This is a genomic window from Bradyrhizobium frederickii, from assembly GCF_004570865.1.
GTDB classification, from domain to species: Bacteria; Pseudomonadota; Alphaproteobacteria; order Rhizobiales; family Xanthobacteraceae; genus Bradyrhizobium; species Bradyrhizobium frederickii.
The window spans coordinates 169,183-226,853 of the sequence record NZ_SPQS01000011.1; the positions used below are offsets into that span (position 1 = coordinate 169,183).

45 protein-coding genes, 1 tRNA gene and 3 pseudogenes (2 of these 49 only partly in view) are annotated in these 57,671 nt (G+C 63.4%); 32 read left to right on the plus strand and 17 right to left on the minus strand.

Annotation, left to right across the window (positions count from 1 at the left end; all coding sequences use genetic code 11):
• The 5 genes from E4K64_RS20685 to E4K64_RS20705 form a co-directional block, all read left to right on the plus strand.
• Positions 1-189: the end of a DoxX family protein gene (locus E4K64_RS20685; RefSeq protein ID WP_135165166.1), read on the plus strand. 279 nt of this gene lie to the left of the window's left edge; the window shows 189 of its 468 coding nt (coding positions 280-468); its start codon lies beyond the left edge, outside the window; it ends in the stop codon at positions 187-189.
• On the plus strand, positions 186-1,118 hold the full coding sequence (locus tag E4K64_RS20690; RefSeq protein ID WP_135165167.1) for a glyoxalase: 933 nt from the start codon (positions 186-188) through the stop codon (positions 1,116-1,118). The genes E4K64_RS20685 and E4K64_RS20690 overlap by 4 nt, the downstream gene beginning before the upstream one ends.
• Before the next feature lie 14 nt (positions 1,119-1,132).
• Positions 1,133-2,554, plus strand: a complete 1,422-nt coding sequence (locus tag E4K64_RS20695; RefSeq protein ID WP_135165168.1) for an alginate export family protein — start codon at positions 1,133-1,135, stop codon at positions 2,552-2,554.
• A 1-nt stretch (position 2,555) separates the two neighbouring features.
• Positions 2,556-3,236, plus strand: coding sequence for a YoaK family protein (locus E4K64_RS20700; protein ID WP_135165248.1), 681 nt, complete (start codon positions 2,556-2,558; stop codon positions 3,234-3,236).
• Between the two features lie 332 nt (positions 3,237-3,568).
• Positions 3,569-4,837, plus strand: coding sequence for an adenylate/guanylate cyclase domain-containing protein (locus E4K64_RS20705; RefSeq protein ID WP_167772155.1), 1,269 nt, complete (start codon positions 3,569-3,571; stop codon positions 4,835-4,837).
• 391 nt (positions 4,838-5,228) lie between these two features.
• Here the strand turns inward: E4K64_RS20705 and E4K64_RS20715 are convergent, their stop codons facing one another.
• The 3 genes from E4K64_RS20715 to E4K64_RS41190 all read right to left on the minus strand — a co-directional run bounded on the left by E4K64_RS20715 (position 5,229) and on the right by E4K64_RS41190 (position 9,111).
• The gene (locus E4K64_RS20715) at positions 5,229-8,126 is read right to left on the minus strand and encodes an ATP-binding protein (RefSeq protein WP_135165169.1); all 2,898 of its coding nucleotides are present in this window, start codon (positions 8,124-8,126) and stop codon (positions 5,229-5,231) included.
• 91 nt (positions 8,127-8,217) lie between these two features.
• Positions 8,218-8,646, minus strand: coding sequence for a hypothetical protein (locus E4K64_RS20720; RefSeq protein WP_135165170.1), 429 nt, complete (start codon positions 8,644-8,646; stop codon positions 8,218-8,220).
• Between the two features lie 141 nt (positions 8,647-8,787).
• Positions 8,788-9,111 (minus strand): hypothetical protein, encoded by a 324-nt coding sequence (locus E4K64_RS41190; RefSeq protein WP_235884742.1) that lies wholly within the window; start codon positions 9,109-9,111, stop codon positions 8,788-8,790.
• Between the two features lie 432 nt (positions 9,112-9,543).
• Between E4K64_RS41190 and E4K64_RS41195 the strand changes: the two genes are divergently transcribed.
• Positions 9,544-9,837 carry a helix-turn-helix domain-containing protein gene (locus E4K64_RS41195; RefSeq protein WP_235884741.1) on the plus strand — a complete coding sequence of 98 codons (294 nt, stop codon included), beginning with the start codon at positions 9,544-9,546 and terminating at the stop codon, positions 9,835-9,837.
• Positions 9,838-10,275: 438 nt separating this feature from the next.
• Here the strand turns inward: E4K64_RS41195 and E4K64_RS20735 are convergent, their stop codons facing one another.
• On the minus strand, positions 10,276-10,554 hold the full coding sequence (locus E4K64_RS20735) for a hypothetical protein (RefSeq protein ID WP_167772156.1): 279 nt from the start codon (positions 10,552-10,554) through the stop codon (positions 10,276-10,278).
• A gap of 201 nt (positions 10,555-10,755) precedes the next feature.
• Between E4K64_RS20735 and E4K64_RS20740 the strand changes: the two genes are divergently transcribed.
• The 5 genes and pseudogenes from E4K64_RS20740 to E4K64_RS20760 all read left to right on the plus strand — a co-directional run.
• Positions 10,756-11,829, plus strand: coding sequence for a SphA family protein (locus E4K64_RS20740; RefSeq protein WP_135165171.1), 1,074 nt, complete (start codon positions 10,756-10,758; stop codon positions 11,827-11,829).
• A 922-nt stretch (positions 11,830-12,751) separates the two neighbouring features.
• Positions 12,752-14,209 carry a DUF1254 domain-containing protein gene (locus E4K64_RS20745; protein WP_135165172.1) on the plus strand — a complete coding sequence of 486 codons (1,458 nt, stop codon included), beginning with the start codon at positions 12,752-12,754 and terminating at the stop codon, positions 14,207-14,209.
• A gap of 113 nt (positions 14,210-14,322) precedes the next feature.
• Positions 14,323-15,765 carry a DUF1254 domain-containing protein gene (locus E4K64_RS20750; RefSeq protein WP_135165173.1) on the plus strand — a complete coding sequence of 481 codons (1,443 nt, stop codon included), beginning with the start codon at positions 14,323-14,325 and terminating at the stop codon, positions 15,763-15,765.
• 164 nt (positions 15,766-15,929) lie between these two features.
• Positions 15,930-16,106: a hypothetical protein gene (locus E4K64_RS40455; protein ID WP_167772157.1), complete on the plus strand. Its 177-nt coding sequence runs from the start codon at positions 15,930-15,932 to the stop codon at positions 16,104-16,106.
• Positions 16,107-16,261: 155 nt separating this feature from the next.
• Positions 16,262-16,437, plus strand: a pseudogene (locus E4K64_RS20760) (isochorismatase family protein); the annotation flags it as partial.
• A 1,117-nt stretch (positions 16,438-17,554) separates the two neighbouring features.
• On the opposite strand, the gene E4K64_RS20770 reads toward E4K64_RS20760, so the two are convergent.
• Positions 17,555-18,574, minus strand: a complete 1,020-nt coding sequence (locus E4K64_RS20770) for an Lnb N-terminal periplasmic domain-containing protein (protein WP_135165175.1) — start codon at positions 18,572-18,574, stop codon at positions 17,555-17,557.
• A 238-nt stretch (positions 18,575-18,812) separates the two neighbouring features.
• Between E4K64_RS20770 and E4K64_RS41760 the strand changes: the two are divergent.
• The 3 genes and pseudogenes from E4K64_RS41760 to E4K64_RS20785 all read left to right on the plus strand — a co-directional run.
• A pseudogene (locus E4K64_RS41760) lies at positions 18,813-19,515 on the plus strand (patatin-like phospholipase family protein); the annotation flags it as partial.
• Positions 19,514-20,799 (plus strand): annotated as a pseudogene (locus E4K64_RS20780) (GntP family permease); the annotation flags it as partial. The pseudogenes E4K64_RS41760 and E4K64_RS20780, both read left to right, overlap by 2 nt.
• A gap of 754 nt (positions 20,800-21,553) precedes the next feature.
• Positions 21,554-22,912: a metal-dependent hydrolase family protein gene (locus E4K64_RS20785; RefSeq protein WP_126259918.1), complete on the plus strand. Its 1,359-nt coding sequence runs from the start codon at positions 21,554-21,556 to the stop codon at positions 22,910-22,912.
• Between the two features lie 173 nt (positions 22,913-23,085).
• Here E4K64_RS20785 and E4K64_RS41900 read toward each other — a convergent pair whose 3' ends face one another.
• From E4K64_RS41900 to E4K64_RS20800, 3 genes are all read right to left on the minus strand, one after another.
• Positions 23,086-23,241, minus strand: coding sequence for a hypothetical protein (locus E4K64_RS41900; RefSeq protein ID WP_430642518.1), 156 nt, complete (start codon positions 23,239-23,241; stop codon positions 23,086-23,088).
• Between the two features lie 459 nt (positions 23,242-23,700).
• Positions 23,701-23,776 (minus strand) — tRNA-Ile (locus E4K64_RS20795).
• 343 nt (positions 23,777-24,119) lie between these two features.
• The gene (locus E4K64_RS20800) at positions 24,120-25,094 is read right to left on the minus strand and encodes a Bug family tripartite tricarboxylate transporter substrate binding protein (RefSeq protein WP_135165176.1); all 975 of its coding nucleotides are present in this window, start codon (positions 25,092-25,094) and stop codon (positions 24,120-24,122) included.
• Positions 25,095-25,200: 106 nt separating this feature from the next.
• On the opposite strand from E4K64_RS20800, the gene E4K64_RS20805 reads away from it, so the two are divergent.
• On the plus strand, positions 25,201-26,163 hold the full coding sequence (locus tag E4K64_RS20805) for a TAXI family TRAP transporter solute-binding subunit (RefSeq protein WP_135165177.1): 963 nt from the start codon (positions 25,201-25,203) through the stop codon (positions 26,161-26,163).
• A gap of 128 nt (positions 26,164-26,291) precedes the next feature.
• Here the strand turns inward: E4K64_RS20805 and E4K64_RS20815 are convergent, their stop codons facing one another.
• The gene (locus E4K64_RS20815) at positions 26,292-27,518 is read right to left on the minus strand and encodes an ABC transporter substrate-binding protein (protein WP_135165178.1); all 1,227 of its coding nucleotides are present in this window, start codon (positions 27,516-27,518) and stop codon (positions 26,292-26,294) included.
• A 100-nt stretch (positions 27,519-27,618) separates the two neighbouring features.
• Entirely contained in the window at positions 27,619-28,512 is an 894-nt protein-coding gene (locus tag E4K64_RS20820) for a substrate-binding domain-containing protein (protein WP_135165179.1), read from the minus strand.
• Between the two features lie 268 nt (positions 28,513-28,780).
• On the opposite strand from E4K64_RS20820, the gene E4K64_RS20825 reads away from it, so the two are divergent.
• The 3 genes from E4K64_RS20825 to E4K64_RS20835 are packed head-to-tail and all read left to right on the plus strand — an operon-like array spanning position 28,781 to position 32,731.
• Positions 28,781-29,608 (plus strand): ABC transporter substrate-binding protein, encoded by an 828-nt coding sequence (locus tag E4K64_RS20825; RefSeq protein ID WP_430642519.1) that lies wholly within the window; start codon positions 28,781-28,783, stop codon positions 29,606-29,608.
• A gap of 54 nt (positions 29,609-29,662) precedes the next feature.
• Positions 29,663-30,769 carry a molybdopterin-binding protein gene (locus tag E4K64_RS20830; protein WP_135165181.1) on the plus strand — a complete coding sequence of 369 codons (1,107 nt, stop codon included), beginning with the start codon at positions 29,663-29,665 and terminating at the stop codon, positions 30,767-30,769.
• 12 nt (positions 30,770-30,781) lie between these two features.
• Positions 30,782-32,731: a molybdopterin biosynthesis protein gene (locus E4K64_RS20835; RefSeq protein WP_135165182.1), complete on the plus strand. Its 1,950-nt coding sequence runs from the start codon at positions 30,782-30,784 to the stop codon at positions 32,729-32,731.
• A 60-nt stretch (positions 32,732-32,791) separates the two neighbouring features.
• Here E4K64_RS20835 and E4K64_RS20840 read toward each other — a convergent pair whose 3' ends face one another.
• Complete coding sequence (locus tag E4K64_RS20840) at positions 32,792-33,013, minus strand: hypothetical protein (RefSeq protein WP_135165183.1); 222 nt, start codon at positions 33,011-33,013, stop codon at positions 32,792-32,794.
• 97 nt (positions 33,014-33,110) lie between these two features.
• Between E4K64_RS20840 and E4K64_RS20845 the strand changes: the two genes are divergently transcribed.
• Positions 33,111-33,422, plus strand: coding sequence for a hypothetical protein (locus tag E4K64_RS20845; protein ID WP_135165184.1), 312 nt, complete (start codon positions 33,111-33,113; stop codon positions 33,420-33,422).
• A 5-nt stretch (positions 33,423-33,427) separates the two neighbouring features.
• Here the strand turns inward: E4K64_RS20845 and mobA are convergent, their stop codons facing one another.
• Positions 33,428-34,069, minus strand: a complete 642-nt coding sequence (mobA, locus tag E4K64_RS20850; protein WP_135165185.1) for a molybdenum cofactor guanylyltransferase MobA — start codon at positions 34,067-34,069, stop codon at positions 33,428-33,430.
• The gene (gene fdhD / locus E4K64_RS20855) at positions 34,050-34,940 is read right to left on the minus strand and encodes a formate dehydrogenase accessory sulfurtransferase FdhD (RefSeq protein WP_135165186.1); all 891 of its coding nucleotides are present in this window, start codon (positions 34,938-34,940) and stop codon (positions 34,050-34,052) included. Before fdhD ends, mobA begins: the two co-directional genes overlap by 20 nt.
• Before the next feature lie 210 nt (positions 34,941-35,150).
• Between fdhD and mobB the strand changes: the two genes are divergently transcribed.
• From mobB to E4K64_RS20905, 10 genes are all read left to right on the plus strand, one after another.
• On the plus strand, positions 35,151-35,678 hold the full coding sequence (gene mobB, locus E4K64_RS20860) for a molybdopterin-guanine dinucleotide biosynthesis protein B (RefSeq protein ID WP_135165187.1): 528 nt from the start codon (positions 35,151-35,153) through the stop codon (positions 35,676-35,678).
• 9 nt (positions 35,679-35,687) lie between these two features.
• Positions 35,688-36,944, plus strand: coding sequence for a molybdopterin molybdotransferase MoeA (locus E4K64_RS20865; RefSeq protein ID WP_135165188.1), 1,257 nt, complete (start codon positions 35,688-35,690; stop codon positions 36,942-36,944).
• A gap of 45 nt (positions 36,945-36,989) precedes the next feature.
• Positions 36,990-37,223, plus strand: a complete 234-nt coding sequence (locus E4K64_RS20870; RefSeq protein WP_028134664.1) for a sulfurtransferase TusA family protein — start codon at positions 36,990-36,992, stop codon at positions 37,221-37,223.
• Positions 37,224-37,346: 123 nt separating this feature from the next.
• Complete coding sequence (locus E4K64_RS20875) at positions 37,347-38,780, plus strand: sigma-54-dependent transcriptional regulator (protein WP_135165189.1); 1,434 nt, start codon at positions 37,347-37,349, stop codon at positions 38,778-38,780.
• Entirely contained in the window at positions 38,773-40,797 is a 2,025-nt protein-coding gene (locus E4K64_RS20880) for a sensor histidine kinase (protein ID WP_135165190.1), read from the plus strand. The genes E4K64_RS20875 and E4K64_RS20880 overlap by 8 nt, the downstream gene beginning before the upstream one ends.
• Before the next feature lie 345 nt (positions 40,798-41,142).
• Positions 41,143-42,795: an OFA family MFS transporter gene (locus E4K64_RS20885; protein ID WP_135165191.1), complete on the plus strand. Its 1,653-nt coding sequence runs from the start codon at positions 41,143-41,145 to the stop codon at positions 42,793-42,795.
• Between the two features lie 325 nt (positions 42,796-43,120).
• On the plus strand, positions 43,121-44,824 hold the full coding sequence (locus tag E4K64_RS20890; protein ID WP_135165192.1) for an NADH-ubiquinone oxidoreductase-F iron-sulfur binding region domain-containing protein: 1,704 nt from the start codon (positions 43,121-43,123) through the stop codon (positions 44,822-44,824).
• Positions 44,821-47,589, plus strand: a complete 2,769-nt coding sequence (gene fdhF / locus E4K64_RS20895; RefSeq protein WP_135165193.1) for a formate dehydrogenase subunit alpha — start codon at positions 44,821-44,823, stop codon at positions 47,587-47,589. Before E4K64_RS20890 ends, fdhF begins: the two co-directional genes overlap by 4 nt.
• Positions 47,590-47,813: 224 nt before the next feature.
• Positions 47,814-48,287: a Cys-tRNA(Pro) deacylase gene (gene ybaK, locus E4K64_RS20900; RefSeq protein WP_135165194.1), complete on the plus strand. Its 474-nt coding sequence runs from the start codon at positions 47,814-47,816 to the stop codon at positions 48,285-48,287.
• An 18-nt stretch (positions 48,288-48,305) separates the two neighbouring features.
• Positions 48,306-49,391, plus strand: coding sequence for a HupE/UreJ family protein (locus tag E4K64_RS20905; protein ID WP_135165195.1), 1,086 nt, complete (start codon positions 48,306-48,308; stop codon positions 49,389-49,391).
• Between the two features lie 9 nt (positions 49,392-49,400).
• Here the strand turns inward: E4K64_RS20905 and E4K64_RS20910 are convergent, their stop codons facing one another.
• Positions 49,401-50,084 carry a GntR family transcriptional regulator gene (locus E4K64_RS20910; RefSeq protein WP_135165196.1) on the minus strand — a complete coding sequence of 228 codons (684 nt, stop codon included), beginning with the start codon at positions 50,082-50,084 and terminating at the stop codon, positions 49,401-49,403.
• A 158-nt stretch (positions 50,085-50,242) separates the two neighbouring features.
• On the opposite strand from E4K64_RS20910, the gene tcuA reads away from it, so the two are divergent.
• Both tcuA and tcuB read left to right on the plus strand, forming a co-directional pair.
• Complete coding sequence (gene tcuA, locus E4K64_RS20915; RefSeq protein ID WP_135165197.1) at positions 50,243-51,634, plus strand: FAD-dependent tricarballylate dehydrogenase TcuA; 1,392 nt, start codon at positions 50,243-50,245, stop codon at positions 51,632-51,634.
• The gene (tcuB, locus tag E4K64_RS20920; protein ID WP_135165198.1) at positions 51,621-52,721 is read left to right on the plus strand and encodes a tricarballylate utilization 4Fe-4S protein TcuB; all 1,101 of its coding nucleotides are present in this window, start codon (positions 51,621-51,623) and stop codon (positions 52,719-52,721) included. Before tcuA ends, tcuB begins: the two co-directional genes overlap by 14 nt.
• 24 nt (positions 52,722-52,745) lie before the next feature.
• On the opposite strand, the gene E4K64_RS20925 is transcribed toward tcuB, so the two are convergent.
• Both E4K64_RS20925 and E4K64_RS20930 read right to left on the minus strand, forming a co-directional pair.
• Positions 52,746-56,150: an acyl-[ACP]--phospholipid O-acyltransferase gene (locus E4K64_RS20925; RefSeq protein ID WP_135165199.1), complete on the minus strand. Its 3,405-nt coding sequence runs from the start codon at positions 56,148-56,150 to the stop codon at positions 52,746-52,748.
• 341 nt (positions 56,151-56,491) lie between these two features.
• Positions 56,492-56,758 carry a hypothetical protein gene (locus tag E4K64_RS20930; protein WP_135165200.1) on the minus strand — a complete coding sequence of 89 codons (267 nt, stop codon included), beginning with the start codon at positions 56,756-56,758 and terminating at the stop codon, positions 56,492-56,494.
• Between the two features lie 52 nt (positions 56,759-56,810).
• Here E4K64_RS20930 and E4K64_RS20935 point away from each other — a divergent pair, with 52 nt between their 5' ends.
• A complete protein-coding gene (locus E4K64_RS20935; RefSeq protein WP_135165251.1) occupies positions 56,811-57,446 on the plus strand; it encodes a TetR/AcrR family transcriptional regulator in 636 nt (211 codons plus the stop codon).
• A gap of 10 nt (positions 57,447-57,456) precedes the next feature.
• On the opposite strand, the gene E4K64_RS20940 is transcribed toward E4K64_RS20935, so the two are convergent.
• Positions 57,457-57,671: the end of an autotransporter outer membrane beta-barrel domain-containing protein gene (locus tag E4K64_RS20940; protein ID WP_235884730.1), read on the minus strand. 1,864 nt of this gene lie beyond the right edge of the window; the window shows 215 of its 2,079 coding nt (coding positions 1,865-2,079); its start codon lies beyond the right edge, outside the window; the stop codon is at positions 57,457-57,459.

Below are 57,671 nucleotides of genomic sequence, written 5' to 3' on the forward strand. Positions count from 1 at the left end.
GTCGCGATGCTTACCGCGAACGCCTTCTGGACGATGGGAGGCCACGAGAGATTCATGGCAACAAATGCCTTCTTCGAACATCTCGGGTTGATCGCGGGCCTCGTCATCGTATCGATTGTTTCCGATGAGGTCTCTCTCCGTCCGAACCGCGCTACGCGACCTCAAGCTGTCCAAGGAATGCCTCAATGAGATCAACAAATGCCATTGCTCTAGTGGCGTTCATCGCGATTGTCGCCGCGAACACGCCGGTCGCAGCAAGGGACGCAACGAAATCCAGGGAAGCGGCGGCTGCCGTGGCCCCTCAATACGACACGACCCACGTCTACGTCGCGCCCGACGACGTGGACAAGTTCGCGGCAAGCTTTCTGGCGACTTTCGGCGGCAAGAGCACCAAGCAGGTGGTGGCGACAGTCACGCCGACGCCGAGCAGTACCACGTCGCAACTGTTGCAGACGCCCGTCGGCACCGTCTCGCTGTTCGGCTTCAAGACGCCGATTCCTTATCCGTTTGGCGCCGAGCGCAACGGATATCTAGTCGCAGACATGGACGAGGCGATCAAAGCAGCGCGCGGCGCGGGCGCTGACGTGATCGTGTCCACCTTCCCGGATCCGATTGGGCGCGACGCCGTGGTCCAATGGCCGGGCGGTATCAACTTGCAGCTCTACTGGCATACGACGAAGCCCGACTACGCTCCCTTCGAGCGAATTCCGGAGAACCGCGTGTACGTTTCTCCCGACAGGGCCGCTGCTTTCACCCGGAGTTTTGTTGCATTCTCCCGCGGCAAGGTCGTCTCGGACGACGCGAAGGCGCCCGGCTTGGAGATCGGAAGATCGGATGTGACCTACAGGCGCATCCGGATCGAGTCCCCATTCGGAAAGATGGTTGTATTGGTCACGGACGGTCATCTGCCCTATCCCTACGGCCGGGAGACGACGGGTTATGAAGTGGCCGACCTCTCTTCGACGCTCGGCAAGGCAAAGGACGCCGGCGCAACGGTGCTGGTCGAATCCTACACGTCAAGCGGTCGCTCTGCGGCGTTCGTCATGTTCCCCGGCGGGTACATCGCCGAGATCCACGCGCTTGGCCCGAAGAGTGCATCGCGGGCGGACGGCAAATGAGGTGACGTCCGCCGATGTTGGCACGAGTCGATACGCGCAACTTCTGCATCGTTCTGACGCTTGCGACCCTTGGCGCCGGCGTCGGCTTCGCGCGGGCTGAAGACGGGGGCGCTGCGGTCCCCAAGAGGCCCGCGATCCAGGCGAACCGCTGGGCAGAGGACTGGTCGGTGCTTGCTGATCCCAGATTGCGTACCGAACCGTTTGACGGCCTCAAATACATCCCGCTTTGGGCGACCGATCCGAAAAGCTACGTCTCGCTGGGGGCCACACTGCGGGAACGCTTCGAGACCAATAGCGCGTCGGCGTTCGGCACCGGCAACACGCCCTCGGACAGCTATCTCATACAGCGTTTGCAGGTGCACGCCGACATTCACTTCAACGAGAACTGGCGAGCCTTCGTTCAACTCGAGGACGATCGGGCCTTCGACAAGCAGAACGTCTCTCCGGTCGACCAGGACCGTGCCGACCTGCGCCTTGCCTTCCTGGAGTACGTCAACACATTCTCGGGCGGGACCCTGAAGGCGCGCATCGGACGGCAGGACTTCGCCTTCGACCTGCAGCGCTTCGTATCGTCGCGGGATGGACCCAACGTGCGACAATCATTCGATGCGATCTGGGCTGACTGGGAAACCGGCGTCTGGCGCTTCATCGGCTTCGTCAGCCGCCCCGTCCAATATCTCGACGTTCGCCCTTTCGACGACACCTCGAACGACAACTTCCGCTTCAGCACGCTCCGGGTCGAGCGTAAGGTTTTGGGTGACAACGAGCTGTCGGGCTACTACTCCCTGTACGAGCGCAAGGCCGCCAGATATCTCGATGCCTTGGGCGACGAAAGCCGTCACGTTCTGGATGCGAGATTCGCAGGAAAGTCCCAACAGTTCGACTGGGATCTCGAGGCCATGGGGCAGGCGGGGCAGGTGGGTACGAAGGACATTCGTGCCTGGGCCGTCGGTACGCGAATTGGATACACTTTGCCCGATGTTCCCTGGCTGCCGCGCATCGGCCTCCAGTTCGACGCTGCGTCGGGCGACCATCACCCCGGCGACGGCACGCTGGGAACGTTCAATCCGCTCTTCCCGAACGGCTATTATTTCACGCTGGCCGGCTATGCGGGATACGCGAACATCCTTCACTTCAAACCCTCCATAACCGTCAGTCCGGCGGACCGGCTGAAGGTGATGGGAGCGATTGGCTTGCAGTGGCGCGAAACGACGGCCGACGCGATCTACGTCCAGCCCAACGTGCCGATAGCGGGCACCGCCGGCAAGGGCAGCAACTGGACGGGAGCCTACGGTCAGCTTCGCGTCGACTACGCGTTCAACGACCACCTGACCGGCGCGATCGAGGCGGTGCATTTCGACGTCGGCGACACGATCATCCGCGCTGGTGGACACACCAGCAACTATCTAGGTGTCCAGCTTCAATACGGTTGGTGACATGCCCCGCAACGTACTCCTGCTTCCGCTCCTGATGAGCCTGAATGCGGGCTTCGTCGATACCGCTGGCTTTCTCGCGCTTCAGGGGCTGTTCACTGCGCACGTCACCGGCAATTTTGTCACCTTTGGTGCGGCCATGGTGCTGGGGACGTCCGGTGGCCTAGCGAAGCTGCTCGCTCTCCCGGTCTTCTGCTTCGTAGTTGTCGTCAGCAGAATCTTGAGCTTCTATCTCCCGGCAATGGGACTTCCGATCTTCCGCTCGATGCTGGCCATCAAGACGATACTTCTGGCGGTGGGCGGTGCATGCGCCGTCTATTTCGGACCATTCACGCAGGGCGATAGCTGGCAGGCGATCTGTACCGGCATGATTCTGGTCGCGGCCATGGCCATCCAGAATGCCGCGCACCGCATCCATATGGGCACCGAGCCTCCCAGCACGTTGATGACGGGCACCACCACCCAGATCATGATAGACGTCGCAGACGTTTTTCGCGGCGCGCCAGCGTCGGTGCTGACCGTCGCCAAGCCGCGGCTCGGCAAGATGGCAGCGAGCGTCGCTGCCTTCGCATTGGGATGCGCAGCCGGCGCATGTCTCTATGCGAAGTTCGGAACGTGGTGCTTCATCTTGCCTCCGCTGATCGCGTTACCGGTGGTGTTTCTGGCCGCGGCCGAACCGAAGTGACGGGGCGTGAGCGATCCGAATTGAAGGACCTGGCGAATAGCTCGGGCCCGGTCGACCGATGTCGATCGGGTACCTGCAGAAAGTCGAGAGGTCGCTGATCAAGAGGCCATCGCATACTGCATCGCTTCGGCCAATCACGAGCGGGCATCGCGACGTCGGCCTGCAACGGGTGGTCTAACGGGAACGCGCGATGGTCAACCTTGGCTCCCGCCGTCGAAAGTATGGCCGCCAGCGCATCCGCATTGTCGCCCGGAACGATGGATCCTGCTGTCCGGACATCAAGACCGGCTTCGCGTCGAGAGGTGCGGCAGGCAATGCGCGAGGAAACTGAAATGGCTTCTGAGACTTCCGATCCATCCCCTCGATCCTATCCCCAGTCGGTCACGTTCGTGCGAAGAGCCGGTCCGATCGCGGTCGCCGTGGGCATCGCGGACAATTTCGCCGGGATCGAAAACTGGCTGCTGGAAGAGGCCTCCGCCGAGCGGCAGATGATCGACCTCCTCGTCAAGCTGATCCGTCAGATGAAGGCCGCCGGCTCTTCGGTTGATCGACTTACCCTGCATATCGGCACGCTCCATCCCCAGCTTGTCGGATTCGCATGGGTCTGGAATGCCGACGATGGCTTCTGCGACGAGGTCCGGGTCGCCGACGCCGCGGTCGATTCCGACGCCTACAGACTCAATCCGCTGCAACGTATCGTCGAGACCGGCGAGACGATCCGCCGAAGGCCCAGCGAGCCGTCGACGCAGGTGGAATTTCCCATCATGATCGAGCTCGCGGCCGCCGGCATGACCGACTACTTGGCGATCCCGTTGTCTGGTCTTGATACACGTAACGTGGTCACCGTCGCGACGAATGCGGCCCCCGGTTTCACCGAGGCCGAGATAGAGTCCTTGACCCGCCTCTTCAAACTATTCGCCTTGCATGTGCAACGCCACAGCGAGTTGAAGATCTCCGAAAACGCGTTGGGCGCGTACCTTGGTTACGGCGCCGCCGCCAAGGTGCTTGAGGGCGCGATCAAGCGCGGCGCGGGAGACTCGATCCGCGCCGTGATTTGGGTGTCGGACCTCAGAAATTTTACGAAGATGTCGGACGTTCTGCCCCCGGCCGATGTGCTGGTCCTGCTCAACGCCTACTTCGAGGCGATGGTAAGTGCCGTGGCCGCTCACGGCGGCGAAATTCTCAAATTCATCGGCGACGGCATGCTCGCCGTCTTTCCGGTGACGGTGGGCGTCGCCGAAGCGTCCCGCGCGGCCGTCTCGGCGGCGAGGGACGCGATCGCGCGACTCGAAGTTTTCAATCGGGCTATTCGTGTTGCGTCCGGCGCCGAAGGCTGCCACGTGCTGCGGGCGGGCATCGTCCTTCACGAAGGTGCGGTCTTTTTTGGCAACGTCGGCGCTCCGGATCGCCTGGACTTCACGGTTATTGGCGCCGCCGTCAACGAGGCCTGCCGCGTGGAAGCGCTCACCAAGACCATAGGCCGGGACCTGCTCATGACGGAAGCCGTCGCTCGGCACGTTCCACGGGACGTCGAGCATCTCGGTGAGCATCAGCTGCGAGGAATCTCCGCTAGGATGTCTATATACGGACTCGCGGGATGACGATCGCCGTCGACCTGTGCGATTGTGTCTGCACTAAGCTCGCGCAGCGGCCTCTCTGCTGACGGTCTCAAGCGTTGGGTAGTCGAGATACCCGGAATCCGAACCGCCGTAGATCCCGAACGGTTTTGGGGAGTTGTAGGGGCCTCCAACTCGAATCCGTGCCGGGAGGTCTGGATTGGCGAGAAAGAGGCGGCCAGAGGCGACTGCATCCGCTTCGCCGGAACCGGCGATTTGCTCTGCGTGCTCGGGAGTGATGCCGGCATTGACGACAAGCGGTCCGCGATAGTGTCCGCGAAAGATCGAAAGCATCTTTCGTAGTCGGGTGCTCCGCGCCCGGACGCACGATAATATGCCGTCCGCGCCAATGGCCTCCAATTGGTGACGGACCTCCTCAGAAGCGCGTACTCTCCCGAGGAATCGGTTGCCCCCTCTCTTCGGAGGCCGCCGTTCCCCGCAGCTTGTCGAGCATGGTCTTGGCGCGGCGGAAGGGGACGGTTTCGAAGCCCTCCACGAATTTTCCAAGGGTTCGTTCCAGCTCCGCCGAAGCCTCTTTATTTCGGCCCTGTTGCCGCAGCATCTCCGCAAGGGCCTCTACTGCCCAAAGCTCCCAGCCGAGCGAGCCTTGATGACGTGAGATCGTGATCGCTTCGCGGAAGTGGCTCTCCGCCGATTCGGATTTTGTTCCCTCTAAAGATAGCAAAGTCGTGCCGTGGATCCGAAGAGCGTCCGGCAACAGCCAGAGCGCCTCGGCGGCCCTTATCCGTTCAAGTGATTCTGCTGACGCCAAAACTGCCTCCTCCGGGCGGCCATCGGCGGCGAGAAGCACCCCCAATCGCCCGAGAAACGGGAGGGAAGCATTTTCGTACCGGGCATCGCTCAGCTTGGATATCGCTTCTCTCAAGTGTCGTTCGGCCTGTTCGAACTCTCCCTTCAGGAACAATAATCTGCCCTCGAACCCGATGGCCGAGAACAGGTAGCTTTGAATATCGTTGTCCTCAGCTACTTGCCTCATCCTACGGATGGCCGCACCAGCAAGGTCTAGCTCCTCTAACCTGAGAAACATCGCGCACCCGCACCAACTGAGCGCCTGGCAGATCGACGTCGGATTTCCGGTTTCTTCCGCCTCAGAATGTGCAGATAGGCATGCACTGAGTGTCTGATCAAAACGACCTTCACACCAATGGACTCCCGTCATGACGCACTGCGCGTAAACCGAATGATTCAAGCCCCAGCGACCTACTTGGGATGGGCTTGCGTGGGTTCGGAAATAGGCATGAGCCTCGCGTGCGAGATTCAAGGCACTGGGGTATTCGGCATTGAAGTACAGCGACGCGCTCTTGACGCTTTTCAACATTGCAAGCGCCGTGGGCTCTCCGACGTCCGCAACAAGCTTCTCGATCCTTTTAGTTCCCTCCAATGCGCCCTTGAAGTCGCCGCGCCGATGCATGAAGAGGACGAGGCCCAGACGGGCCCTAAGCTCCCACTGCTGGTCGCGCAGGTGTCCGGCAAGCTCGATTGCCCTGTTCAACGCATCACGCGACTGGCTCGTCATGCCTTCGGTGAACATCACCGCGAGACCGAGGGCGGCCTTCAGGATCATCTCACTTCGCTCGCTCTCAACACTCGGCTCGAGAGCATCGATCGCTTTTGTTGTCCACCCGATGCACTCCGTCAGGAGCGAATTTTCCAACCAGACAGGCACGGCGGCGGCCGCGAGCGCAACGCCCGCACCGTCTTGGCCGCTCGCCGAAAAAGCCCAGTTCAAGATTCCGCGCACGTTATCGAGCTCAAGAACCGCGTCCCTGAGCGTTTCCACCCGGCTCGGCCCGTCGGCGCATTTTCGGAACATTTCGGCGAGGCAGGATGCAAGCCTGCTGGCGAGTTCGTTCCGCTCCGCTTTCTCGATCAGCTTGGCAAGGGCGAACGCCCTAGTGATCTCCAGCAGCCGAAACCTGACACCTTCGGTACCGACATCGACCGAGAGTAGCGACTTGCAGACCAGATCTGCAAGGATCGTCGCAGAGTCATCTTCGGTCGCCGGAATCACGGCAACAGCGGCTTCCAGCGTGAAACTACCGGCGAACACCCCAAGGCAGCGCAAGATGTATCGCTCGCGCTCGCTTAGCAGCTGATAGCTCCACTCGATAGCCGTCGCGATAGTGCGGTGTCGCGACGACGTACCGCGGTGCGTATCCGCCAGTAGGCTCATGCGGTCCTTGAGCCTCGCGGCCAATCCCTTGACGCTGAAAGCGTCCACGCGCGCGGCGGTCAGCTCGATCGCGAGCGGGTTTCCGTCCAGTCCGCGGCATATCTGCGCCGCAAAAGCGGCGCTGGTGTCGTTGAGTTCGAAATTGTTCACAATGGCCGCTGCTCGTTCGACGAACAACTGGACCGCGGGGTAGGTCAATGCGCCCTTCAGGCTGAGATTCGCACCCGGAGGAGGCACATCCAGCGGGGGGAGGCGGCACACCTGTTCGCCCTGGATGCGCAGCGGCTCCCTGCTCGTCGTCAGCACCTTGATCTCGTTGCCACCACGGAGCAGCGCGGCAATCGCCGCCGCTGCGCCATCGATAAGGTGCTCGCAATTGTCAAAGACCAGAAGCAGGTTCTTATAGCGCAGGGCGGCGACGATCCCCGACAGGATGTCACTCGAACGGACATCGATGGGGAGCGCAGATGCGAGCGCGCTCGGAATCAGCGATTCGTTCGTGATCGAGCCAAGGTCGACTAGCCAAACGCCGTCGCGAAACTGTGGTAGCGCCGTTTCCGCTGCGCGGAGGGCTGTCGAAGTTTTTCCGATGCCCGGCGGCCCGACAATACTCACGAGGCGACCGTCGGCTAGTTTGCGCTTGATCGAGTCTAGCGCTTCCGCTCGCCCGATCAGGCGGGTTAGTTGCGCCGGCAGGTTGTGCTTACGTGGAACTAGAAGGTCGGCTTCAGGACTTTCCTCTTCCAGGACCTTGATAGGGGCGACGAAGCGGTATCCGCGCCCCGGGCTGTTTACGATGTACTGATTTGCGGTCTCGTCTTCGCCGAGCGCGCGGCGCAGCGCCGCCACCTGAACGGTCAGGTTTGCCTCGACAACGAAGGTGTTAGGCCAGGCGATCTCAATGAGTTCGCGCTTGCTTATCAGTTCCCCTGCGCGCTCGACCAGTGCGATCAGGATCTCGATAGCCTTGCTGCCCAAGCGAACGACGCGGTCACCCTCGGACAATATCCGCTTGGACGAGGAAAGGCGGAACGGTCCGAATAGAAACGTACGCTTTGGTCTCTCGTCGCGGTCGGACATTCGTCAGTCGGCGTTGGATTCGCAAAGACCCTCATTACGCCTCCGACCGGAAGGTGTCCATCCGTCGGAATACGCTGCGCAAACAAAGCGATCAGGGCAGATCGTCGCGCTGGACCTGCACGGCAACCGCTTGCCCGCGCGCCAGGATTGCGGTCATCGTGATGCGTTCGGCCTCGAGCACGGAGAGCGTCGCCAATTCTACCGCAATGGTCGCTGATTTCTCGATCAGATCGGCGCGGGCGTGAAGCTGTGCGGTCTGCCGCCTGCCGATCCACCGAGACACTTCCGGCGTCATCGCGGCGTCTTGATCGAGGCCGCCCAGCAGAGCCTGGCGCAATTCCGCGGCGCGCTCCGAAGACACGTTTGCCGTCGTGCGCAGTTCGTTCAACCGGCTGACGAACTCGGCTTCGTTCGTGACCGAGGACTCATCGAACAATTCGCTGATGTTGTTCAGGCACACCTGCAACCGAAACAAATGCAGGCGCAAATCTTCTCTGAATTGAGCCAAATTGCCGTTCATCAAATCTGGTACCTCTTTCGACGAGTGCAAGTCTTTCGCGTCGCAAGGTCACAGCCAAATAAAACCTTACAAATTAAGCCCTCGATGCCGGAGCGAAGCAACTCTTTGGAACGATTTATTCGCCACGCGGCGGAGTGGGGATTAACAATGTTGCGCGCGTGCCTCGCGTACAACCAAAGCAGAAATCACAGTCATCTTGCCCATTGCGAAGATAAGTCCGTGAAAAGCGTCCGAAATAGCCAGTCGGAGCTCGACGAGGCCTCGATGATCGAAGACGCTGATCCCTCCTGCGACGGCTTTTTTGGTCGTCGGATCGCTATGTATCTCGGAATGGAGGGTGATTGTGTTCACAAGGTCAATCGGCATGGAAAGCTCGCGCTTGCAATTACGCGGTTGACCTGTACCCGTCGCGTTCACAAGCGGGCTGCCGCGATTCCCTCCGAGCCGGCTTTCAGCATTCTTCATCGGTTTCCGGATTTGGAGCTGCATTCACCAGGGCTCACCGATGGCCAGTTATCCAATGGACCGGTCGGTGCCGGAACTGTGAGCGTCACCGACCTCCGCGACAATCCGCGGTGCGAATTCAGAGGTCCGTTCGAAGGTATCCAATACTACGTCCCGCGCCGCGCACTTGACGACTTCGCGCACGAGAACAATGCAAAGCCGATCTCCACCCTCGAGTGCACTCGCGATCGGTGCGATCCCTATTTGGCCAGGCTTTCAAGTGTTCTCCTGAGCGCCCTAGAGGAGGAGCGGGGTAACAATCAGCTCTTCGTTGATCAGCTTGGTATGACATTGCTCGCGCACTTTGCCCAGACGTACGGGGATCTTCGCTCGCGTGAGGGTGTTCACGAGGGCGGACTGGCGCCATGGCAGGAGCGTCGGGCCAAGGAGATCATGCGTGTTCGCCTTGCCAGCAGCCTGACGATCTCCCATATCGCTGCCGAGTGCAGGCTGACGCCGAGCCACTTCGCTCGCTGTTTCCGGCGCAGTACAGGGGTTGCGCCCCACGAGTATCTCTCTCAGCTCCGAGTCAAAGAGGCCAAGCGCCTTATGACGACTACCAAATTGCCGTTGGCAGATATCGCGCTGATCTGCGGGTTCGGTGATCAAAGCTACTTCGTGAGGGTTTTCTCCCGTAGAGTGGGAACGAGCCCTGGCGCCTGGCGTCGGGCTCGTTCTGAGGGATGAGGGGACGTCGGTCGTGTTCCGACTAACTCCAGGCGGAGAAGAGCCCGGACTGACGCGCGTTTCGCCGAGCTTCGTCGAAATGGAGGAATCGCGATAGCTTCGCGCTACGACGCCGAAACCTGATGCCCGCCTCAGGACGAACTTGAACGGTCCGGCGATCAACATCTGCAGGATCGGCGTCAGGGCGTCCCACGGAATTCTGATGTTGCCCAAGACGCCGTCCGGACGGGCATTGAGCGAACCGAGCGCGATCGGCTTCAAATCCTTGCGCCGATCCCCCTCGAGATCGGACGAGGGCAGCAGCGAGATCTCCGCTTTGTCGGTTTGCAGGCCCGATGGCGTTAGCAGGCGACCCCTGACCGTAGCCGACGCTATCGGGCGAGCAACGGAAAATGATCTTCGCAAGTAGCATGTCGTTCACGAGCGAAGCTGGAAACGCTATCGGAGCCGCTCCACCTTCGCCGCCATATCGGGGACGCGGCTTACTCTGTAGGTCGCGTTGCTGCATTTGAGAACCCAGACCTCGTGGTCGGGCTTCGATCGCTTCGCGTCCTTCACTGCACTGAGCGGCTTGCCGCAATCATTGCCTTGCATGCGTATCTGGGCAGCCAGCATGACCTGCGGCGTCTCCTCGATCGCGCGTGCGGGAGATCCCACGAGACTACTTCCCGAACTGCCGACGGCCAGAGCCAGGACGATACCAACGAGCTTCGACATATATCCCTCCCTCTCGAACGCTGCAGGCCTTCTTTCTGGTCAACCGTGCTGTCGGTATTTCTACCCGTCCTCGCAATAAGCGACGGGCTTGAGTGCCTTCAGAGCAACATCGAGTGTCAAATCTGAGGGTACATTACCGTAGAGCGAGACATTCTATCGCGGGTTGATACACTGTCATTTGCTGGCGGGGAGGACAAGCAAATGACGCGATGCATCTCCGAACCAAAGTCTCGTTATCGGCTCATCCGCGCAGCTTTCGGCCTGGCTACGGCGATGGCCGGATTCTTGTCCGACGCTGCATATGCCGACGAGGACGGCGTCTCGTACTGGCTTCCGGGGCGTTTCAGCAGCCTCGCGGCAGTCCCCGCGGTCCCGGGCTGGTCGATGGCCGAGGTCTACTATCACACGACCGTGTCCGCCTTCGGTAACGCAGCCGCGGCAAGAGAAGTTCGCGTCGGCCGAATCCCCGCTAACGTCAATGTCGATTTGAATCTGCGTCTAAACGCGCAGGCGGATCTTGTCCTGCTCAACCCAACCTATACGTTCGCGACGCCGGTGCTCGGCGGACAATTGGCGATCGGTATGACCGGCCTGTTTGGCCGATCCGCTGCAGCGCTCGATGGAACGCTGACAACGGCAGTTGGGCCCTTTGCGACAACACGCACCGGCACCCTCTCCGATTCGGTCACCTCCATCGGCGACCTATATCCGCAGGTGACGCTGAAGTGGAACCCTGGCGTCCACAATTTCATGACCTATTTGACCGGCGACATTCCGGTTGGCGCATACTCTGCAAATCGTCTTGCAAACCTTGGCATCGGTCACGGCGCGATTGACGGCGGCGGTGGCTACACCTATTTCAATGAGAAACTGGGGCACGAACTTTCGGCGGTTGCCGGGGTCACCTACAATTTCAAGAACCCTGACACGCAGTACCAAAGTGGCATCGATTTCCACATCGATTGGGGCGCTTCGCAGTTTCTCTCGAAGCAGCTCTTCGTCGGGGTGGTCGGCTACTACTATCAACAGATCACGGACGATTTCGGCCAGCCCCCGATCCTGGGTGGTTTCCGGTCGCGCGTGGTGGGAGTCGGTCCTCAGATCGGATACCTGTTTCCGGTCGGCGACATGCAGGGATATCTGAACCTGAAAGGGTATGGCGAGTTTGCCGCAGAAAATCGGCCGGCTGGCTGGAACACGTGGCTGACTTTCTCGCTGTCGCCGATGGCGCCCTCGAGCACTGTGGCGCCGACGCGGCGAATAGCTACGAAATAAGAGAGGCACGCGGCGGTGCGACCAAATCACGCAGCGAAGTCGCTGCGCCACGGCACATGACAACTAAAAATCGCGGGAAATACTGCGAAGCAAAAGTCGTCGGGAATCAACAAGGTTTCCCGTAACATTGGCTAAGTCGCACGAGCTGCATTCTTCGAACGACTTGCTGCAGAGCGGGCGCGACGTGGAACAAGATCATGGCCGGAGTTGGCGTGCTGTGCTAGCGTCGTGCTCGTAGAGGCTAACGAAATATTTTTTCGCACTCACGTTTAGCGACAAGCACCTTATCACCAGCAAGACCAGCGCACCCGTTTCGATCTCTGCGGACGCCATGCAGCGTTTTCGGCAGGCGATGTTGCATGTCCTTCGCGACGGCCCTGTGGGATGAAGATCCCACGCATCATAGTGAAGGTCAGAAAGGGGTGTTCGACATGCTCCTGCGGGTCCCAAGACCGACTTTATCTTTCTGCCTTGCCGCGCTGTCGGCTCAGTGAAGGGTGAAGCGCCAGAGCTTTGGCGCCGACGTTCGATTTCTCGCCGGCCACCGATCGGCTGCTTGCAGACAAAATCACCGGGAAGCCTGCCGAACCTCCCAAACAGGAGGAGGCAAACATGAAGCGTGCAAAACTGGTTCAGATCGCTGAATTGCTGGCAACGATGGTGTTGGAGGGTATGGAGGCAGACGTTGAGCAACACCGCCGGTCTCGCATTCCCTGAAAACAATCGGTAGCCCACGGCGGCGGTCAAGCCGGAGATCGTGTCTTCGCTGTTCGTATCGAATTCCCGTGGCGCCATGCTGCAAAGCAATACGCTGAGACCTTCAATGTTCAGACCCTCGAAAGCGATCATGCCGACGGTAGGCAAGGTGAATTGAACGAAGTCGCAAATCAGAAATCGCCAAATCGTAAGAGGAGGATTCGACATGCTTCGAGGAATTCTGACGCTGATAATTTCTCTTTGCCTCGGCGCGGCGGCCGCGCCTGCCGCGCGGGCGCAGGGCACTGCATCGGCCATCAGCGAACAAGAGGCGCATGCCATCGCGGTGGATACCTATGTCTACTTTTACTCGCTGATGTCGATGGACATCACGAGAAAGCAATTCACCAACGGCACGACCGATTTCCGAGGTCCGATGAATACCTTTGTCAACGTGCCGGAATACCCCCCGGCGGATTTCAAGGGCGTTGTGCGGTCGAACTTCGATACGCTGTATTCCGCCTCCTGGCTGGACATGACCAAGGAGCCCGTCGTCATCTCCGTACCAGATACAAATGGGCGCTACTATCTGCTGCCGATGCTCGACATGTGGACCGACGTCTTCGCATCGCCCGGCTGGCGAACGACCGGCACCAAGGCCGGCACGTTCCTGATCACACCCCCGGGCTGGCGGCCCGATCTGCGCGACAGGTTCGCGGAAGAATTCAGGCTTCCGAGCGACACCCAGCGCATCGAAGCGCCGACGCCCTATGTCTGGGTGATCGGCCGCACCAAGACGGATGGCCCGCCGGATTACGATGCCGTCCATAAGATTCAGGCCGGTTACAAGGTCACGTTGCTTTCCGAGTACGGCAAGACACCGAAGCCGGTCGAATTCAAGCCGGACCCAGGCGTCGACATGAAGACGCCGCCGAAGGTCCAGGTCGACACCATGTCGGCCGGCGTGTACTTCGCCAACGCCGCAGAGCTGCTCAAGCTTCACCCGCCGCACGTTACCGATGAGCCGATCGTCGCGCGGATGAAGAAGATCGGCATCGAGCCTGGCAAGAGTTTTGACATCGGCAAGCTCGATCCGGTGTTGCAACGGGCACTGGAGACCGCACCGCAGGATGGCCAGAAGCTGATGGCATGGAAAGTGCCGACACTGGCGCGGGTCTCGAACGGCTGGTCGATGAACACCGATACGATGGGTGTCTACGGCAACTACTATTTGAAGCGAGCCATCGTCGCCCAACTTGGGCTTGGCGCGAATCTGCCCGAGGATGCCATCTATCCGCTCAATCTCGGCGACGAGACCGGCAAGCCGCTGGATGGAGCCAGCAAGTACACAATTACGTTTGAGAAGGGCGCCGCTCCGCCGGTCAATGCCTTCTGGTCGATCACGCTATACGACCCCGAAGGTTTCCAGGTCGGCAACGTGCTCAACCGTTTTGCGGTGAGCAGCTGGATGCCGTTCAAGTACAACGCAGACGGGTCGCTCGATATATTCTTCCAGAACGATAGTCCGGGCAAGGACAAGGATGCCAACTGGCTTCCGGCGCCGAAGGGAGCCTTCAATCTGACCATGCGCCTCTACAGCCCGAAGTCCGATGCGCTAACCGGAAAATGGAATCCGCCGCCGGTCGTGAAGACGCAGGCGGGAACGGTGGGCTTGGCCCAATAAAAGTTGATTTGAACGCCGGCGCTTTGGCGCCGGCGTTCGACCGCACCAGCACAAACATCCCTGGAAGACCGATCGTTCGAAGCTGAAGCGAGTTGATCCTGAAGGAGATTCACATGTTGACCAAACGTGAACTGCTTCGCACTGCTGCGATGACGACGATCACCCTTGCAGCGACAAGGACCGTGCCGGCGTTTGCCCAGGCCAGCGCCGACCGACCGGGCTTCCTGAAGGCAAAAGACGTTGCCGAGGCAGGCTTCATCTACGGCCTGCCGATCGTGATGAACTATGCCGTCATGTATGAATACGCCGTGGATCGCAATTCGGGGCAGTTCAAGGCGCCGTTCAATCAGATAAAGAACGAGCCCAACGTGTTCACTTACAAGGACACCGCCATCGTAACGCCGAACAGCGACACGCCCTATTCATTCGTGTGGATGGACCTGCGGGCGGAGCCGATCATTCTTTCCGTTCCGGCAGTGGACCCTAAGCGCTACTATTCGGTGATGCTCTGCGACGGCAGCACCTACAACTATGGCTACATCGGTAACCGTGCCACGGGAAGCGAGGCCGGCGATTACATGGTGGTGGGGCCGGACTGGAAGGGTGCGACCCCGCCTGGAATAAAGAAGGTGTTCCGGTCAAGTACGCAGTTTTCAGTTGCCGGCTATCGCACCCAGCTTTTCAACGCCGACGACCTCGATAACGTCAAGAAGGTGCAAGACGGGTACAAAGTGCAGACGCTTTCTGCCTATCTGAAACAACCGGTCACGACTGCCGCGGCGACAATCGACTTTCCAAAGATCGACAAGGAGCTCGTGAAGACCAATTTCTTCGAATTCCTCGATTTTGCCCTACAGTTTGCTCCCGTCCAGGAGAACGAGAAGGAAATGCGCGCAAAGCTTGCCACCATCGGCGTTGGACCCGGCAAGACCTTCAACTTCAGAGACCTGCCGCTGGAGCAGAAGCTCGAAATCGGCCTGGGAATGAAGGAAGGGGAGCGGAAGGTCGATGAGGCTGTCGCGTCGGTCGGCAAGGATGTCAACGGCTGGCGGGTCAGTTCGTTGCCGGGCGATAGCGCGCATTACAACGGTGACTGGCTGAAGCGCGCTGTCGCCGCCAAGGCCGGCATCTACGGCAACGATGCAGTGGAGGCGGTGTACCCACTCACTCGCACCGACAGTGATGGCCAGACACTCGATGGCAGCAAGCACACCTACACGCTGACATTCGCTCCGGGTCAGCAGCCGCCGGTGAATGCCTTCTGGTCCATCACAATGTACGACGGAAAAACGCAGCTTCTCATCGAAAACCCGATCAACCGGTACCTGATCAATTCACCGATGCTGTCCGGCATGAAGACCAGCACCGATGGATCGCTGACGTTCTACATCCAGAACAAGTCACCGGGCGCCGACAAGGAAGCCAATTGGCTGCCGGCTCCGGACGGCCCGATTTATCTGGTGATGCGGCTCTACTGGCCGAAGACAGAGCCACCTTCGATCCTGCCCGCGGGCGAAGGAACCTGGCAGCCGCCCGGAATAAAGAGGGTTTCGTAGAGCTGCAAATTTCAGCCCGTGTATTGGTCCCGCCGCCGGTTTGCGACGGGAACGGCATGACACCGAGGTAAGTCAGTCCGTCGATCAATGGCCGAGAAGAGCTGAATGGCGATACCTGAGGGAGCCTGTGATGCTCGTCATCCTGACGCTCTAATATCGTCCTGGTGTGGCTCGTCTTCTCCAAGCTCAAGCTGGTTCGCTGGGGCTCCGGCACCGCGGCCGTGCTGACCGGCGCGTTCATCCTCTCGGTGTTCGAGGCGATGTTCAACTATTTGACGCCGTCGGGAAGTATCGTCGTGATCTCGCGGGTCGTTGAGGTTGCGCCCAACGTGTCCGGCTAGGTCACGTGCCGGAGACCGCAATCTCGCCCTGTCCCACCGATTTCAAGGACGGCAAGCCTGCCAGCGAGGGCGGTGCACAAGGCCTGCTTCTCCTGCCACGAGCCCGCTAAGGATCGCGACTACATCTTCACCCGCTACGCCCGTTGATATCCAAAGTGGAGGCGGCGGTGCGCTTCGCTGCCGAGCTCGGTTACGCGGTCACGGTGGTCAGCGACGCCATCGCGAGCTACTCGGATCGGGAGATGCACGCAGCGCTGGAGTCAACATGCCGAACTGCGCCAGTGCCATTGTGACCACGAACGAAGCTGTTGCCGTGATCTCCTCCGGGTGAGCCTTCGCATGAGCGTCAATTCCAGGTGACATACATTGGGGTGCAGGCCAGCGCTGTCACCATAGTCCAACTGCCTGGTTGATCATATTCGATCTCGCATGGCTTCTGCACTCAGCAGCCGATGCTGGAGCGACTTTGGCGAATGTGTCCGATGTGACGCGATGCGGGGATGCGGGTGTGCGTCACTCAATGGTGAGCATCCCGATTTGCCATTCGCGCAGCTGTGATTGTTCACAGCGTGTTTTTCCCGAGCGCATACCCACCTAATGTTCATCCAAGAAACTCGAAGGAAACGCGTTCAACAGAGCAGCCGATTCGAACCAGCGCGAATGCTCCGCACAAAAACAACAGCCGTTAGGAGCACGACCATGACTGGATTCAGGACCTTTGTTATTGCAGCGATGATGTCGATTGGCGCGATAAGCTCTGCAAGCGCCCAGTGCCCATTGTGGGCGACTCAAGATCCAGATTCGTTTCAGGCGCAATATCCCGATCGGGATGTGTTGAACGACTGCGAACTGACTCCAGCAGGCAGAATGGGCCTGGAACGCCCCGGCGGCGCCGCTCCCGTGTTTGGGCTCAACAGGCCTTATGAGACAGCGCCTGGCGTTGCCCAGCACCACGGCTTTCACAACCGATCGCGGTGAGTATCTGAAAATGGATCCGGATGGTCGGATTCCGGCGGAGAAACCGTAGCGCGCCAAGTCGAATGACCAAAAATCAATCCGCGCACCTTTCGGTACACGACCGCTCTCAGCGATTGCTAGGTGCTTGATCCCGCTGGTGGGCCCGGCAGGACTCGAACCTGCAACCAGACTGCATGAGCGGCCTGGATCAGCAGAACGCCCTTGTTTTTTCGAGGTTTTCTACGTCGACAATTTGCGATCTTCTGCGTTCGTTCAGGTTCATGCGGGACCCAATCGGGTCCCCGACAGGACCCGAAGAACAAAGGAGAACGGCTGGCATCATATGAGATCAACCGCCATGCCCTGCGTTCCAGCCAATGCTGTGAATCTGCTTCCGTTTTCGGCGGCATAGGGGACATGGCTGGACTTGCTATTTCCGCGAGAGGTCGTAGATCAGCGATTAGACCCACAAGCTCATGAGTCCTCTCCAGTTAAGGCAGGACTATTGTCGGCAAGGATAAGCGAATCCGCTGCGAGAAATCGGCTCCGCCATCGGCCGCCTGTGCGGCTTCGTTGATCAGGGATCCTCGCCTCAGTTCATCAAATGGCAGCGTCGTGTCTATCCGGCCCGAGTGGTACAGGTAGCTGTCGATCAGTCCGTTGAGGAGATGGCGAATGTCGAACCGGCCCCTCCGGCCGGCCGCATTCGCATAGCGCACGATGTTGACCGTACAGCTGTTGGTCAACAGATGATAGAACTCTGGCTGATCGGCGAGTTCGTTGATGCGCGTCAAATAAACCAGCAGTAGACGGCGCACGTCTTCGGCCGATGCATTGAGGCGATACAGGTACACCGGCTCCTGACGATGGTTGGTACGCACGCCTACGACGTCAGGTTCTTCACCTACGACGTAGATTAACTCGAATTGCTTGAACAAGGAGGCAACGGGCGCAAAGCCTTCGCCGACTTCGGGGCGCGTCTCGATGGAGATAGCCAGTGGCGGCGCATTGTCGAAGATAAAACTCACGAACGTGTGTCCGACCGGCCCCTCGGCAAAGTAGGAAACGTAGAAATCAAGGGCAATCAAGTGCGACAGCGACACCACGCGCTCCTCGTAGCGCACAGTAAAGTCGTTCCGGCTTCGGTAGTCGAAGTTACGTACACCGGTCAGGCGCACGTGGTCGCCTTCGATAACCGCGCGCGGCATCACCGCGACTTCCGGCCGCCAATGGCGGTTGTGCGAGGGTGGGATTGCGATCCACCATGCGACGACAGCGGAAAACATCACGAGGAAGACAACGGACATGCGCCGTTGGCGCGAGAGCCAGAGCGCCCAAATCGCGAACGCCGCAAACGCTCCGGCCAAGATGGTACGTGGCCCGCCCCAAGGCAAGTTCGAGTAATAGATGGCCAGAACGGCCCATGTGACGAGTACGATCCGGCAGAGAAAGCCAATTATTTCGGTCGACCAGCCGAACGACGTGGATACGAACTTCCGGACTGAACTCACCTGCCTCCTCCTGCCGCATCAGTGCCGAACCCAGAATCGGTGCGCCGGACACCGGGGCGAGCGCACTATATTGCTAGAGAGGCGTCAGCCGGCAGTGTACACTGATTGGCGCCTCTTGCTTGAGTTGTGGTATAGACCGGACAATCGGGCCGCAATCTTGGTGAGAGATAATAAGCGCTTTTGAGAAATCAAAGCTGCAACAAAGCCTGCCGCTGCCTCCGAATACAAGGAGCCGAAAATGCAGCAAGAGCTTACCGAGGCTTCCTCCCGCACGCCCGTTCTCGTTGACTTTGCCCTGCAGGGCGGCGGCTCTCACGGCGCCTTCACCCGGGGCGTTCTTGACCGGCTGCTCGAGGAGGACTGGCTGCGCGTCGAAGCAATTTCCGGGACCTCCGCCGGAGCGATGAACGCCGCAGTGCTGGCGGACGGATGGACAAAGGGCGGAGCCGCGGGTGCCCGGGCGGCGCTCGATGTCTATTGGAGACAGGTATCGCAAGCAGCGTTTTCAGTCCCTTGCAACGTTCGCCTCTCGACCGTTTGATGGGTCGTTGGACGCTCGACACTTCTCCGCTTTATCTTGCGATGGACATGACGTCGCGCGTCTTCTCACCCTACAATCTCAATCCGTTCGGCCACAATCCGCTGCGTGCCATTCTCGCCAAAAGCATAGACTTCGAACGCCTCGCGCGCTCCCCGGTGCGGCTGTTCGTTACCGCTACCAGCGTCCGCACTGGCCGCGGGCATATTTTTTCGCAATTCGGAGATCACTCCAGACGTTCGTTCTCATGGCATCCGCGTGTTTGCCGACGATGTTTCAGGCCGTTGAAATAGACGGTGAATTTTTCTGGGACGGCGGCTATGTCGGCAATCCGACCATCACACCGCTCGTGAGAGAGAGCGACGCCCACGACACGATCCTGGTGCAGATCAATCCACGCGAAGACTTTTATGGGAAGCGCCGCCGGCTTCTTTGCGCAATTCTTTCCACTATTTTTGCTTGGGGCGTTATTTGGAAAGCTAATGGAGGATAGCGGATCGGTTGGAGCGATCGCTAGCTTCATGACTTACCAACTGGGTTCGCAGCGAGCGGTGCTTGCTGTCGTATGCGCAGGAGCACTCGTCACCTACGGCGGCGTCAGCCTTTTCGTCGCTTTTTCGTGCTTGCACCAATGGCGCAGCAACTGTTCCGTTCGGCTGACATTCCACGGCGTTTGATGCCTGCCGCAGTTGTGCTGGGCACATCAACGTTCACCATGTCGGCATTGCCAGGCACGCCGTCGATCCAGAATGCTATTCCGATGCCCTTCTTCGGGACGACTCCATTCGCTGCTCCGTGACTGGGCGTGCTGGCATCCCTGATCATGCTGGCATTCGGGCTTTGGTGGCTCAATCGAGAAGAGACGGCGCCAAAAAACATGCTGAAGGCTTCGGCGACGACGTGCTGTTTTCACCAGATCGTCTCGCCGACGACGAAAAGCTTCGAGAGCGCGCCACGGCGTCACGCGACTTTGATCCGGCAGAGATTTCGCGTGGTCAGATGACCGATGTCCCGCCGTCGTTAGCGTTCGCCGCGCTGCCCCTCGTCGTTGTCATCGGTGTCAATCTCACAATGTCGGCTCTCATCTTGCCTCTCTCGATACATCATTCCTCGCGGAAGCTGGGGGGAACATCACTGGCGGCTGTTGGTGGCGTTTGGGCCGTCATGACGGCCCTGATATGTGCGATTGCGACCGTCATTGCGCTCAACAGGAAGCGGCTGCCGACACCTCGAATGACGATGGATGCCGGCGCAAATGCATCGGTTCTTCCTGCGATCAGCGTCGCAAGTCTGGTCGGCTTTGGCGCGGTGGTCGCGGCGCTGCCCGCCTTTGGCGTGGTGCGGGACGCGGTGTTGAATATCGGCGGCGGTCTGCTCGTCTCGTTGGCGGTCGCAACGAACCTGCTCGCGGCACTCACGGGGTCGGCATCGGGCGGACTAACGATTGCCCTTGATGCACTCGGAACGACTTACATTCAGCGCGCTGCCGAAGTTGGCCTCAATCCCGCGCTGCTGCACCGCGTAGCAGTGATCGGTTCGGGCACACTCGATAGTCTACCGCACAACGGTGCGGTGGTTACACTGCTCTCCGTTTGCGGATCAACCCACCGTGAAAGTCGGCATCGTCGGTCCGATCATTGCGCTCGCCGCAATCATCATCCTTGGCTCATCATTTGGCTCGTTCTGATCCCTGACGCGGGAAGCGTGCTGAAGCAGCGATCAACGCCAGCTCAGCAGGAGCCGACGATGCTTTTGAATGGGAATATCGGCCAGATGCTGTCTTCCAATGTGTCAGGTTACCTGTCGTTTAAGTTCCAGGAATAACACGGTAAAGTTGCCATCCGCGAGCCGGGAAGCTGCCCTCATTTTTGCCGGCTTTTGGTTGATTCGAAGGGCCGCGATCGGACTGCAAGGATGTGCCACACGCGTTGAGTACGTGGAGGACGCGTCATGAGAAAGGTCAGCTACCTGCTCTTGTCATCTTAGTTCTTTGTCTTTGCGCACCCACCATGCCCGCTGTCTCGACAGCATTGGCACAAAGCGTGACGATCGACCGTGACGGCATCCGCATCGATCGCAGATCGCGTGGAATCGATCGGCGTGAGGCGATACGCATCGCGCAACGGAACGGCATCAATCGCGTGAGAAGCGCGAGTGTGCGAGGACGACATTGGATTGTTAGCGGCGAAACGCGACGTGGGCGCGACCTTTTGCGACTAACCATCGACGAGCGATCCGGCCGAGTTGTCGGAAGGCGATACATTCATCGCTAGGTTTGGGATCGCGCAGGAAACGTGTGGCGAAATTGAGTTGCTTTCATAAGCGAGCCTGGCTCCCATTCGCTCGAGCGAAATGCCTGCGATCTTGTGGCGTTTTCTTGCAACAGATCACGCCAACCGTCATAGGCTTTGAACTTCGGTCGGAACAGTGAGGCGCGCGAAATGAGAAAATGGTTTCGACAAACCGCATTTTCATCGCTGCTTTCGGCCCTATCCATTGGCTTCTGTCAGCTAAGCGGCGCACAGGAACAATCCGGCGTCACGCTTTTCGAGAACGTTCGCATCTTTGATGGCAAGAGCGCCGCGCTCTCCGCCCCGTCAAATGTCCTGATCAGGGGCAATATTATCGAGCGCATCTCGACCGCCCCAATTGCAGTCGATCGCCGCGCCGATACCCGCATCATCGCTGGCGGCGAGCGCACGCTGATGCCCGGCCTCATCGACAACCATTGGCATGCGATGTTGATCCGGGTCACACCGGCACAGTCGCTCGGCGACGTCGGCTACCTCAATCTCCTGGCCGGCGCCGAGGCCACCGACACTCTGATGCGCGGTTTCACTACCGTTCGCGACGTGGGCGGGCCGGTGTTCGGTCTCAAGAGCGCCATCGACGAGGGCATCGTCAAGGGCCCGCGCATTTATCCGTCCGGCGCCGTCATTACCGTCACGAGCGGGCATGGGGATTTCCGCCAGCTCACTGACCTGCCGCGGACGATCGGCGGCATGCCCACCCGCATGGAGCAGACCGGCGGCGCAATGGTGGCGGACAGCCCCGACGAGGTGCGCGTGCGCGCCCGCGAACAGCTCATGCAGGGCGCCTCCCAGGTCAAGTTGACGGCGGGCGGCGGAGTGTCGTCCCCCTTCAGTCCGATCGACGTGACCACCTTTACCGAGCCCGAACTGCGCGCCGCGGTTGAAGCGGCCGAGAATTGGGGCACGTACGTCGCCGCACATGCCTTTACAACGGCTGCGATCCGGGGGGCTATTGCGGCTGGCGTGAAGTGTATCGAGCACGGCTTCCTGGTGGACGAAGCAACAGCCAAACTGATGGCAGAGAAGGGTGTTTGGCTGAGCATGCAGCCTCTCCCCGAGGACTTGAGACTGGGCTTTCCAGTCGGCTCCGTCCAGCGAGCCAAGGCCGATGAGGTCTGGCCCGGCATAGCTAGGTCCTACGAATTGGCGAAGAAGTACAAGATCAAGACGGCGTGGGGCACGGACGTCCTATTCTCCGCCGCGCTGGCACGCCAACAAGGGGCCATCCTCGCCTCGCTTTCACGCTGGTACACCCCCGCGGAAGCGCTGATCATGGCGACATCGACAAACGCCGAACTGCTGGGGCTGTCCGGTAAGCGGAATCCTTATCCCGGCAAACTCGGCGTCGTGGAACAGGGCGCACTCGCGGATTTGCTCCTTATCGATGGAAATCCATTGGACAATATCAACCTGATTGCCGATCCCGCCAACAACTTCAAGATCATCATGAAGGACGGAAATATCTACAAGAATACGCTAGCCCGTTAGACTAGGATTCTGTGAACAAGCATGTCGACTGCCGATTTGCGATCATTCCATGCCTAATCTGCGCGCACCGTACAAGGCATAGCGAGCGAAGCAGGATTGACTCGCTGCGCTGCGAAACCTGCTATCCGGGCATAGCGGACTTTGGCAAGCCTTCCGCCGGCAGATTTATTCTTTCACGGCCTGATTGCTCGAATGCTGCGAGTACGGATGGTTGGCTTGGCCGCCTCGCGGGTGCCGACGACGCGCTTGGGCGTCTCCCGCTTGCGAGTGATCGCCCCGGACGCCTCCTTCAAGTAATCGGAATGGTGATGACCGTAGGTGTCGATCATAACCTTCACCGCTTGCCATGGGTCAGTGCCTAGCTGCATGAGCCAGGTCGCTGCCGTATGGCTTAGCGTGTGGAGAGTAACATTGCCGTCAAGTCTGGCAGCGGGCTCTGTCGGGAAACCAAGCAAAATCAGCGGTTCTTGATCGAGATCATGCACGTTTTGTATAGGTTTTGCCTGCAATCGCGCCGAAGAGCCTGCTGCTGTGGGGGGGGCCGGTCGGCGTTTCGAATTGCGCGACGATGCATTAGTGCCACTGATTTGCCCGACGTGTCAAAATGATCTCGCTGGATTCGCTTCAAGCATTTATGCCAGCGACCACCGGCTACTTTGCATGGGGTTGTTTTTCGATATTTTGATTGGGCGCAGGGTGGCTTGCCGAGCCGTAGCTCGCGTGCAGCGCCCGCCTTCACCCAAGTGGGCTTCGGCGCGGCAGCCTTCACTCGCTTCGCGAGCGAAGGCTGGTGGGCCCGGCAGGACTCGAACCTGCAACCAGACCGTTATGAGCGGCCGGCTCTAACCATTGAGCTACAGGCCCCGCCGCGAGGCGGCCGCAGCTAGGGCGGCCGGCAACGGTGCGCGGTTCGTTTACAGGGCCTGAGGCGGGGGTGCAATGCTGGCCCTGGCGGGCGGCAAGCCCCGGCGGAATCGCTGCTCATTTTCAAATAACCGAAATCGGGCGATGATGCCTGCATACCCCTGTTTTGCCCGACGAAGCCAACCGCCTCGCGGCGGCCGGCTTTTTCGGGTCAGCTAACCCATTGAAATTGTTGGCCTCGTCTACTGTGCATGGGGTTGTTTTGCGACTTTTGACGCGGGGGGCCCTCCCAGGGCCCCCCGATGTCTTGCCGCGAGCCTCAGGCTCGCGGCCGAGCCCCGCGCTAATCCACCGAGACCCCCGCGAACTCCACCACCTTGCGCCACTTCTCGGTCTCGTTCGCGACCAGCTTGCCGAACTCGGCCGGCGTCATCGGCTTGGGCAGGCCGCCGACTTCGGTGAGGCGCGCCACCAGCTTCGGGTCCTTCAGCGCTTCGCCGACGGCCTTGTTGAGCGTCTCGATCACCTCGCTCGGCGTGCCCTTCGGCGCGGAGATGCCGTAGAAGCCGACCGACTCGAAGCCCGGCACGGTCTCGGCGATCGCGGGCACGTCGGGCACGCTCGGCCAACGCTGCGGCGAGGTCACGCCCAGCGCGCGGACAGTGCCGCCTTTCACCTGCTCCATGGCCGAAGGCAGGTTGTCGAAGATCAGCTGCACCTTGTTGGAGATGATGTCGGGGAAGGCGACCGCGGAGCCGCGATAGGGCACGTGCACCATGTCGCATTTGGTCAGCACCTTGAACAGCTCGGCCGACATGTGCACCGAGGTGCCGTTGCCGGACGAGGCAAAGGAGATCTTGCCGGGATTGGCCTTGCAATAGTCGACGAACTCCTGGACGGTCTTGGCCGGGAACGCGTTGGACACGACCAGCATGTTGGTGAGCTGCATGATGCTCGCGACCGGGACGGTGTCGCGCAGGAAGTCGAACGGCAGCTTCTTGTAGAGCGAGGTCGAGATCGCGTTGTTGGGCGCGACGAACAGCAGCGTGTAGCCGTCCGGCGGCGAGCTGATGGCGGCGGCGGCGGCGATGTTGCCGCCGGAGCCGGTGCGGTTCTCGACGATGAATTGCTGGCCGAGACGGTCCGACAGCCACTGCGCCATGATCCGCGCCACGATGTCGACCGGGCCGCCGGCGGAAAATCCGATCAGCCAGTGCACGGGGCGGTCGGGATAGGCGGCGGAGGCGGGAGGCGTGACGCTGAAAAGACCTGTGAGGACCGCGAGCCCGAAAACACCGCACCGCAAAATGCGCAACATGACGCCTCCCGTTGTTCTATTGTCGTTGGGGGCATGCTTTCACAGAATCGGCTCCCTGCCTACTTCGCCGCAAGTCGGTGTTGACGCGAGCCCCTCGGGGACGACCATGAGATTCGCAATCATCCTCGTCAGCGCGGCGCTGCTCTTGAGCCCGGTTGCCGCTCAAACCGGAGGCACGGCCATTCCGACCACGACACTCAGCCTCGGCACCGCGACGCCCGGCGGCGGCTTTCCGCTCTATGGCAATGCCTTTGCCGAGGTGATGAACGCGGCCGATCCGCACATCTCCGTCGCGCCGCGCAACACCAAGGGCAGCAACGAGAACATCCCGCTCTTGGAGAAGGGCGAGCTCGATCTTGCGCTGGTCGCGGGCGAGCCGGCCTATGAGGCCTTCGCCGGCATCGGCCGCGCGCCGGCGCGGCTGAAAATCCTGACGGCGATCTATTCCAATCCCGGCATGTTCGTGGTGCGCGCGGACAGCCCCTACAAGACCATCCGCGATCTGGTCGGCCAGCCTGTCGCGTTCGGCGCCAGGGGCTCGGGCCTGCCGATCCTGGCGCGCTACGTGCTCGACGGCATCGGCCTGAAGCAGGACGAGGACTTCAAGGCCGTCTATCTCGACCGCGCCGGCGACGGCCCCGCGATGGTCGAGGACGGCCGCGTCGCTGCGCTGTGGGGCGCCGGCATCGGCTGGCCCGGCTTTGCCGCGGTCGCATCGAGCGCGTCTGGCGCGCGCTTCATCGCGCCTGATGTCGAGGAGATGACGCGCATCCGCGCCAGGCATTCGTTCCTGAAGCCGTTGCTGGTGCCGGCCAACAGCTATCCGAAGCAGGACGCGCCGATCGCTTCGCTGGGCTCGTGGAGCTTCGTGCTGACGCGCGAGGATCTGCCTGACGACGTCGCCTATCGCCTGGCGAAGACGCTGCACGGCGTTGAGGCGACGTTCTGCAAGAAGCTCGCCCAGGCCTGCGAGACCACGGCCTCGAACACCGTCGCGGCGGCGCCGAGGCCGGAACTGATCCATCCCGGCGTGATCAGGTATTTCCGTGAAATCGGGGTGACAAAATAGGACGCAGCCACACCCGCTGCCGTCATGGCCGGGCTTGACCCGGCCATCCACGCGTCACCGCGATTAAGGAGAGACGTGGATGCCCGGGACAAGCCCGGGCATGACGAGTTGTGTGCTTTGCGAGACCGTTATTTTTTCACCAGCGGGCACGCGGGGTCCGGCGGGCCGAACGCCTTGTCGCCGGAGATCGTGGTCAGGATCTTGTAATAGTCCCACGGATATTTGCTCTCCTCCGGCGTCTTCACCTGCACCAGCCAGAGATCGTGCACCATCAGATTGTCCTCGCGCAAACGGCCGTTGCGGGCGAAGAAATCCTCGATCGGCTTCTCGCGCATCTTGGCGGCGACCTTGAGCGGATCGTCGCTGCCGGTCTCCTTGATGGCGTTGAGATAGTGCATCACGCTGGAATAGACGCCGGCCTGCCACATCGACGGCATCTTGTTCATCTTGGCGAAGTAGCGCTTCGACCATTCGCGGGTCTTGTCGTCCATGTCCCAGTAGAACGAGGTGGTCAGAAGCAGGCCTTGCGCGGCCTGCAGGCCGAGACCGTGGATGTCGGTGATCAGCGCCAGCAGCGCCGCCATCTGCTGGCCGCCCTTGAACACGCCGAACTCCGAGCCGGTCTTGATCTCGTTCATGTTGTTGGGGGGGCCGGCGGCGATGCCGATGATCTTGGCCTTGGAGGCCTGCGCCTGCAGCACGAAGGAGGAGAGGTCCGGCGTTGCCAGCGGCGGCCGCACCGAGCCCAGCACCTTGCCGCCATTGGCGGTGACGACCGCGGAGGCGTCGCGCTCCAGCGAATGGCCGAAGGCGTAATCGTCGGTGATGAAGAACCAGCTGTCGCCGCCGCGCTTGACCACCGCGTCCGCGGTGCCGACCGCGAGCGCGCGGGTGTCGAACACCCATTGGATCGCGTAAGGCGAGCAGAACTTGCCGTGGAAGTCCGCGGTGCCGGTGGAGTGGGTGATGAACAGCCGCTTCTTCTCGTTGGCGATGTTCTGCACCGCGAGCCCGACCGCCGAGACCGGCACGTCGACGATCAGGTCGACCTGCTCGACGTCGAACCAGCGCCGCGCGAGCGAGGCGCCGATGTCGGCCTTGAGCTGATGATCGCCGACCACGACGCTGATCGGCTTGCCGAGCACGGTGCCGCCGAAATCGTCGATCGCCATCTGCGCCGCCGTCACCGAGCCCTGGCCCGTCGGCGCCGACGCCGGCCCGTTCATGTCGGTGAGCACGCCGATCTTGACGACGTCGTCGGAAACCTGCGCCATGGCGGCGCCCGACATCAGCGTCGCCAGCAACGTTGCTGCAAAGCCGGCCGCGACCGGTAGTCCAAATCTCGTTGGATTCACGTGTCTCCTCCCCTGATCCGGCGCGTTGGCCGGTGTTGCCCCGGGTGTGCCCCCGGCTGAATTGGTTTCTTTTGCAACTATTTGGGGGCGGGCGTCAATGTCAGGCTGCGAACCGGATCTGGCCGGCGGCCGAAGGATCGTAGCCGGTCAGCTCCTCGGCGCGCTGGCGCAGCCGCCTTTCGGCGAGAAACCGCAGCAGGGCCTGCATGGCGGGGCGGAAATAGCTGCGCTGCCGCATCGCGAGGTCGAAATTCTCCCAGACCAGCGGCACGAAATCGAGACCCGCCGAGCGCGCGCTGGCGCGGGTCGCGATGCCGCAATCGGCCTGGCCGGCGCGGACCAGCTCGGCAAGGTCCGGACCGGTGAGAGCCGGCGTCTCGACCCGGCGCAAATCCCGCGTCGTGGCGCCGGCGCGCTTCAGCAGCACGTCGAGCAGCATCTGCGCCCCGGTGCCTTGTTGCCGCATCGCCACCCTGGCGCCGAGCGCGAGCACGTCGGTCAGGCCGTGCAGCTGCTTGGGATTTCCTGGCGGCAGCACGAGCCCCTGCTCGCGGCGCACGAACGCCACCAGCACCGCATCGTGCAGGTCGGGAGCTGCGCGCAGCGCTTCGATACTGGCATCCTCGGCGACATCGTCGGAAGCGTCCCGCCCGTGAAAGTGCACCGCCGCCGCCATCACCTCGTTGCGCTGCAGGCGCTCGAGCCCGCGCACGCTGCCCTCGCTGATCGATCCCAGGCCCGAGCCGGATTCGCGCAGGCTCCAATCCAGGAGTTCGTCCTGGCTGCCGCCCACCACCGGCGGCGGCTCCGCGATCAGCATGCCGGCCGGACGCGCGAGGCCCGACAGCACCCAGAGATCGAGTTCGTGTCGCGGGAAGAGCCACTTCCCGGTCACTTTGGTGCAGGGGATCGCGCCGGTGGTGACGAGTTCATAGAGCTTACGTTCGCCGAGCCGAAGATAGTCGGCGGCTTCGCTGGTCGTCAGGAATTCCATCCTGCATTCCTATGCAAATTCTTGCTTCTTCTTGACGTTCGACGCAGGTCGAAATTCTGCATTTTCAAGAGTTCGCGGGAACCATGCCCGATCATCTCGCCGCTTTGCAACACATCCTCGCATGCGATTTCTGCTTTGGTGAACGATTCCGAGTGCGCAGCCTTGCCGAAATTTCCCGATTGAAGAGCGCGGAGCGCGCAAACGCGTCACGAGTGCGGCGCATTCGATCAGCATCATGATCGCGTCATAGCCAAATGGGAACCTGATCATGGGGCGCCTGTCCGTTGCATTCGCGCTGTTCTGCGGCCTCACCGCGGGCGTAGCGGCGTCACTCGCCGAAGACCGCAGCATCGTCCTCGCCACGACGACCGCGACCCAGGAATCCGGCCTGCTCGACTATCTGCTGCCGATCTTCCACGACAAGACCGGCATCGAGGTGACCGTGATCGCGCGGCGCGCCGACGAGGTGCTCAATGGGCCGCGACGAGGCGAGGCCGACGTCGTGCTGATGCACGCGCGGCCGCAGGAGGAGAAATTCGTCGCCGACGGGTTTGGCGTGAAGCGTTTCGACGTGATGTACAACGACTACGTTCTGATCGGGCCGAAGAGCGATCCCGCGGCGGTGAAGGGCAAGGACATCGTCACCGCGCTGAAGGCGATCGAAGCCAAGGGCGCGCCGTTCGTGACGCGCGGCGATCGGTCGGGCACCCACGCCGCGGAACTCGCGCTCTGGATCGTCGCCGGCATCGACATCGCGGCTGCCAAGGGCGCCTGGTATCGCGAGGCGGGGCAGGGCATGGCCTCGGCTCTCGACGCTGCGCGCGCCGCGAATGCCTATGTGCTGTCGGATCGCGGCGGCTGGATCTCGTTCAGGGATCGCGGCGATCTCGACATCGTCGTCGAAGGCGACCGGCGGCTGCTCAATCAGTATGGCGTGATGCTGGTGAATCCTGCGAAGTTTCCGAACGTGAAGAAGGATCTCGCGCAGAGCTTCATCGACTGGCTGACCTCGCCGGAGGGGCAGGCGGCGATCGCCGGCTACAAGGTCGACGGCCAGCAGCTGTTCTTCCCGAATTCGGACAGGTCCGGCGGCTGAGGCCCGCATCGCCGGCGGTTGCCAAAGCGGGCGATGCATGGTCCACCATGGCGCATGACCCAGCGCCTGCCGCCATCGCTGACGCCGCTCGACACCGCGCTCGCCGCATTGCTGAACGGGCTCGCGCCGCTTGCGCCGGTGGAGTTGCCGCTGCTCGATGCGGCCGGCTGCATCGCGGCGGGCACTCCGTTGCTTGCGGCCCATCCGCCGCACGACATGGCCGCCACGGACGGCTGGGCGCTCCGCGCCAATGATCTTGTCGGCGCGTCCTCTTATTCGCCGCTGCCTTTGACGAAAGCCCCGGCATGGATCGAGGCTGGCGAAGCGATGCCGGTGGGATGCGACTGTGTGCTCGATGCCGGCGCGGTGGAAGTGTCCGGGCCGCTCGTGCAGGTGCTGGCGGAAGCCGTGCCGGGGCAGGGCGTCAGGCGCGCACGCAGCGACATCGCGGCACGCACGCCTGCCGGGGCCGAGGGCTCTCCGGTCGGTGCGGCCGATCTGCTGCTCGCACGTGTTGCGGGCCTGGCGAAGCTCGGCGTGCGGCGGCCGCGGCTGCGCATCGTCAATGTGCCGGGTGCAACGGCAACGATGAACTTGATCGCCGGTCTCGCGCGCTCGGCAGGACTGGACGTCGAACCGCGCGAAGCCGGTGCGCGCGACGAAGCATCGATTGCCGACGCGCTTGACGCCTCCTCTTGTGATCTCCTGCTGACCGTCGGCGGCAGCGGAATCGGCCGCCGGGATGCCGCCGTGATGGCCTTGGCCCGGCGGGGCGAGGTGAAGGCACACGGCCTTGCGCTTCAACCTGGACGTACTGCCGCGGTCGGCCGGCTCGGACCGGTTCCCGTGGTGGCCTTGCCCGGCTCGCCCGATGCTGCGCTCGCGGCCTGGCTCGCGCTGGTGCAGCCGCTCGTCGATCGCCTGACAGCGCGTCGGACGCGTCGACGGATCACCTTGCCGCTGGCGCGCAAGATCGCATCCAGCGGCGGCATCGCCGAGATCGTTCTGCTGGCCGAGGAACGCGATGCCTGGACGCCGCTTGCTGTCGGGGAATGGCCCTTCCACGCCATGGCCGGTGCGGACGCATGGCTGCTCGTTCCCGGCGACAGCGAGGGATTTGCGGCAGGCGCGCCGGTCGATGCCTATCTGATCCGGGAGTGATATGGGTTCGGCATGACGATGATCCCCCAGTCGCAAGACCGCAGCGCCTTCGAACAGGCGCAGTTCCTCAAGATCCTCTCGCGGGAGGAGGCCCTGGCGCGCTTCGAGGCGGCCTTGTTCCCGCGTTCGATTCCAACCGAGCCGCGCAAGCTTGCCGATGCGCTCGGTGCAGCGCTCGCCGAAGACGTCACGGCGCCGATCGACGTTCCCCCCTTCGACCGCTCCAATGTCGACGGCTTTGCCGTGCGGTCGGCGGATCTCGTCGCGGCGGGCGAAGGCAAGCCGGTGCGTCTTGGGTTGAACGGCGAAACGATCCAGTGCGGCACCGCACCAAGGCTGCAAGTTACGCCGGGAACCGCGACGGCGATCGCCACCGGCGGTCCGCTTCCGCGTGGCGCCGACGCCGTCGTCATGGTCGAGCACACCCAGCCGGCAGGGTCCGACACGATCGAGGTTCGTCGTGCCGTCTCGCCGGGGCAATTCGTGTCCTATGCGGGATCCGACATCGCGCGCGGCGAGGCGCTGCTGCGTGCCGGCACCATCATCGGCTCGCGCGAGATCGGCATGCTGGCGGCTTGCGGCATCGCCGAGGTGAAGGTCGCGCGCAAGCCGCTTGTGGCCGTGATCTCCACCGGCGATGAACTGGTTCAGCCCGGCCAGAGGCTCGCCCCTGCCGGGATTTACGACACCAACGGGGCCATCGTCGCGGCCGCGATCGACGAGAACGGCGGCGAGGCGGTCTTCCTCGGCGCCATTCCGGACGATGAAGCCAAGCTCGAAGCTGCCATGCGCGGCGCGCTAGCGGATGCCGACATGCTGGTGCTGTCAGGCGGCACCTCGAAAGGTGCGGGCGACCTGTCCCATCGCATCATCGGCCGGCTCGGCAAGCCCGGCATCGTCGCGCATGGTGTCGCGCTCAAGCCCGGCAAGCCGCTGTGTCTTGCGGTGTGCGACGGCAAGCCGGTGGTGATCCTGCCGGGCTTTCCGACCTCGGCGATGTTCACCTTTCACGACATGATCGTGCCGGTGCTGCGCAGGCTGGCCGGCCTGCCGCCACGCTCCGATGCCAAGGTGAACGCGACCGTGCCGGTGCGCATTGCGTCCGAGCTCGGCCGCACCGAATTCGTCATGGTCTCGCTGGTCGAGGGCAAGAATGGGTTAATCGCCTATCCCTCCGGCAAGGGCTCTGGCGCGATCACGTCCTTCGCGCAGGCCGACGGTTTCTTGCGCATCGACGCGCTCGCCGACCAGATGCCGGCCGGGACCGCAACCGAGGTGACGCTGTTCACGCCGCATGTGCGCGTGCCCGATCTCGTCATCGTCGGCAGCCATTGCACCGGTCTCGATCTCGTCAGCGCTGGGCTCGCGCATGCCGGCCTGACCGTGCGCTCGATCGCCGTCGGCAGTCTCGGCGGCCTCGCGGCCGCCAAGCGCGGCGAATGCGATGTCGCGCCGATCCACCTGTTCGACGACAAGAGCGAAACCTACAACACTCCTTATCTCGTCGAGGGGCTCGAACTCGTGCCGGGCTGGCGGCGGATGCAGGGCATTGTCTTCCGCAAGGGCGACAGGCGTTTCGAGGGCCTTGATGCGAAGGAGGCGGTGGCCGGCGCGCTCACTGACCCCGCCTGCATCATGGTCAACCGCAACCAGGGCGCCGGCACCCGCATCCTGATCGACCGGCTGCTCGGCGGCGCGCGCCCGGAAGGCTATTGGAACCAGCCCCGCTCGCACAACGCCGTCGCGGCGGCCGTCGCGCAGCATCGCGCCGATTGGGGCATGACCATTGCGCCGGTGGCCGATGCGGCCGGCCTCGGTTTCATTCCGCTCGCGGAAGAGCATTATGACTTTGCGCTGGTGACCGCGCGCAAAGGCCGTCCAGCGGTGCAGGCGTTTCTCGATGCCCTCGGCTCGAATGAGGTGCGTGCGGCGCTGGAGCGGGCCGGCTTCCGGCCCGCGTAGCGAGGGTGCTGGAGACATCGCGCGCCAACATGGGCTCGGCTGGGTCTACGGCTGCGACGCCTAGTCGGTGCCGCTGGCGGCTAGATCGGGCTGATCGCGTTTGCGCTCCCGTTGCTCGGCTTCGGCCAGCGCACGCTGCGCGGCGGCCGGTAGCGGTTTTGGATCCGGCGGGACCTCGACGGTGTCGGGCTTGCTCAGCTGCTTCGTGCGATCGATCACCTCCGAAACATCGAGGGCGAGATCGACAACATCGAAGATGACATTCACGAGAGAGTCGGCCATGGCTCATCCGGGGCAGGGTTCGGTCAGTGGTCGCTGCGGTCCCGGGTCCGGTTCAGGACGTCATGAACTTGGATGGCCGCCGCTACGACCAAGGAATATGAGCCAGGTCACGACTGCATCGACGCCCTTCAATTTCCGCAAGCTTGCTACACTCATCGCGACGGCCGGAACGCTGTTCTGGCTCTACACCTTCTATCACATCGCGAATGTCCCGCAGGGGGACCGCAGCGGCTTTCAATGGCTCGCGGTGTTTCCGCTAGGCATGGTCTTCGGGGCGTTCTTTCTGCCGGCCTGGCTGCTGGTTGCGATCGGCCGTCTGCCGCGATTCACCACGGCCCTCGGTCTCTGCGGCCTGATCGCCTTCGCGATCATCTGGGCGCAGCTTCTCAACGAGTTTCCGAAATCGTAACGCCGCTAGGCCGCGTCATCCAGTGCCGCCAGCCGCTCGGCTTCGGCGATGTCCTCGACCGTGTTGGCGTTGAAGAACGGATCGAGCGGCTCGGCCGGCCACGTCACGGTCGCCAGCGGATAGCGTGCGGTCCAGCGGTCGATCTTGCGGAGGTCTTCGACGACCAGCGCGTGGCGCAGCTCGTCGCGCAAGGCGACCCGCCACAGGCCGATCACGGGATGCGACTGCTCGCCCGATGCGGCAACGGCGAGCTGCGCGTTCTCCCGCGCGCGCGCGTCATGCAGGCGGGCAACCAGATCGCGCGGCAGGAACGGGCAGTCGCCGGCGGCGCTGAGCACCCATTCGACGTCCGGCCGGTTCGCCGCGGTCCAGTCCAGCGCCGCGAGGATGCCGGCGAGCGGGCCGGGGAAGCCGGGCACGTCGTCGGGGACGACCGGCAAGCCGAAGGCCGCGAAACGCGCGGGATCGCCGTTCGCGTTGAGGATCAATCCACTGCATTGAGGCTTCAGGCGCGCGATCACGCGTTCCAAAATGGTGCGGCCACCGATGGTGCGCATCGGCTTGTCGCCGCCCCCCATGCGGCGGGCGAGGCCGCCGGCGAGCAGCACGGCTTGCGTGGCCGGGAATTCAGTCGTCACCACCTTCACCCTTGCGCTTGTGCTTCGCCGATTCTTCCTCGACGTAAGCAAGGTTCTGGTCGTAGACGATGCGCTCCTCGCCCGCGAGGACGATGAAGCGCTTGCCGCGTGTGCGGCCGACCAGCGTCAGTCCGACCTGGCGTGCGAGATCGACGCCCCAGGCGGTGAAGCCGGAGCGCGACACCAGGATCGGGATGCCCATGCGGACCGTCTTGATCACCATCTCGGAGGTGAGGCGCCCCGTGGTGTAAAGGATCTTGTCGGAAGCGTCGACGCCGTGGCGATACATCCAGCCGGCAATCTTGTCGACGGCATTGTGCCGGCCGACATCCTCGGTGTAGCAGAGCGGGGTGCCCTCCTGGCACAGCACACAGCCGTGGATCGCGCCGGCCTCGAGATAGAGCGAGGGCATGGTGTTGATGGTCTGCGTCATCTGGTACAGCCAGGATGTACGCAGCTCCGCCTTCGGCAGCGCGACGCTCTCGACGGCTTCGAGCAGGTCGCCGAAAGCGGTGCCCTGCGCGCAGCCCGAGGTCTGCGTTCGCTTCTTCAGCTTGGCTTCGAAATTGGTGTGATGTTCGGTTCGCACCACGACCACCTGGAGATCGTCGTCGTATTCGACCTCGGTGACCGCGTCGTTATATTTCAGCATGTTCTGGTTCAGCAGATAGCCGAGCGCCAGATATTCCGGATAGTCGCCGATCGTCATCATGGTGACGATCTCCTGGGCGTTCAGGTAAAGCGTCAGGGGCCGCTCCATCGGCACCTTGATCTCGACCCTGGCGCCGGTCTGGTCGGTCCCGGTCACGCTCTGGGTCAGGCGCGGGTCGTCCGGATTGGGGACGATCAGGGGCACCGGGGCTTTGTCGATCTTCATCATGGCCGCGAGGTTAGCATGACATTCGGGTCAAGCCGATATAAGCATGGCGGCAACAGAGCGAAATGCCGCCTCGGCGTCATTGCGAGCGCAGCGAAGCAATCCAGGATTTTTCCGCGGGTGGCAATCTGGATTGCTTCGCTACGCTCGCAATGACGGGGAGAGGGCGGAGGTTCCATCGGCCAGCGAGCCGTTGGCGGAGATCGAACGGTTATGAAAGTCATCGGCCTGGCAGGCTGGAGCGGGGCGGGCAAGACCACGCTGTTGGCGCGGTTGATCCCGCATTTCAACGCGCAAGGCCTGCGCGTCTCGGTGATCAAGCATGCGCACCATCAGTTCGACGTCGATGTGCCCGGCAAGGATTCCTGGCGCCATCGCGAGGCTGGCGCGGCCGAGGTGCTGGTTGCCTCGTCAAACCGCTGGGCCCTGATGCACGAATTGCGCGGCGCGGCGGAGCCGCGGCTGCCGGAATTATTGGGCAAGCTGTCCGCGGTCGATCTCGTCGTGGTGGAGGGTTTCAAGCGCGAGCCGCATCGCAAGATCGAGGTGCATCGCGCGGCCAACGGCAAGCCGCTGCTGTTTCCCGACGATCCCGGCATCGCCGGGATCGCGACCGACGCCGCCATTGACACTCGGCTGCCGACTGTCCATCTCGACGACATCGAGGCTGCTGCGGCGTTGCTGCTGCGCGCGGCGATGCCGGTCGAGGAAGTGGTGGCGACAAGCGCCGCGATACGCTGACGAGGCACAATGGCGCAACTCTCGGACGATTGCTTTGCCTTCGGAGGCCCGATGATGTCGGTCGACGACGCCGTTGGGCTGATCACGACGCGCGTCAACGCGATCGCCGATCTGGAGACGGTGGCGCTCACCGACGCAGACGGGCGCGTGCTGGCGCGCGACGTGGCGGCGCCACTGCCGTTGCCGCCCTTCACCAACTCGGCCGTCGACGGCTACGCCGTGCGCAATGCCGATCTTCCTGTTGGCGCCGAGCAGGCATTCCCGCTTGACGGCCGCATCCCGGCCGGCGGGCTTGCACAGGCACCGATCAAGCCCGGCCACACCGCGCGCATCTTCACGGGCGCGCCGACGCCGCCGGGCGCCGAGACCGTCTTCATGCAGGAAGATGTCCGCGTCGATGAGGCCGGCAGGATCGTGCTGCCGCCGGGGCTGAAGCCTGGGGCCAATGTCCGGCCCGCGGGCGAGGACATCCCGCAGGGACATGTCGCGCTGCGCGCGGGCCAGCGCTTGCGGCCGCAGCACGTCGCGCTGGCGGCTGCGTTCGGTCTGACGAGACTCGACGTGGTCAGACGCATTCGCGTCGCGGTGTTCTCGACCGGTGACGAGCTGGCCTCGCCCGGCGAGCCGCGCGCGCCCTCGCAGCTGTTCGATTCCAACCGCTTCATGCTGATGGCGATGCTGCGCCGGCTCGGCTGCGAGGTCAGCGACCTCGGCATTCTGCGCGACGAGCGTACCTCGCTTGCGAACGGCTTGAAGCAGGTCGCAGGTCACCATGACCTGATCCTCACCACCGGCGGTGTCTCGACCGGAGAGGAGGACCACGTCAAGGCGGCGGTCGAGAGCATCGGCTCGCTGGTGCTGTGGCGGATGGCGATCAAGCCCGGCCGTCCCGTGGCGATGGGCATCATCGGCGGCACGCCGCTGATCGGATTGCCCGGCAATCCCGTCGCGAGTTTCGTGACGTTCGTCCATGTGGTGCGGCCGACGGTGTTGGCGCTGGCGGGCGGCCTGCCGGAACCGTTGACGCCGATCCCGCTGCGCGCCGCGTTCACTTACAAGAAGAAGGCGGGCCGGCGCGAATATGTGCGCGTTTCCCTGCGCCGCGCGCAGGACGGCCGGCTCGAGGCCATCAAGTTTCCGCGCGAGGGAGCCGGGCTCTTGTCCTCGCTGGTCGAGACTGACGGCCTCGTCGAGCTCGGTGAGAGCATCACGGGCATCGAGCCGGGGCAGGATGTCGGCTTTCTGTCCTACGCCGATCTGCTCTAGCGGCCTTGCGTTGACGCCATCGCTACGTCCCGCCATGTTGCGCCCATGACCAGAACGATGCTCGATCTCACCGGCCTGAAATGCCCGCTGCCCGCCCTGAAGACGCGCAAGGCGCTCAAGCCATTGCAACCCGGCGATCAGCTCGAGGTTCATTGCACCGATCCCCTGTCGGTGATTGACATTCCGAATCTGATCCGCGAGACCGGCGACAAGGTCGAGATCACCGAGCGCAATGAGGCCCGCATTGTGTTCCTGGTCGAAAAGGGCGATGGCCCGTAGAAAGGTGCATATTCACGGCGGCAGCGTTTGACTATGCTGCTCCGGCGGGGGTGGCCGGGTTTCGCTGCAATGCGAAAAGGCGCCGGCTGTTGCGTGGATGGTCTCAAACCTAAGACATCGGGCATGACTTTCTCAACATCGAGGGCAAGCGCAGCCGCACCTTCCGCAGCAAGCCGCGAGCCTGCCGTCAAGCCCGGCAAGACGGCGGCAGGGCCGGAGTTCGGCGCGCTGGCGCAGGCCTCCATCCTAATCGTCGACGACGAGCCGGGCATGCGCAATTTCCTGGTGCGCACGCTTGGACCGCGCTGCAAGCTGGTGGACGAGGCGGCCGATACCGACCAGGCCTCGCGCAAGCTCGATTCCAACCGCTACGACGTCGTCATTCTCGACAACATCATGCCAGGCAAGAATGGCGTCGATTGGCTCGCCGAGCAGCGCGCCGTCGGCTTTTTCGCCGACGCCATCCTGATTACCGCCTTTGCCGACCTCGACACCGCGATCCAGGCCCTGCGCGCGGGTGCTGCCGATTTCGTGCTCAAGCCGTTCCGCTCCAACCAGATCCTCAATGCCGTGGCGCGATGCCTCGACCGTGTCCGGCTCCAGCGCGAGAATTACGTCCTGCGCTATGCCTTGCGCGCCTCCTCCGACCGCGCCTTTCTGCGCGACAATCTGATCGGGCAGTCGGCGCCGACGCTGCGCGTGCGCGAGACCATCGCACGGGTCGCGCCCCTGCCGACCTCGATCCTCCTCACCGGCGAATCCGGCACCGGCAAGGAAGTGGCGGCGCGCTCGATCCACTCGCTGTCCGACCGCGCCGACAAGCCGTTCGTGCCCGTGAATTGCGCGGCGATCCCGCCCGACATGATCGAGGCCGAGCTGTTCGGACACATCAAGGGCGCCTTCACCGGCGCCGATTCGGGCCGTGAGGGCCTGTTCCTGTATGCCCATGGCGGCACGCTGTTCCTCGACGAGATCGGGGAGCTGCCGCTGCCGATGCAGAGCAAGCTGCTTCGCGTGCTCGAAGACCGCCGCGTCCGTCCGGTCGGCTCCGAGCGTGAAGTTCCGGTCGACCTGCGCTTCATCTTCGCGACCAATGCCGAGCTTCAGCAGGAGGTCGAGAGGGGCCGTTTCCGGGCCGATCTGTTCTACCGGCTCAACGTGATGCAGATCCGCCTGCCGCTCCTGAAGGATCGCGGCGACGATGTGCTGGAGCTTGCCGGCATCTTCATGAGCAAGCTGTCGGTTCAGCTCGGCATGCCGCCGGTCCCGATCGACGCCTCGGTGCGGGCGGCGCTCGCAAGCTATGACTGGCCGGGCAATGTGCGCGAGCTGCGCAATCTGATCGAGCGCACGCTGATCCTCGGCGCCTTCCCCGACGATTTCGCAGGCTCCCGCAACGATGGTCAGTCGGCGCCTGCCGACAGCCTCGCCGAGCTCGAGCGCCGTCACATTCTCGGCGTGCTGAAGGAGGTCAACGGCAATCGCGAGGAGGCGGCTCGGCGCCTCGGTATCTCGCGCAAGACCATCGACCGCAAATGCGCGTTGTGGGATGTCTGATGGCGCCGGCCGCGGCGGCGAGCTGGTGCGGCGACGCTCCGTCCGCTTCCGACTGCTCGCGATCGCGTTGCTGCCGATGCTGGTCATCCTGCCGCTCCTGCTCGGCGTTGCGATCTACCGCTGGAACGCGAAATTCGACGCGACCCTGATCTCCAAGGTGAACGGCGATCTCACCATCGCCCATCAATATCTCGCCCGCATCCTGGAAAAGACCGGCGTCCAGGTCAGGGCGCTTGGCCTCTCGGCCCGCTTCCACGAGGTGCTGGCGCCGGATGCGCGCGGCTCCTTGCGGGATCTGCTCGACGAGACCCGCAAGGAAATCGGTCTCGACTTCCTGTATCTGACCAACGATCGCGGCGAGGTCCTGGCCTCATCGCCGCCGCTGCAGCACCAACCGAGACGCGACTGGCCGATCATCGTTTCGGCGCTGTCGGGCCAGGTCGCTGCGACCGGCGTCGATATTTTCGGCAATGACGAGCTAGCCGCGATTTCGCCAGCCCTGGCCGAGCGCGCGCGATTGGATCTCGTGCCGACCCCGAACGCGGTGCCGACCGACCGCAGCACGGAGACGCGCGGCATGGTCGTGCATGCGGCGAGCCGGGCGACGCTGCCCGACGGGGGCGCCGCGGCGCTGGTCGGCGGCACCCTGCTCAACCAGAATCTCGAATTCATCGACACGATCAACGACCTCGTCTATCGCGCCGCGAGCCTGCCGGAGGGCAGCCAGGGCACCGCGACGCTGTTCCTGGACGACGTGCGGATCTCGACCAACGTCCGCCTGTTCGAGGGACGTCGCGCGCTCGGCACGCGCGTGTCGGCGGCGGTGCGCTCGGCCGTGCTGGGCGAGGGGCGCACCTGGCTCGACAGCGCCTTCGTCGTCAATGACTGGTACATCTCCGCTTACGAGCCGCTGGTCGACAGCTATGGCAAGCGGGTCGGCATGCTCTATGTCGGTTTTCTGGAGAAGCCGTTCAGCGAGGCCAAATACCAGACATTGCTGATCATCATCGCGGCCTTCATCGCCATCACCGCCGCGACCGTACCGATCTTCCTGCGCTGGGCGAGCTCCATCTTCATGCCGCTGGAGCGCGTCACGGCGACGATCGCCGAGGTGGAGCGCGGCAACCTGTCCGCCCGCACCAAGATGCCGGTGTCGGGCGACGAGATCGGCCGCGTCGCGGTTCATCTCGACGGCCTGCTCGACCAGATCCAGGAACGCGACCGGCAGCTGCGGGAATGGAACGAGGAGCTGAACGTCCGCGTGCTGGAGCGCACCCGGGACCTCGAGCACGCCAATCTCAAGCTCGAGGCGACCACCAAGCAGCTCATCATGTCCGAGAAGCTGGCGGCGATCGGCGAGATCACCGCCGGCGTTGCCCACGAGATCAACAATCCGATCGCGGTGATGCAAGGCAACCTCGACGTCATCCGCAGCGTGTTCGGGGCCGATGCCGACAAGGCAAAGGTCGAGTTTCGCCTGCTCGACGAGCAGATTCACCGCATCAGCCAGATCGTGACCAAGCTGTTGCAGTTTGCAAGGCCGGAGGAATATGCCGGCTATGTCGAGCGCCATGCGCCGGCCAGCGTCATCTCCGACTGCCTGCCGCTGGTGCAGCATCTTCTGAACAAGACCGAGATCGCCGTGGTCAGGGAGGATCGCGCCAATCGGCTCGTGCTGATGAACCGGAACGAGCTGCAGCAGGTGCTGGTCAATCTCATCGTCAACGCGATCCACGCCATGCCGGACGGCGGGACCCTGACGCTCCGCTCCTTCGATGCCGAGCGCGACGGCCATCGAGGCGTCGCCATCGAGGTCACCGATACCGGCATCGGCATGAGCGAAGAGGTGATCGAAAAGATCTTCGATCCCTTCTACACCACGAAACGGCGGCAAGGCACCGGGCTCGGCCTCTCCATCAGCCAGACGCTGATCAAGCGCCAGGGTGGACAGATCACGGCCGAAAGCCATCTCGGTTCCGGAAGTACCTTCACGATGTGGCTGCCGGAAGCGAGCTGATTGGACATTTTGTCCCGAGATTTTGGACATTCTGTCCGGCGCGGCACATTGCGCTGCGGGAAGTCGTTGAATCATCACGATGCGATTTCTGGCACGCGCGTTGCTCATCTCAAGACAGGGTGTTGAGGGGGGACGAGGGCGCGATCGCCGTCACTGCAACGCGCTGCTTGCGAGGCGAAGGGACATCGCCCGCGATCAGTGCTTGCTCGGCGCATACGAGGCGATGCGCGCCAGACGATTCCACTTCGGCATGAAATCCGACCGGTCATGCGCGGGCTGCCAGGCCCGCGCATGAGCGGTCTCAAACCGATGTGCCGGCAAGGCCGCGCTTGGGAGGAAATGCTTATGACGACTGCCGATACTGTCTATGCACCGGTTGGTGCTCCCGGCTTGCTGGATCGTGAACGCACGATCGCGAAGGCCGGTTTCAATCGCTGGCTGGTGCCGCCGGCCGCGCTGTGCATCCATCTCTGCATCGGCATGGCCTACGGCTTCTCGGTATTCTGGCTGCCGCTGTCGCGCGCGATCGGCATCTCGCAGAGCAAGGCCTGCGCCGACATCTCGCTGTGGCAGGAGCTGTTCACCACGACCTGCGACTGGAAGGTCGCAAGCCTCGGCTGGATGTACACGCTGTTCTTCGTTCTGCTCGGCGTCTCCGCCGCGATCTGGGGCGGCTGGCTCGAGCGCGCCGGCCCGCGCAAGGCGGGCGTTGTCGCCGCCTGCTGCTGGGGTGGGGGTCTTCTGATCGGCGCTTTCGGCGTCTACGTTCACCAGCTCTGGATCATGTGGCTTGGGGCCGGCGTCATCGGCGGCGTCGGGCTCGGCCTCGGCTACATCTCGCCGGTGTCGACGCTGATCAAATGGTTCCCAGATCGCCGCGGCATGGCGACGGGCATGGCCATCATGGGCTTTGGCGGTGGTGCGATGATCGGTGCGCCGCTCGCCAATCTCCTGATCAACTACTTCAAGAGCACAAGCGACGTCGGCGTCTGGCAGACCTTCGTCGTGATGGGGGTGATCTATTTCGTCTTCATGATGATCGGCGCGTTTTCGTATCGGGTGACGCCGCCCGGCTGGCAGCCCGACGGCTGGACGCCGCCGAGCGAGAAGAAGTCGATGATCACCGAGCACCATGTCCATCTCAACAACGCGCACAAGACGCCGCAATTCTGGCTGATCTGGTGGGTGCTCTGCCTGAACGTCTCGGCCGGCATCGGCGTGATCGGCATGGCCTCGCCCATGCTCCAGGAGATCTTCGCCGGCAAGCTGATCGGGCATCCCGAGCTGAGCTTCAGCCAGCTTTCGGGCGAACAGAAGGCTGCGATCGCCGCGATCGCCGCCGGCTTTGCCGGTCTGCTGTCGCTGTTCAATATCGGCGGCCGGTTCTTCTGGGCCTCGATGTCCGACCTCATGGGCCGCAAGAACACCTACTACACCTTCTTCCTCCTCGGCATCGCGCTCTACGCGCTGGCACCCACCTTCGCGGCGATGGGCTCGAAACTCCTGTTCGTGCTCGGCTTCGGCATCATCCTGTCGATGTATGGCGGCGGCTTCGCGACGGTGCCGGCCTATCTGGCCGACATGTTCGGCACCCAGTTCGTCGGCGCCATCCACGGCCGGCTGCTGACGGCCTGGTCGACGGCCGGCATCATCGGTCCTGTTGTGGTCAACTACATCCGCGAGTTCCAGCTCGCTGCCGGCGTGCCACGCGACCAGCTCTACAACACGACGATGTACATCCTGTGCGCCATGCTGATTGCCGGTCTGATCTGCAACTACATGATCAAGCCGGTCGATCCGAAGTGGAACATGAGCCAGGAGGAAGTCGCCAGATTGCAGGCGGCGAGTGCCAAGAGCGCGGCGTCGATCCAGCACGGCTCGTTCGGCATCGGCAAGGGCGGTCTGGACGCCAGTGCCGCAATGTTCTGGGCCTTCGTCGGCGTGCCGCTGGCATGGGGCGTCTGGAAGACGCTGGAGAGCGCGGTGAAGATCTTCTGATCGCACATCTTCGCGAGCGGGAGCGCGGCCTTGCGCGCTCCCGCCGCTCATTTCGTGTGAAGGGGGCACCGATAGCCTCGGAGCCGGGAGCTCGATACGACTTCGCAATCGCAGCATAGGACGCCTTTATTGATCTCCAGGCCAATTCGGGCTTCGTTCTATCGATTGGCGCGTTGGACGAACGCCAGGCCGTGTGCGGGCAGCGATCCAGGGCTGCCCTTGGGCTGCGCTTAACTGCTTCCGCGAGCATGATAATTTGCTTGGCATCTGGCATGCCAAGAGCTAGAACTGGACCTGTTCTAAAAGACGAGATCGAGACGAATCGATGAGCCACGACGTGCATGAGGTCCGCCCGTTCGAGCATCCCGGCGAGGGGCGCCGGCGCGCCAAGGCCACGCCCAAGGGGCGCCAGGTCGATCCCAACGCCGCGCACGAGATCGAGCAGCTGCTTGGCAACCGGCCGCGGCGGCGCGATCTCTTGATCGAATATCTGCACCTGATCCAGGATAAGTATCACCAGATCTCGGCTGCGCATCTGGCTGCGCTCGCCGACGAGATGAAGCTCGCCTTCGCCGAAGTGTTCGAGACGGCGACCTTCTATGCGCATTTCGACGTGGTGAAGGAGGGCGAGCCTGACATCGCGCCGCTGACGATCCGCGTTTGCGACTCCCTGACCTGTGCGATGCTCGGTGGCGAGAAGCTGCTCGAGGACCTGCAAAGCGCGTCAGGACCCGGCATCCGCGTCGTGCGCGCGCCCTGCGTTGGGCGCTGCGATACCGCGCCGGCAGCCGAGGTCGGGCACAATTTCGTCGATCATGCGACCGTCGCCAATGTGATGGCGGTCGCGAAGGCCGGCGACACCCACGCCCATCTGCCGAACTATGTCGGCTACGACGCCTATGTCGCCGGCGGCGGCTACAAGCTGCTGGGCCGCCTGCGCTCGGGCGAGCTGTCGACGGACGATCTCTTGAAGTCGCTCGACGACGCCTCGCTGCGCGGGCTCGGCGGCGCCGGCTTCCCCACGGGACGCAAATGGCGCGCCGTGCTGGGCGAACCCGGCCCGCGGCTGATGGCGATCAACGGCGACGAGGGCGAGCCCGGCACGTTCAAGGACCGCTACTATCTCGAAAGCGATCCGCACCGATTCATCGAAGGCATGCTGATCGGGGCGCATGTGGTGCAGGCGTCCGACGTCTACATCTATCTGCGCGACGAATATCCGGCTTCGCGCGAGATCCTGGAGCGCGAGATTGCCAAGCTGCCGCCGGGCGGACCGACGCTGCACATGCGCCGCGGCGCCGGCGCCTATATCTGCGGCGAGGAATCTTCGCTGCTCGAAAGCATCGAGGGCAAGCGCGGCCTGCCCAGGCACAAGCCGCCTTACCCGTTCCAGGTCGGCCTGTTCGGCCTGCCGACGCTGATCAACAACATTGAGACGCTGTGGTGGGTGCGCGACATCGTCGAGAAGGGCGCCGACTGGTGGAAGGGCAACGGCCGGCACGAGCGTCACGGCCTGCGCAGTTTCTCGGTCTCGGGCCGCGTCAAGAATCCCGGCATGAAGCTGGCGCCGGCGGGCATCACCGTGCGCGAGCTGATCGACGAATATTGCGGCGGCATGGCCGACGGCCATCAGTTCTACGCTTATCTGCCGGGCGGTGCGTCCGGCGGCATTCTGCCGGCGTCGATGGACGACATCCCGCTCGATTTCGGCACGCTGGAGAAATACGGCTGCTTCATCGGCTCGGCTGCGATCGTGATCCTGTCGCAAAAGGACAGCGTGCGCGCGGCGGCGCTGAACCTGATGAAGTTCTTCGAGGACGAGAGCTGCGGCCAGTGCACGCCGTGCCGCGTCGGAACCCAGAAGGCGGCGCTGCTGATGCAGAAGCCGGTCTGGAACCGCGCTCTGCTGGAAGAATTGAGCCAGGCGATGCGCGACGCCTCGATCTGCGGGCTCGGACAGGCGGCATCGAATCCGCTGTCCTCAGTGATCAAATATTTCCCTGACGAGTTCAAGGAAGCGGCCGAATGACCAAGATTACGTTCGAGCTCGACGGCAAGCAGGTCGAGGCCAAGCCCGGCGAGACCATCTGGCAGGTGGCCAAGCGGCAGGGCCGCGACATTCCCCATCTGTGCTATTCGCCCGCGCCCGATTATCGCCCCGACGGCAATTGCCGCGCCTGCATGGTCGAGATCGAGGGCGAACGTGTGCTCGCAGCGTCCTGCAAGCGCACGCCGTCGGTCGGCATGAAGGTGAAGACCGAGAGCGCGCGTGCGGTGTCCGCGCAGAAGATGGTGATGGAGCTGCTCGTTGCCGACCAGCCGGCGCGCGAGACCAGCCACGATCCGGATTCGAAGTTCTGGCACTGGGCCGAGACCACGGGCGTGACCGAGAGCCGCTTTCCCGCAGCCGAACGCTGGGCGACCGACGCCAGCCATCCGGCGATGCGCGTCAACCTCGATGCCTGCATCCAGTGCGGCCTGTGCGTGCGCGCCTGCCGCGAGGTCCAGGTCAACGACGTCATCGGCATGGCCTATCGCAATCACGATTCCAAGATCGTGTTCGACTTCGACGATCCCATGGGCGAGTCCACTTGCGTCGCCTGCGGCGAATGTGTGCAGGCCTGCCCGACCGGCGCCTTGATGCCGGCCGTGATGCTGGACGAGAAGCAGACCCGCGTCACCTATGCCGACAGGAAGGTGGATTCGCTCTGTCCGTTCTGCGGCGTCGGCTGCCAGGTCACCTATGAGGTCAAGGACGAGAAGGTGATCTATGCGGAAGGCCGCGACGGTCCCGCCAATCACAACCGTCTCTGCGTCAAGGGCCGCTTCGGCTTCGACTACATCCACCATCCGCATCGCCTGACCAAGCCGCTGGTGCGGCTGCCGAATGCGAAGAAGGATGCCAACGACCAGGTCGATCCGGCCAACCCCTTTACCCATTTCCGCGAGGCGAGCTGGGACGAAGCGCTCGACATCGCCGCCAAGGGGCTGGTCAAGATCCGCGACGAGAAGGGCGTGAAGGCGCTGGCCGGCTTCGGCTCGGCCAAGGGCTCGAACGAAGAGGCCTATCTGTTCCAGAAGCTGGTGCGCACCGGCTTCGGCTCGAACAACGTCGACCATTGCACCCGGCTGTGCCACGCCTCGTCGGTGGCGGCCCTGTTCGAGGGCCTGAGCTCCGGCGCGGTGTCGGCACCGTTCTCGGCGGCGATGGATGCCGAGGTCATCATCGTGATCGGCGCCAACCCGACCGTGAACCATCCGGTCGCCGCGACCTTCATCAAGAACGCGGTCAAGCAGAACGGCGCCAAGCTGTTCGTGATGGATCCGCGCCGGCAGTCGCTGTCGCGTCACGCCACCAAGCATCTGCAGTTCAAGCCGGGCTCCGACGTCGCCATGCTGAACGCGATGATCCACACGATCATCGCCGAAGGCCTGACCGACGACCAGTACATCGCCGGCTATACCGAGGGGTTCGAGGACCTCAAGGAGAAGATCAAGGAGTTCACGCCGGAGAAGATGGAGCCGATCTGCGGCATCCCGGCGCAGACGCTGCGCGAGGTCGCGCGAACCTATGCGCGGGCGAAGTCGTCGATCATCTTCTGGGGCATGGGCATCAGCCAGCATGTCCACGGCACCGACAACGCGCGCTGCCTGATCGCGCTCGCGCTGATCACCGGCCAGGTCGGCCGGCCCGGCACCGGCCTGCATCCGCTGCGCGGCCAGAACAACGTGCAGGGCGCCTCCGACGCCGGCCTGATCCCGATGTTCCTGCCGGATTATCAGCCGGTGGGGCGCGACGATCTGCGCGCCAGCTTCGAGAAGCTCTGGCAGCAGGATCTCGATCCCGTGCGCGGCCTGACCGTGGTCGAGATCATGAACGCGATCCATGCCGGCGAGATCAAGGGCATGTATATCGAGGGCGAGAACCCCGCGATGTCGGATCCTGATCTGCAGCACGCGCGCCATGCGCTCGCCATGCTCGATCATCTCGTGGTGCAGGATCTCTTCGTCACGGAGACCGCGTTCCACGCCGACGTGATCCTGCCGGCCTCGGCCTTCGCGGAGAAGGACGGCTCCTTCACCAACACCGATCGCCGCGTGCAGCTCGCCCGCCAGGTGATCAAGCCGCCGGGCGATGCGCGGCAGGATCTCTGGATCATTCAGGAGATCGGCAAGCGCATGGGCCTGCCGTGGAATTATTCCGGTCCCGGCGACGTCTTCACCGAGATGGCGGAGCTGATGCCGTCGCTGAAGAACATCACCTGGGAGCGGCTGGTGCGCGAAGGCGCGGTGACCTATCCGGTCGATGGGCCAGACCAGCCCGGCAACGAGATCATCTTCACCACGGGCTTCCCGACCGCGAGCGGCCGCGGCAAGATCGTGCCGGCCAAGGTCATCCCGCCGGACGAGATCCCGGACGCGGAATATCCGATGGTGCTGTCGACCGGCCGCGTGCTGGAGCACTGGCACACCGGCTCGATGACCCGCCGCGCCCAGGTGCTCGACCAGATCGAGCCGGAGGCGGTCGCCTTCATGTCGCCGAAGGACATGCGCAAGAAGCAGCTTGCGCCCGGCGATTTCATTCGCCTTGAGACCCGCCGCGGCGCGGTCGAGGTCAAGGTGCGCTCCGACCGCGACGTGCCAGAGAACATGGTGTTCATGCCGTTCTGCTACGCGGAAGCGGCGGCGAACCTGCTCACCAACCCGGCGCTCGATCCGTTCGGCAAGATCCCGGAGTTCAAGTTCTGCGCGGTCAGAGCCGAACGCGCGGAGATGCGGGACGCGGCGGAGTAGGGAAGGTCTCGTCGTTACCGCGCGCACGAGACTTGCCATACAAACCGCTGTCATGCCCCGCGAAGGCGGGGCATCCAGTACGCCGCGGCTCATCCATTGAGCCATAACTGTCTCGGAGTACTGGATCGCCCGGTCAAAGCCGGGCGATGACAGGAGTTGTGTGGTGGGCAAATGTGCCCACGTCGTCGCTTCGCTCCTCGCAATGACGGTGGTAAACGTGACCCATGTCCAAAGTCACCCCAGCCACCCGTGCGCTTCAAGCCGCCGGTGTTGCCTTCACCGTCCACGCTTACGACTACGATCCTGATGCCGAGAGCATCGGGCTGCAGGCGGCCGCCGCGCTCGGTGAGGACCCCGCGCGCGTCCTCAAGACGCTGATGGCGCTGGTCGACGGCAAGCCGGTCTGCGTGGTCGTCCCCTCCGACCAGGAAGTCTCGATGAAGAAGCTCGCCGCTGCCGCGGGCGGCAAGTCGGCGCAGATGATGAAGCCGCCGGAGGCCGAACGGGTCACCGGCTACAAGGTCGGCGGCATCAGCCCGTTCGGTCAGCGCAAGCAGGTCGGTACCGTGATCGAGCAGCGCGCGCTCGCGCATGATCTCGTCTATCTCAATGGCGGCCAGCGCGGATTGCAGGTCCGGCTGAAGCCGTCCGACGTCCGGGATGTCCTCAAGGCGGTCGCGGCGGATGTGCTGGCGTGACGGCGATGGAGCGGGATCGTGAAGTGGCTGCTTCTGCTGTGGCTTGCGATTCTGCTCGGCATCGGCCGCCCGGCTGAGGCGCATCAGGTCAACCTCGTCACGGCGCGCGTGGCGGTGACCGCCGATCGCATCGTGAAGGTCGAGCTCGGATTGAAGGGCAGCGATGTCGATCGCCTGATCGGCACGAGGATGTATGACGCAAAGCAGGACGCAGTCGATCCCGCTGCGGTCGAAGCGGCCGGCGCAGCAATCCTCGCCTATCTCGAAACGCATATGGCCGTGACGGGGGGCGGCGCGGCCTGTGCGCCGGGCAATGCTGCGATTCTGCCCGATGGTGACGGCATCGTCTATCGCAACAGCTTTGCTTGCGCGAGCACGGCCGGCGATATCGTCTACCGCTCCACCGTGCTGACGGAACGGGACAAGGCTGCGCGTCAGGTCGTGCTGGTTGCGCAGGGCAAGTCCGAGACGCAGGCCTTGCTCGATGCCGAGAATGTCACGGTCACGCTCTCGAAGGAGCTGCCGTCGCTGGCCTCGACCATGTGGCGCTATCTCCTGACCGGCATCGAGCATATCTTCCTCGGTTACGATCACGTCGCATTCCTGGCCGCAATCGTTCTATGGGCGCGCCGGCTGATGCCGGTCGTCAAGATCGTCACCGCCTTCACCGTCGCTCATTCCCTGACATTGTCGCTCGCGGCGTTGAATGTCCTGGTCATCCCGAGCCACATCGTGGAGCCGGCGATCGCGGCCTCGATCGTGTTCGTGGCGATCGAGAACTTCTTCTCGCGCGACGTCGACAAGCGCTGGCGCGTGGTCTTCCTGTTTGGATTGGTCCACGGTTTCGGCTTCGCCGGCGCGCTTCGTGAGATCGGCTTGCCGCAGGATGCGATCCTCCCGGCGCTGGCCGCCTTCAATATCGGCGTCGAGGTCGGGCAGATTGCGATCGTCGCACTGATGCTGCCGGTGCTTATCTTGCTGGACCGTCTGACCGCGGCCGGCTGCGAGGAGCCGGCGCGAGCGGCGAGGCTGGTCTACGCCATGTCCGCAATGATCGCTCTGCTCGGCAGCTATTGGCTGCTGACGCGCGTCTTCGATGCGTGAACGATCGACCTATTGCTTCTGCAGCAGCTTGAGCCGGCAGCGCAGTGCCTCGCGGATATGGGCGCGCGCGAGCTGTTCGGCCTTGTCGCCGTCGCGCGCGGCGATCGCCTCGATGATGGTCTGGTGCTCGTCGTGGCTGGTCGAGGGCCGGCCCGCTACGGTGAAGGTGGTCGGACCGAGCAGGGCGATCCAGTCCTGCAATTCCCGCGAAGCGTTGTCGAGATAGCGGTTGCGCGCGGCGCGGCAGATCGCCTCGTGGAAGGCGCGGTTCAGCCGCGCCATCTCGGCGGCGTCGGTCGCGGAAGCCTCGACAAAGGCCTGCTCGATGTCCCCGAGCGCCTCGATCTCGGTGGCCGAGGCATGTTCGGCGGCGAGGCGCGCGGCGGCACCTTCCATGATCTCGCGCATGGCATAGAGCTCCAGCACCTCCGAGATGTCGAGGTTGCGGACGATCAACCCGCGGCCGGCGGCGGGCTCGACGAAGCCGCGTGCGGCGAGCCGGCCCAGCGCCTCGCGAACCGGCGTGCGGCTGACCTTGAGCCGCTGTGCGACCTCCTCCTCGCGCAGGCGGTCGCCGGCACGATAGCTGCCGGCCTGGAGCGCTTCGCAGAGCGAGCGGAATACGGCTTCACCGAGCGCAACACCGCCGCTCCGCACGATCGTTCCGCCTGCCTTTGCCGGGCGCCTGGCCATGATGTCCTCGAAGCGCGAGACGCATCCTGCCCATGCAGAGAAGCCGCTTGCGCAGTTGTTGTATATATTTGTATACAAAGGTACGCAATGGCAAGCGTGGGTTATCAACGCCGCCGGCCGGCAGAACGGCTCCAATTTCGTCGCATCGGACCAACGCCATGAGCAGCAAGTATGACGTGCTGGTGATCGGAGGCGGCAATGCGGCGCTGTGTGCGGCGATCGCGGCACGGCGCGGCGGAGCGTCGGTGCTGGTGCTCGAAGGCGCGCCAAAATTCTATCGCGGCGGCAACACCCGTCACACCCGCAACATGCGCTGCGCCCATGACGCCGCCACCGAAATCCTGACCGGTCCCTACACCGAGGAGGAGTTTTGGGAGGATCTGCTGCGCGTCACCGGCGGGCAGACCGACGAGGCGTTGGCGCGCCACATGATCCGGGAGTCCAAGGACATCCTGAACTGGATCGTGGAGCAGGGCGTGCGTTGGCAGCCCTCACTCGGCGGCACGCTGAGCCTTGGCCGCACCAATTCCTTCTTCCTCGGCGGCGGCCGCGCGATGCTGAACGCGCTCTATCTTACCGCCGAGCGGCTCGGCGTCGACGTCGAATACGATGCCGAGGTCACCGACCTCGTGATCGAGGACAGCTTGTTCCTCGCCGCACGGCTGAAACGGCCGGTCAAGGGTGAGACCGAGATCCGCGCCACCTCCCTGGTCGCCGCGGCCGGCGGGTTCGAGGCCAACATCGAGTGGCTGAAGCAATATTGGGGCGAGGCCGCCGACAACTTCCTGATCCGCGGCACGCCCTATAATCGCGGCTCGATCCTGAAGATGCTGCTCGACAAGGGCGTGCAGGAGGTCGGCGATCCCACCCAGTGCCATGCGGTCGCGATCGACGCCCGGGCGCCGAAGTTCGACGGCGGCATCATCACGCGGCACGACTCCGTCGTGTTCGGCATCGTCGTCAACAAGCACGCGCAACGCTTCTACGACGAAGGTGAGGACATCTGGCCGAAGCGCTACGCCATCTGGGGCCGGCTGGTGGCGGCGCAGCCCGACCAGATCGCCTACATCATCTTCGATTCCACCGTCGTCACCAGCTTCATGCCGACGCTGTTCCCGCCGATTGCCGGCCGGACAGTGGCGGAGCTTGCCGGAAGGCTCGAGCTCGATCCGGCCGCGCTGGAGAAGACCATTGCCGAATTCAATGCCGCGGTGCGGCCCGGCACCTTCGACCACACCATTCTGGATGATTGCGTGACCGAGGGAATCACGCCACCCAAGACGCATTGGGCGCGCAAGATCGAGACGCCGCCTTATCTCGCCTATCCGGTGCGGCCCGGCATCACCTTCACCTATCTCGGCACGCGCGTGAACAAGGAGGCGCGGATACTGATGGCTGACGGCAGGCCGTCAGGCAACATGTTCGCGGCCGGCGAGATCATGGCCGGTAACGTGCTCGGCAAGGGTTATGCCGCCGGCATGGGCATGACCATCGGCAGCGTGTTCGGACGAATCGCAGGGCGGGAAGCGGCAAAGCATGCACGGAACTAGAATTCTCGACGAAGCCGACCGTCTGATGACGGTCTGCAATTCCTGCCGCTATTGCGAGGGTCTTTGCGCGGTGTTTCCGGCCATGGAGCTGCGCCGCGCCTTCTCTGACGGCGACCTCAACTATCTCGCCAATCTCTGCCATGGCTGCGGCGCCTGCTACGTCGACTGCCAGTTCTCGCCGCCGCACGAGTTCAACGTCAACGTCCCGAAGACGCTCGCGGTCGCGCGCGCCGAGTCCTATGCGGCCTATGCCTGGCCGGGGGCGCTGTCCGGCGCCTTCGCGCGCAACGGTCTCGTCATCAGCGTCATCGCCGCGCTCAGCATGGCGGCGTTCATCCTGGGCTTTGCCGCCCTCAACGACCGCAGCGTGCTGTTCGGCGTGCACAGCGGTCCCGGCGCTTTCTACAAGCTGATGCCGCACAACGCGATGGCAGCCTTGTTCAGCGCCGCATTGCTCTACGCCGTTTTTGCGCTGGTCATGAGCGTGCGCGCCTTCTGGCGCGACATCGGCCCTGCGATCGGTGGCCGCGCCGACGGCGGCTCGATCTTCCAGGCGATCCGCGATGCCGGCGAGCTGCGCTATCTCCATGGCGGCGGCGTCGGCTGCTACAACGAGGACGACAAGCCGACCGACCGGCGCAAGCTCTATCACCACCTGACCTTCTACGGCTTCCTGCTGTGCTTCGCCGCGACGTCGGTGGCGACGCTCTACCACTATCTGCTCGGCCGCGAGGCGCCGTATCCGTGGTGGGACTTGCCCGTGGTGCTGGGCACGCTCGGCGGCATCGGACTGATCATTGGCCCGATCGGTCTGTTCACGGCCAGGATGAGGCGCGATCCGGCGCTGCTCGATGAGAGCCGTTACGGCATGGATGTCGGCTTCATCGCCATGCTGTTCCTGACCGGAACGACCGGCATGCTGCTTCTCGTCCTGCGCGAGACCGCCGCCATGGGGCCGCTGCTCGCGCTGCATCTCGGCGCGGTGTTCGCGCTGTTCATCACCATGCCCTACGGCAAGTTCGTGCACGGCATCTATCGCTTCGCCGCGCTCGTGCGTTACGCGCAGGAGCGGCGGACAGCGGCGTGACCGGCGAACCCGGCCCCGCCGCCCTTACGCCACCTCGCGCTCCGGCGCGGAGGCCTGCTCGCGCGCCATCGTCGTCGCGGTGACGTAGTCGGTCTTGCCGGTGCCGAGCAGCGGCACCTTGTCGACCACCATGATCGCCGCGGGCACGGTCAGCTCGGACGCGCCGATCGCCTTGGCCTGGCCCTGCATTGCGCTGCGCTCGGCGTTCTTCTCCGTCGTCAGCAGCACGATGCGCTCGCCCTTGCGCGGATCGGGGATCGACACCGCGATCGATGCGGCCTGCGGCCACAGCGTGGTCGCGATGGCTTCGACCGCCGACAGCGAGACCATTTCGCCCGCGATCTTGGCAAAGCGCTTGGCGCGGCCCTTGATGGTGATGAAACCGGCGGCGTCGATCGCCACGATGTCGCCGGTGTCGTGCCAGCCCTCGGCAAGCTTTTCGAGCACGCCGGGATTTTCGGCCCTGAGGTAACCGAGCATCACGTTCGGCCCGCGCACCGAGAGGCGACCGCCTTCCTCGATGCCGGGGACCGGATCGAGGCGGCTTTCCATCAGCGGCGAGAGGCGGCCGACGGTGCCGGGGCGGTTGGCCATCGGCGTGTTCATCGCCAGCACCGGCGCCGTCTCGGTGACGCCGTAGCCTTCGAGGATGCGGATGCCGTAGCGCTCCATGAACACCTGCCGGGTGCGGTCCTTGACCGCCTCGGCGCCGGCGATGACGAGGCGCAGGGTGCGGAAGTCGTAAGGGTGCGCCGACCGCGCATAGCCGGTGAGGAACGTATCGGTGCCGAACAGGATGGTGGCGCCGGTCTGGTAGATCAGCTCGGGCACGATCCGGTAGTGCAGCGGCGAGGGGTACATGTAGATCGGAATGCCCGCGAGCATCGGCATCATCATGCCGCCGGTGAGGCCGAACGAATGGAACACCGGCAGCACGTTGAACACCTTGTCATTGGCGTTGGCATCGACCCGCGCCAGCGCCTGCGCCGCGTTGGCCAGGATGTTGCGGTGGGACAGCACCACGCCCTTGGGCGTGCCTTCCGAACCCGACGTGAACAGCACGACGGCGGGATCGTTGGCCTGGCGGACAACGCGCGGCGTGGTGCCCGCGAGCAGGCCTTTGATCTTGTCGGCCACGCCGATCGAGGCGCGGACGTCCTCGAGATAGACCACGCGCGCCTCGGCGGAGATCGCGGCCATCAGCTTGTCGAGCTTGCCCTTCTCGATGAACGCCTTCGACGTCAGCACGGTCTTGACCTGCGCGGCCTTCATGGCGGCGAGCACGTTGACCGGGCCGGCGGAGAAGTTGAGCATCGCCGGCACCCGGCCGCTGTTCTGCAGCGCCATGAAGACGACGGCGACGCCCGCCGAATTCGGCAGCAGCACGCCGACATTCTCGCCGATTGCGGTGCCGGCCTCCAGCTTGCGGCTCAGGACCTGCGCGCCGAGGATCAGCTTGCGATAGGTCAGCTTGGTGCCGAGCGCATCCTCGATGATGACCTTGCCTGTGTCGCGATCGCGATAGGCGTGTCCGAGCGCCTCGAACAGCGAGTGATCGAGCATGGCGTTCTTCACCAGGGCGTCGATCATCACGTCCTGGAGCGCGGCGCCGGCGGCATTGCGGCGCGCCTTGCCCCTCAGCGCTTGATCGACCGGAAGCTTGACCGGCGGCAGGATGGTGACCGTCACCCGCGGGAACCACGAGCGCTTGATCTGGCTGGAATTGAGGTAGCTCAGATGCGAGCGCTGGGCGCCTTCGATGCGGACCGGCACGACCACGGCATCGGCCTTGTCCGCGATCATCGCGGTGCCGTCATAGACCTTCATCAGCGAGCCGGAGACGGTAATGCGTCCTTCCGGGAAGATCACCACGGGCTCGCCCGCGGCAACGAGCTTGATCAGGTCGCGCGCGGCCAGCGGCTTGGTCGGATCCATGGTGTAGTGCTTGACGACGCGCAGGAACGGCTTGGCCCACCAGGCCTTGGCAATGCCGGTATCGACCGCGAAGCTGGCGTCGATCGGCAGCACGGCGTGCAGTAGCGGGCCGTCGATCAGGCTGACATGGTTCGGCGCGATCAGCATGCGCGTGCCCGGAGGCGGCAGGTTTTCCAGCCCGCGCACCTCGGTGCGGAACAGCGCGCGGAACAGCAGACCGCCGAAATCGCGCACGCCTTCCTTGCCCCACTTGGTCAGCACGAACCACACCGCGCCGAAGCTGGCGACGCCGAGGCCGAAGAAGATCCAGCCGATATGGAGGCCGGCGGCCTGCAGCAACGCGACGAACAGCGAGCCGACCACCATGAAGGCGGCCTGCAACACGTTGCCGGCGGCGATGATGCGGGCGCGCTCGGAGGTGGCCGACCAGGCCTGGACCGCGGCAAAGGACGGAACGACGAACAAGCCGCCGCCGAACGCGAAGGCGACGAAATCGACCAGCATGCGCAAGCCGGCAAACGAGGTTGCGAAGTCGAGCGCGGCGATGTCGTGGCCCTTGGCGGTCACACCGATGGCCCAGGCCAGATCGAGCCCGGCGAATCCCATGATGATGGCCCCGATCGGCACCAGCGCGAGGTTCGGACGAACGTGGCTGAGGCTCGCGGCGAACAGAGAGCCGATGGCGATGCCGATCGCGAAGATGGCAAGACACAGCGTCACCACGCCCTCGGTGCCGCCGACGACTTCCTTCACCAGCGCCGGCAGCAGCGACAGCACGATGGCGCCGACTAGCCAGAACCAGGACACGATCACGGTGCCGTCCCACAGCCGGTGATCGGCGTGCAGCGTCCTGAGCAGGCTGACCGTAGAGGTCCAGGGATTGGCGTCGACGGGCAGGTCGGGCGCGGAGGGCGTTGTCTGCGGAATGCGGGAGGCGAACGCCCATGACAGCAGGGCCAGCACGACCACGGCGGATGCGACCCAGCCCATATGCGCGGAGCCGGCCACGAACTGGCCGCCGGCGACGGTGCCGAGCAGGATGGCCATGAAGGTCGCGCCCTCGACCAGCGCGTTGCCGGTCGCGAGCTCGCCGAGCTCGAGCTGGTCCGGCAGCATGGCGTATTTCACGGGCCCGAACAGCGCGGCGATGACGCCGAACAGTGCGAGCGCTGCGAACAAGAGCGGTACCGAGTGCAGGAAGAAGCCGGCGGCGGCAAAGCAGGCTGCGAAGATCTCGGCGAATTTGAGCCGCCGTGCGACGACGGACTTGACGTATTTGTCGGCGAGCTGGCCGCCGAGCCCGGACAGGATGAAATAGGGGAAGATGAAGACCGCGCCGGCCACCGTCACCAGCGCATCGCCGTGGCCGGTTGCGGCACTGTAAAGCAGAATGATGACGAGTGCGTTCTTGAGCACGTTGTCATTGAGCGCCGAGAAGAATTGCGCCCAGAACAGCGGCGCAAAGCGGCGTGACGACATCAATTCCCTGATCATGACTAGTCCTGTTTTGGAAAGGCAGCCTGAGGTTGCTACGTTGTCTGTGAAGCGTCACGACCGGAAGCGCATGGGACGAACGATTGCACGGTGAGGATGCGCCGGCATGCTCTGTCCCCTCGGTTCCTCCGATCCTGTTGGTCTCCTAATGGTCTCGTTAGGTTCGCAGATATCTGGTCGCGGCCCGCGTCAGCTCGGGCATACCCGGATATGGTCCGGGCGATGAGGAAAACCTGAACCGCATCACGGAGGCCAGCGGGATCGACCGCGAATGTCCGGGCATGGTGAGTCCTTCGTTGCAACCTGACCCGGAATTCGAGCCGACCCGATGGGCCGGCGTCTCAGGTCAGATGGGAGAGGTGGCGCAAGGGCGAGAAGCGGCCGAGAACGCTAAACCTGCGTCCTTGGGGACGTGCACGGTCGCGGCTGGCCCGCCACATCCGGAAGGCCGCCCGACGTTCCGCGAGCACGCCGGCGACGTCGCAGGCGTTGGCGATGCGATTGATCGGCGCCATGGCGAACCGCAACAGGGTTCGGCCAAAGCCGGTGACGAGGGCGGCAGCGTCGTCGACGAAGGTGGCGGCGATATCAACAGCGAGGCTTTGCATTTTGCAGGTCTCCGGGTTAATATTGAACAATGTTCACATGAGTAGCTTGAAAATGAACAATGTTCAAGAAGAATCGCTGCGCGACCGGAAAAAAAATCGGCGGCGGCTCCAGATCCTGGAGATCGCGCGCGGCATCATCGCGACTAAGGGATTGAGATCGTTAAAGGTTCGGGACGTTTCCGAGGCCGCCGGCTGTTCCGTCGGCAGTGTCTATAACGAGTTCGGCGACTTCGACGGGGTGATCCTGACCGTCAACCGGGAGACCGTTCAGGCCCTCACGGCCCGCCTTCGCGGAGTTCCCGCTGATGACCCCGTGCGCCAGCTCTACGGACTTGCCGCGACCTATCTCGACTTCTTTGCCGAGCACGCCAATCTGCTGCGCTCGCTGTTCGAGCACCGGATGGAGGATGACCGCCCCTATCCCGACGACATCCTGCAGATGGTGATGGACGCCTTCGCGCTGATGCATGCGCCGCTGGTGCGGCTGCTGCCGGATGCGGATGACGTGAAGATCGCGCTGCTGTCGCGCACGCTGTTCTCCGCCGTGCACGGCATCATCTCGCTCGGCCTCGAGGAGCGCATGGTCGCCGTGCCGCCCCAGATGCTGCGCCAGCAGGTCGAGCAGTTTATCGACGCCCATCTCGCCGGCCTCGGCATTTTGCCGGTGGGCGCACGGCCATCGCGATGAGGGAGCGCCGCTACCAGGCGTATCGCAGGCTCGCAGTGCCGGAATAGGTGGTGCTGCGGGCCGCGAACTCGCCGTCGAACTTGGCAGACAGGGCAACGCCGTTCGAAAATTTGAGCTCGGCGCCGGCGGATGCGAGCGCGGCGTCCTTCGCCGGCGTCGCACCATTGACGATGAAGCTCGCGGCGGGAAGGCCCTGGAATGCGGCGACGAGTGCCGGATCGCTCA

Excerpts from the sequence above, each read along its gene's own strand:
- E4K64_RS20740 (WP_135165171.1), top strand. The coding sequence starts at position 10,756 with ATGACGCGATGCATCTCCGAACCAAAGTCTCGTTATCGGCTCATCCGC.
- fdhF (WP_135165193.1), top strand. The coding sequence starts at position 44,821 with ATGACCAAGATTACGTTCGAGCTCGACGGCAAGCAGGTCGAGGCCAAG.
- E4K64_RS20705 (WP_167772155.1), top strand. The coding sequence starts at position 3,569 with ATGGCTTCTGAGACTTCCGATCCATCCCCTCGATCCTATCCCCAGTCG.
- E4K64_RS20785 (WP_126259918.1), top strand. The coding sequence starts at position 21,554 with ATGAGAAAATGGTTTCGACAAACCGCATTTTCATCGCTGCTTTCGGCC.
- E4K64_RS20805 (WP_135165177.1), top strand. The coding sequence starts at position 25,201 with ATGAGATTCGCAATCATCCTCGTCAGCGCGGCGCTGCTCTTGAGCCCG.
- E4K64_RS20835 (WP_135165182.1), top strand. The coding sequence starts at position 30,782 with ATGACGATGATCCCCCAGTCGCAAGACCGCAGCGCCTTCGAACAGGCG.
- tcuB (WP_135165198.1), top strand. The coding sequence starts at position 51,621 with ATGCACGGAACTAGAATTCTCGACGAAGCCGACCGTCTGATGACGGTC.
- E4K64_RS20885 (WP_135165191.1), top strand. The coding sequence starts at position 41,143 with ATGACGACTGCCGATACTGTCTATGCACCGGTTGGTGCTCCCGGCTTG.
- fdhD (WP_135165186.1), bottom strand. The coding sequence starts at position 34,940 with ATGATGAAGATCGACAAAGCCCCGGTGCCCCTGATCGTCCCCAATCCG.
- E4K64_RS20830 (WP_135165181.1), top strand. The coding sequence starts at position 29,663 with ATGACCCAGCGCCTGCCGCCATCGCTGACGCCGCTCGACACCGCGCTC.
- E4K64_RS20880 (WP_135165190.1), top strand. The coding sequence starts at position 38,773 with ATGTCTGATGGCGCCGGCCGCGGCGGCGAGCTGGTGCGGCGACGCTCC.
- E4K64_RS20715 (WP_135165169.1), bottom strand. The coding sequence starts at position 8,126 with ATGTCCGACCGCGACGAGAGACCAAAGCGTACGTTTCTATTCGGACCG.
- E4K64_RS20865 (WP_135165188.1), top strand. The coding sequence starts at position 35,688 with ATGGCGCAACTCTCGGACGATTGCTTTGCCTTCGGAGGCCCGATGATG.
- E4K64_RS20875 (WP_135165189.1), top strand. The coding sequence starts at position 37,347 with ATGACTTTCTCAACATCGAGGGCAAGCGCAGCCGCACCTTCCGCAGCA.
- E4K64_RS20845 (WP_135165184.1), top strand. The coding sequence starts at position 33,111 with ATGAGCCAGGTCACGACTGCATCGACGCCCTTCAATTTCCGCAAGCTT.
- E4K64_RS20720 (WP_135165170.1), bottom strand. The coding sequence starts at position 8,646 with ATGAACGGCAATTTGGCTCAATTCAGAGAAGATTTGCGCCTGCATTTG.
- E4K64_RS20690 (WP_135165167.1), top strand. The coding sequence starts at position 186 with ATGAGATCAACAAATGCCATTGCTCTAGTGGCGTTCATCGCGATTGTC.
- E4K64_RS20700 (WP_135165248.1), top strand. The coding sequence starts at position 2,556 with ATGCCCCGCAACGTACTCCTGCTTCCGCTCCTGATGAGCCTGAATGCG.
- E4K64_RS20825 (WP_430642519.1), top strand. The coding sequence starts at position 28,781 with ATGGGGCGCCTGTCCGTTGCATTCGCGCTGTTCTGCGGCCTCACCGCG.
- E4K64_RS20925 (WP_135165199.1), bottom strand. The coding sequence starts at position 56,150 with ATGATCAGGGAATTGATGTCGTCACGCCGCTTTGCGCCGCTGTTCTGG.
- tcuA (WP_135165197.1), top strand. The coding sequence starts at position 50,243 with ATGAGCAGCAAGTATGACGTGCTGGTGATCGGAGGCGGCAATGCGGCG.
- E4K64_RS20840 (WP_135165183.1), bottom strand. The coding sequence starts at position 33,013 with ATGGCCGACTCTCTCGTGAATGTCATCTTCGATGTTGTCGATCTCGCC.
- mobB (WP_135165187.1), top strand. The coding sequence starts at position 35,151 with ATGAAAGTCATCGGCCTGGCAGGCTGGAGCGGGGCGGGCAAGACCACG.
- E4K64_RS41195 (WP_235884741.1), top strand. The coding sequence starts at position 9,544 with ATGCGTGTTCGCCTTGCCAGCAGCCTGACGATCTCCCATATCGCTGCC.
- E4K64_RS41190 (WP_235884742.1), bottom strand. The coding sequence starts at position 9,111 with ATGAAGAATGCTGAAAGCCGGCTCGGAGGGAATCGCGGCAGCCCGCTT.
- E4K64_RS20745 (WP_135165172.1), top strand. The coding sequence starts at position 12,752 with ATGCTTCGAGGAATTCTGACGCTGATAATTTCTCTTTGCCTCGGCGCG.
- E4K64_RS20750 (WP_135165173.1), top strand. The coding sequence starts at position 14,323 with ATGTTGACCAAACGTGAACTGCTTCGCACTGCTGCGATGACGACGATC.
- E4K64_RS20735 (WP_167772156.1), bottom strand. The coding sequence starts at position 10,554 with ATGTCGAAGCTCGTTGGTATCGTCCTGGCTCTGGCCGTCGGCAGTTCG.
- E4K64_RS20800 (WP_135165176.1), bottom strand. The coding sequence starts at position 25,094 with ATGTTGCGCATTTTGCGGTGCGGTGTTTTCGGGCTCGCGGTCCTCACA.
- E4K64_RS20695 (WP_135165168.1), top strand. The coding sequence starts at position 1,133 with ATGTTGGCACGAGTCGATACGCGCAACTTCTGCATCGTTCTGACGCTT.
- ybaK (WP_135165194.1), top strand. The coding sequence starts at position 47,814 with ATGTCCAAAGTCACCCCAGCCACCCGTGCGCTTCAAGCCGCCGGTGTT.
- E4K64_RS20930 (WP_135165200.1), bottom strand. The coding sequence starts at position 56,758 with ATGCAAAGCCTCGCTGTTGATATCGCCGCCACCTTCGTCGACGACGCT.
- E4K64_RS20870 (WP_028134664.1), top strand. The coding sequence starts at position 36,990 with ATGACCAGAACGATGCTCGATCTCACCGGCCTGAAATGCCCGCTGCCC.
- E4K64_RS20935 (WP_135165251.1), top strand. The coding sequence starts at position 56,811 with ATGAACAATGTTCAAGAAGAATCGCTGCGCGACCGGAAAAAAAATCGG.
- E4K64_RS20890 (WP_135165192.1), top strand. The coding sequence starts at position 43,121 with ATGAGCCACGACGTGCATGAGGTCCGCCCGTTCGAGCATCCCGGCGAG.
- E4K64_RS20820 (WP_135165179.1), bottom strand. The coding sequence starts at position 28,512 with ATGGAATTCCTGACGACCAGCGAAGCCGCCGACTATCTTCGGCTCGGC.
- E4K64_RS41900 (WP_430642518.1), bottom strand. The coding sequence starts at position 23,241 with ATGATCGACACCTACGGTCATCACCATTCCGATTACTTGAAGGAGGCG.
- E4K64_RS20910 (WP_135165196.1), bottom strand. The coding sequence starts at position 50,084 with ATGGCCAGGCGCCCGGCAAAGGCAGGCGGAACGATCGTGCGGAGCGGC.